Raw genomic sequence first — 57,183 nt, forward strand, 5'->3', positions numbered from 1 at the left:
CAAGCGAGATCTCGATGCTGCCACCGGCGAAGTTCGCCGGATTGTCCACATCACTGACATTGACGTTGCTAAACAGATAACGACCGTTGCCGTTCTCGGTGAACTCGATCTCACGGGTTTCCGGCGACAGAACCGGCGCATCATTCACCGGAGTCACGGTGATGGCGACTGTATCCACATCCGTCTTGGCGCCACCGAGGCCGGTGTTGCCGTTGTCGGTCGTGGTGATCTTGAGCTCGTCGCTGCCGTTGAAGTTCAGGTCGCCCTTGTACTTCATGCCGAGCAGAGCCGCGTTGATCGCAGTGAGAGAGCCCGTCAGCGTGACGGTGCCGGATCCATTGTTGGATACGACGAGGTCATCTTCGCTTGCGAGCGTCAGCGTGCCCTTCTTCACCTCGAGCTTGACCGTCAGGTCGCCGTTGCCGGCATCGACGTCGCTCACGCTCACGTTGGTGATCGAAAGCTCGATGTCCTCAGCAGCAGTCAACGTGGATGGTACCGCGTTTTCCGGTGCGTCGTTGACGGCCTGGACATTCACCACGAGATTTGCCGTGATCGTATCGCCGTCGCCATCCACCAATGTGTAGGTGAACGTTTCCGGCGTGTTCGACACGAGCTGTGCCGGGGCATTGTACTCCCAAGCGCCGGTCCTGAAGTTGAACATCAACGATCCGCCCAGAACGGTGGTTACGTTCAGAACCTCGTTTGCCTCGCTGCCATCCCAAGTGTGCGTGACATCATCCACGAGGATGGACTGGATACGTCCGCCGTCTGCGCCGAAGCTGTCGTTGGTGAGGACGTTGCCGGAAGCGGAGGTCGGGACAGCTGGCACGGTGACAGTCCCCAGCAGGATCGGGTCTGTCGGGGAGGTTATCACAATGACATTGTCGACATTGTTGGGGAATGCGATCTGGCCGAGATCGCTATCGTCTTCCGACACGTTGCTGCCGACACCAACTGCGTATGAGTCAATGTCATTGGCGCGCAGGAAGTTCTCCCAGGCCCGCAGTTCCGAGTTGCTCAGATCATCGTCATCGCTCACGCGCCCATCGGAGAAGAAGTAGAGCGACGTATTCGTGCCAGTAAGATTGGCTCCGGCGTTGGCATTCATGATCGCTTCGACAGCATCATCATATTCTGTGCCGCCAGCCGGGCTCGGGAAACCGTTACCCTGGATGAACGCCAGAGCGTCTGCCTTAGACAGCCATTGCGAAGCCTGAGCGTTACCTGCGAAGGTTACGACCATAATCATCGTAGCGTCGCTTGCATTGATCAGGTTGATAGCGGCCTGCTTGGCCACACTGATGCGCGACGCCGATCCGCCACCGTTGACCGGGTCGGACATGCTGCCCGATACGTCGAACGCGAGGATCAGATTGCCACCAACACCCGGTGCGGATTCCCGCACCGTAGCGCTTTCGCCAACCGCCACCGGAACATCATCGACGATCTCGATCGTGAACGAACCCGTCAGCACATCCTGATCACCGTCGGTCGCCGTGTAGGTTACCTCGACACTGAATGTGTTCTCACCATTGTCGGCGAAGCCATGGGCCAGGGTATTGTCGAGAAGGTCGAACTTGTAAGTGCCGTCACTGTTAAGAGTGACCTTCCAAGAGCCGTCGGTAGCCGTGAGGGTCTTGTTGGTCGCGCTCCACTCCGCAGCAGGTGCCGACAGAGCAATGCTTCCGCCATCGGCCCCAAGAGAGATGTTCAGATTTCCGGTTGCAGAGAGCAGTTCTTTCGGCGTGGTTTCGTCATTTCCGAGGGCGAGGTCGTCTTCATTAAGGGACAGACCGGTCGTCGGCGTGCTGACCAAGGTCGGCGTATCGTCATCGATCAGCAGCGCCAGCTTGCCATCGGCCTTGTCGCCGTCGCCGTCGGTTACGGTGAAGCCCAGCGTGAAGGCTGCCTCGTTCTCCTCGCCGCCTGTCGTGTGCAGAAGGTTAGCCGTCTGGGTGTAGACATAGGCACCGGTCACGGCATTCAGCGTCACCTGCGCAATCTGAACAGGGGCACTTCCGCCCTGGTTCTGGAAGATCAGCAGGGTGCCGGACGAGTTCACGCTGAACGTGATGCCAGTGGCTCCGCTATCGACAGAAACCTTGGTGAGGTCCCAGGCAACTGTGCCGCCGTCGGCGCCAGCAGAAAACTGCAGCGTACCGGTCTTGTTGTATTCCTTGCTGTCAGAACCACTCCCATCGGCAGTGTTCGAACCAAAGCCGGGATTGCCGTTGCGGCCAGCGACCGTGTCATCGTCGCTGATGATCCGCATCGTGTTCACGTCGTAAGGCTTGACCACCGGCGTGTCGTCATCGATCAGCAGCGCCAGCTTGCCATCGGCCTTGTCGCCGTCGCCGTCGGTTACGGTGAAGCCCAGCGTGAAGGCTGCCTCGTTCTCCTCGCCGCCTGCCGTGTGCAGAAGGTTAGCCGTCTGGGTGTAGACATAGGCACCGGTCACGGCATTCAGCGTCACCTGCGCAATCTGAACAGGGGCACTTCCGCCCTGGTTCTGGAAGATCAGCAGGGTGCCGGACGAGTTCACGCTGAACGTGATGCCAGTGGCTCCGCTATCGACAGAAACCTTGGTGAGGTCCCAGGCAACCGTGCCGCCGTCGGCGCCAGCAGAGAACTGCAGCGTACCGGTCTTGTTGTATTCCTTGCTGTCAGAACCACTCCCATCGGCAGTGTTCGAACCAAAGCCGGGATTGCCGTTGCGGCCAGCGACCGTGTCATCGTCGCTGATGATCCGCATCGTGTTCACGTCGTAAGGCTTGACCACCGGCGTGTCGTCATCGATCAGCAGCGCCAGCTTGCCATCGGCCTTGTCGCCGTCGCCGTCGGTTACGGTGAAGCCCAGCGTGAAGGCTGCCTCGTTCTCTTCGCCGCCTGCCGTGTGCAGAAGGTTAGCCGTCTGGGTGTAGACATAGGCACCGGTCACGGCATTCAGCGTCACCTGCGCAATCTGAACAGGGGCACTTCCGCCCTGGTTCTGGAAGATCAGCAGGGTGCCGGACGAGTTCACGCTGAACGTGATGCCAGTGGCTCCGCTATCGACAGAAACCTTGGTGAGGTCCCAGGCGACTGTGCCGCCGTCGGCGCCAGCAGAGAACTGCAGCGTACCGGTCTTGTTGTATTCCTTGCTGTCAGAACCACTCCCATCGGCAGTGTTCGAACCAAAGCCGGGATTGCCGTTGCGGCCAGCGACCGTGTCATCGTCGCTGATGATCCGCATCGTGTTCACGTCGTAAGGCTTGACGCTCGGACCATCGTCTTCGAACTGGATGCGGCTTCCTACAGCCACTTCGCTGACGGCCTTGTCGCCATCGAAGTCAGTGACCGTCAGGACGGCGTTGACCTTACCGGCGAGGGTCTGCAGCGCAGTCGACGGATTGCGGTCATTCGCGTCGTCGTTCTCGTCGTGGTCGGACGGATCATCGTGCCTGATCGAGACATACTGGACCAGGGAAAGGGTGCCGTTGTCCGAAAGATGCAGGGCAAAGGCTGCCGGGTCGGACGAATTCACGGTGGAATTACCGTCCGGGCCGTCATAGCGGCCGACGATCAGACCATTTTCCAGGAACAATACGATCGAGCGACCATCCGTGGTGAAGAGGCCAGAGGGGGTGCGGTCTCCACCGTTGATCTTCAGATCCCACTCAATTTTCACATCATCATCGGCGCCGCCGTTGATGTCAGCCGCGACGAAATTCGACTGCTGAGCGAACTGAGCCGACATGTTCGGATCTTCGCCCTTCGTGCCGACAAACCTGAAGACGTTAAGAGGGCCGTCCACATCTTCGTTCTGCCGCTTGTCACTTTCATCGACCACAAGTGTCTCGTTGGTGTTGCGGGCAACTGCCGTCGGCACGTCATCCTTGATGGTGATCGTGAAGGCATCCTTGAGGATGACGCTGTCGCCATCATGGTCGGTCGCCTTGATGATCGAACCGAAATCGATCGCCTCGACGTCCTTGTAACGGAAACCGTCCTGCAGATCGGTGTTCTGACCTTTACCGAGATCATGGTCGAGCTGGTCATGAAGTTCGAAGGTGTAGGAACCGTCTTCATTGACCGTGAGCTTGAAGACAAGACGATCACCTTCGCCATAACCGGAATTGCCGGCGTCGTTGTCATAGGCGTAAAGCGTATTGCCCTGGATGTCGTAGCTGAGCTCTGCTCCCTTGGACGACAGACCGAGATACCGCAGCTCTGAGACCGCCGTCTGCTCGCTGATGAAGGTGAAATTGACCGTATCGTCCGCGCCGCCCTTGATCAGGTTGGCGAGCGAACCGGAGATGAAGGCCGGACCCGGCTGGTTGTTGTTCGGGCTGCCGGTGAAGGAGCCGTCGCTGTTGCCGTCGTTCGGGCTGGTGCCGACCGAGCGGCTGGTCTTGATGTCGTCTTCGTCGACGAGGCGCTCTTCCTTGGCACCGCTCAGTTCCGGAACGTCGTCCTTGATGGTGATCGAGAAGGCATCTTTCAGAATGACACTGTCGCCGTCAAAGTCGGTTGCCTTGATGATCGAACCAAAGTCAATCGCCTCGACATCCTTGTAACGGAAACCGTCCTGCAGATCGGTGTTCTGCCCCTTGCCGAGGTCGTGGTCGAGCTGGTCGTGAAGCTCGAAGGTGTAGGAGCCGTCTTCGTTGACCGTCAACTTGAAGACGAGGCGGTCCCCCTGGCCGTAACCGGCGTCACCCGCGTCGTTGTCATAGGCGTAAAGTGTCTTGCCCTGGATGTCGTAGCTGAGCTTGACGCCCTTCGACGACAGGCCGAGGAACTGCAGCTCTGAGACCGCCGTCTGTTCGCGGATGAAGGAGAACTTCACGGTATCGTCCGCGCCGCCCTTGATCAGGTTGGCGAGCGAGCCGGAAATGAAGGCCGGACCCGGCTGGTTGTTGTTCGGGCTGCCTGTGTATGAACCGTCGCCGTTGCCGTCGTTCGGGCTCGTGCCGACCGAGCGGCTCGTCCTGATGTCGTCTTCATCGACGAGGCGGTTTTCTTCACGGCCGCTCAGTTCCGGAACGTCGTCGCGGATCTTGATCGAGAAGGCATTGTTCAGCGAGACGCTGTCACCATCATAGTCCGTGGCCTTGATGAGGGCACCGAAGTTGATCGCGGTGACATCCTTAAACCACAGGCCATCCTGCAGGTCGAAGTTCTCATCCGAATTGGTCGGGCGCTGCCGGAAATCATCGCCTGGGGCGTCGTGGTCGAGCTGATCGTAGAGACGGAATTCGTAGGATCCGTTGCCATTCAGCTTCAGTTCGAAAACGAGGCGATCGCCAAACTGCGGGTCGTAGCTTTTGCCAAGTTCCGGGCCCGCGTTATCGAAGGCGTAGAGAACGCCGTTGCGAATTTCATAGCTGAGTTCGGCGCCCTTGGAAGAAAGGCCGAGGCTCTCCAGCATGCCGCGCGCGACATCACCGTTGATGAAGGAGAAGGTCAGCGATTCGTCGGCGCCAGACTTAACGAGACTTGCCAGCGAACCCGAGAGGAACGCCGGGCCGGGCTGGTTGTTGCCCTGGCTGCCGGTAAAGGAGCCGTCAGCATTACCATCGTTCGGGCTCGTTCCAAGCGATTCACCGGGGAAACGGTTACCCAATGTGGAAATGTCGTCTTCATCCACCGTGCGGTGTTCGGACGCGCCACGGACGAGTTCCGGAACGTCGTCGCGGATCGTAACGGAGAAGTAGCCCGTCAGCGGCACGCTATCGCCGTCGAAGTCGGATGCCTTGATGATCTGACCGAAGTCGATGTCCCGGACGTCGCCTTCGACATCATCCTGGAGATCGGTGTTCTGCCCCTTGCCGAGGTCGTGGTCGAGCTGGTCGAAGAGCTTGAATGCATATTCGCCGTTGGCTTCCACGGTAAGCGTGAAGACCAGGCGATCCGGCCCCGCATTGTAGACGACACCCGGCTCACCAGCGTTGACGAAGGCGTACAGCGTATCACCGATGAGATCGAAGGACAGTTCGCCACCCTTCGAGGTCAGGCCGAGCCGTGTCAGCACTGCACGGGCCGCGTCCTCATCAATAATCGAATAGGTCGTGAACCGGTTGTCCGCGCCGAAATCAACCATGCCGGCTAAGGAGCCGGACACTGTGGCCGGGCCAGGATTGTTCGATCCACGATCGCCCGTGAAGGATCCATCACGGTTGCCGTCGTTCGGGCTCGTGCCAAGCGACTCGCCCGGAATATCCCGACCAATGGTCGAGATATCGTCTTCATCCACCGTATGAGCGATCGGCCGACCGATGATCACCGGCTCATCGTCCTCGACGCGAACCGTAAACTTGCCATCGGCGCTGTCGCCATCGGAATCGGTTGCCGTGAAGGGGATCTCAAAGTCGAGGAAGTCGACCGGGTTCAGTTTCGGCCCCTCATCGCCATCGAAGATCGCGACCTGCAGTTCAGGACCATCAACCGGAGGCAGCTCGATGACCGTGTCGCCGTCAGTCGGTTCATCAACGCGGACTACGGGCTCGTAGTGATCGAGATTGCCAACCAGCTCAAAGGTGTAGGAGCCATTGGCTGTCGTCGGGTTCAGCGTGATGATGAAAATCGTTTCACCTTCGCCCGGATATGGGAATTCGAGGAACTTGTCCCCTTCACCTTCGATGTACAGGGCCTTGAGCGGGCCGTCGAAGAAAGGCTTGTATGCGACCAGCTGATAGCCGCCATTCCACTTGCCGTCTGCGCCAGTGGTGTATTCGATGCGATAGGCCAGCCGGGAACCGTCGGAGCTCAGGCCCGCGAGACCAGGAATCGCTGCCTGGATCTCTTCCGATGTCGAAGAGGTGTCGAGGCCCGTAAAGCTGACTGTACGGCCAACCGGGTCATCACCGTTCGGCTCATCGCCTTCACCCAGAGTTTCGCTCTTGAGATCATTGTCCGCACCCCAGCGAATGCCGAGCGAACCTTCAGCCTTCGAAGTGCTCGAAAGCGGCATATCCGAGTCGGACTCCGAGTCCGAAACACGCTTTACGAGCTTTGGCTCGACAACCTTGCTTGTGAGATCGTCTTCGTTGACAGAACCGCCGACCGGGGCGCCAATCGTCGGCGCATCGTCTTGCACGTCTATATTGAAGGTGCCAGTGACGCTGTCGCCGTCCTGGTCGGTGACGGTGTAGGTAAAGCCGAGGCGCAGGAGATCGTCAAGATCATCCTGGGAGCCGTTACTGCCCGCGTCAGGATGCTCGAGCTTGCCAAAAAGTTCGAAGGTGAAGTCACCCTCGACACGGTTGGTGATCGTGATGGTGAAGACGAGGTTGCCGGCGGAATCGCGGCCTTCGAGCGCGAGGAAGTCGAGGTCCGCAGCGTCGGTCGGCGCCGGGAAGCTCGTGACCGTGATCGGGAGACCGCCCGAAGTGAAGCCGCCGAGAACCTTGAGGCCATCGCCTTCATTGACATCGGACGCGCCGACGAAACCGATGGCCGTGATCGTGCCGGAATCCGGGCCCGGATTGAAGGGCAGACGGCCGCTGATGATCTTCACGCCATCGCCGCCGGCAATGACAGCCTCGTCATAGATGAACGAGGTCGCCAGCGGGGTCGGGATGGAGGGCCGGCCATTACCACCGAACACGGCAGCCGTGCGAAGTTCGTCGCCGAAGCTGGTATCGCCCAGCAGATCTGCCAGAGCCAGATCTTCCGGGCCGGCGTCAATCGGATCGTCATTGAAGTTGCGGCTCGCAGCGGGCGTCGACTGGGCCGAGAAGGTCCCATCCGGCCCGGCCGCAACGTTGATGTTGCTCTCTTCAAGGGCGGCAAAAAGCGCGACCTGCGGCAGCTCGACATCGCCGACCACAAATGTCGGGATGTTTGCAGCGCCGCCAATCACGGTGATCTCGGTGCCATCTGCCAGGACGAGGACGAGGTTTTCACCGTCGACCTGGAATTCGAGGTTGTCGAGTTCGATGCCAGCCGGCAGCGTCACGACATTCTCGTTGTCGGGCGTTACTTCGCTCGGGATCACGGCTGCGGCGACGTCAACCGGCTGCTGGGCCGGCAGGCGGTCGGTGCGGCCGGCGTCGGGCGTTTCCGCCTGGGCGACCTCAACCCCCTCCATGGTCTCGCTTGCGAAACCCAGATGCTGCTCGACCGCAGAGTCGAAATCGTCTGCTGCGGAAGTATTGTCGATGCTGGACAGGCGCGGATCTTCGATGGACATGGTAACTCACCCCTTAACAAGTTGAGTGCAGTTAAATCCCCATGCCGGGGCAAGTGCAACGGTTTCTTAACCCTGAATACATAACGGGTTATGCTTGCAGCGACCATTATTGAAAAAGAAGTTAATTTCGGGCCGAAAAATCCTTTTATTTCTGCAGTTTACTCAAATTTTAACGAATGAGCCCCGGCGACCGGAACGGCATCCATCGATTGCGCTGGCGAGCACCAAGTCCACTTGAAGCAGTATCCAGAGGGCCACTGAAAACAAGCAAAGGCCGGACACCCGCCAGGTATCCGGCCACTCAAGAAAACGGGACGACGGGATCAGTCTTCCGCGAAGATCGGGTCGTCGATGAAGGGGCCACCCTGATAGACCGCGATCGTATCAGCCGGCTTCGGCCTTGCCACCGCTGCATCGATTTCGGCGCGGAAGCGCTCGGCATTGTCTTTCGGGTGCCAGCCGAGATAAGAGACATGGGAATTGTCCCACCAGCGGGTGTCGTTGTTCGAGCAGCCCCAGATCACCGGGCAGCCCAGGCGCGGGACACGGAAGATGCATTCGATCATCGACAGAAAATCGTCGTAACTCATCCAGGTGGAGAGCATGCGATGGTTCTTCGGCTTCTCCATGCAACTGCCGATGCGCACCAGCGCCGTCTCCTGGCCGAACTTTTCGAAATACATGCGGGCGAGCGCCTCGCCGAAGCATTTGGACACGCCGTAAAGCCCGTCCGGGCGCATGGGCATCTCGTGGTCGAGATACTCGTCCTGGCGGTAGAAGCCGATCGTATGGTTGGAACTGGCAAACAGGATGCGCGGCATGTCGTTCGCGCGCGCGGCCTCATAGAGGTTATACAGACCGAGCAGATTGGCATTCATGATCTTGGAGAACTTGTCTTCAACCGAGATGCCACCAAGATGGATGATGGCGTCACAGCCTTCAACGAGCCTGTCGACGGCCGCCCGATCGCCAAGATCGCAGACCATTGCCTCCTCATGCGCCGCGACCTGACCGAGATCAACGATATCCGAGACCCTGACGATCTCCGCAAGCCCCTTCAAGCGCCCGCGCATTGCGCTGCCCAACCCGCCGGCAGCCCCCGTCAGCAAAAGCCTCTTCACGCGCAGTCCTCCATGATGTCACACCTGAACTTATCATACAGGTTGCCCTGACCCGGTCAATATCGTAAACCTTATGGGCGACAGGCTGACAAAGTCCGACGCATGGATGATGATGTGCGCAAGTACACAGGGGCGGGGAAACACGTATGGCATTGCAGGCACGAAGCGAAGCGGGCTCAGGAACGCTTGTGGAGAAACTCGGCGACACGTTGCGCAAGGCGATCGGCGCCGGTCAGTTCCCGCCCGGCAGCAAGCTGCCGAGCGAGGCGCAACTGTCCGAAGCCCATGGCGTCTCCCGAACCGTCGTCCGCGAAGCGATCGCTTCACTGCGCGCCGACCGCCTTGTGGAAGCCCGACAGGGCGCTGGCGTCTTCGTCCTCACGCCTCAGGAGCCCACACCCGTCCCATTGCTAATCGGCAATGTGGACCCGGCGCGTGTTTCGTCGATGATTGAACTCCTGGAGCTCAGAACGGCGGTGGAGGTAGAGGCTGCAGGCCTCGCCGCGTTGCGACGCTCCCCCGCCCAGGAAGAAGTCATACTTGAACGGCACTACGCTATCCGCGCCTGTCTTGAGGCGGGCCAATCGACCACGGAGGCCGACTTCGCCCTTCATCTCGCCATCGCCGAAGCCACCAACAATCCCCGTTTCCGTGAATTTCTTGCAATGATCGGCAAGAATGTCATCCCGCGGGCCGCATTGCGCGACGAAGACAGCGAGGAAGACCAGTCCGCTTACCTGCGCCTCATCGATGCCGAACATGCAGATATCGTCGAGGCGATTTCCCAGGGCGACGAGGAGGCCGCTCGCGACGCCATGCGCCGACATTTGCGCGGCAGTCAGGCGCGCTACCGCGCCCTTTTGCGCGAGCAGCGCCAACCTGTACGATAACATTTGACATAGGCGTCGTTAATACGTATGACAACTTGGCCGGAGGAGGCCAAGAGAGGACATTCGAACATGACGCCGCAAGATATCAAGGCCGCGCTCGGCGCCGGCCTGCTCTCCTTTCCTGTCACGCATTTCGATGACGCAGGGAATTTCAAGTCCGACAGCTATGCAGAGCATGTGGCGTGGCTGTCAGGCTTCGACGCGCCTGTGCTGTTTGCAGCTGGCGGCACGGGAGAGTTCTTTTCGCTGACGCCATCGGAAGTTCCGCGCGTGGTTGCCGCAGCCAAGGAGGCGGCAGGCAAAACGGCGATCGTATCCGGCTGCGGATACGGCACCGACATTGCCATCGAGATCGCACGATCGGTCGAAAAGGTCGGTGCTGATGGCATCCTGCTGTTGCCGCATTACCTGATCGACGCGCCGCAAGAGGGCATGTACCAGCACGTCAAGCGCATCTGCCAATCCGTCGGCATCGGCGTCATGGTCTATAACCGTGACAATTCGGTTCTCGGTGTCGAGACGCTGCAGCGCCTGTGCGATGAGTGCCCGAACCTGATCGGCTTCAAGGATGGCACGGGCGATATCGGGCTCGTGCGCCAGATCACGGCGACCATGGGCGATCGCCTCACCTATCTCGGCGGCATGCCGACGGCTGAACTCTTCGCCGAGGCCTATCTCGGCGCTGGTTTCACCACCTATTCATCCGCCGTCTTCAACTTCGTGCCGGGGCTGGCCGTCGACTTCTACAAGGCGCTGCGCGCCGGTGAGCGCGAGCGGTGCGAGACGATCCTCAAGGACTTCTTCTATCCGTTCATGGCCATCCGCAGCCGACGCAAGGGTTATGCGGTATCGGCCGTCAAGGCCGGCGTGCGTCTGCAGGGCTTTGCCGCCGGCAAGGTGCGCCCTCCCCTCGATGATCTGACGGCGGAAGAAGAAGAGATGATGGCCAAGCTTATCGCGCCCTGGAAGCGCTGAGCAAAGGACGCGCAGACATGAAGATCGCAGAGGTTCGCACCCATCTTCTCGAGCACAGGCTCGCCGTCCCGTTCCAGAGCGCTTCCATGCGCTTTGACCGGCGGGCGCATGTGCTGGTGGAGATCGTCTGCGACAACGGGCTGACGGGCTGGGGCGAATGCCTTGGACCGGCTCGGCCGAATGCGGCGGTGGTCGCGGCCTATCGCAACTGGCTGGTCGGCATGAACCCGCTGGAGACCGAGAAGATCTGGGCGGTTCTCTACAACGCCCTTCGCGATCAGGGCCAGCGCGGCCTGACACTCACGGCGCTTTCAGGCATCGACATCGCGCTCTGGGATATCAAGGGCAAGCATTTCGGTACATCCGTGTCGACGCTGCTCGGTGGACGCTTCCGCGAGAGTGTGAAGGCCTACGCGACCGGCAGCTTCAAGCGCGACGGCGTTGATCGGGTCGAGGACAATGCGAGTGACATCGCGCTCTATCGCTCCCAGGGCTTTCACGCATCCAAGATCAAGGTCGGTTTCGGGATCGAGGAGGATCTGCGGGTCATCCGGGCTGCACGCGAAGCAGCCGGCTCCGAGATGCGCCTGATGGCCGATGGCAATCATGGCTATGGTGTTCTGGAGGCCGTCGAATTCGGCCGCCGGGCTGCAGAGTATGGTCTCGACTGGTTCGAGGAACCCGTCGTTCCCGAACAACTCGCCGCCTATCGCGAAGTGCGGGCCAGGCAACCGATCCCGGTCGCCGGCGGCGAAACCTGGCAAAGCCGCTGGGGCATGAAGGAACCGATCGAGACCCGCGCAATCGACATCGTCCAGCCGGATCTTGCCGGTGTCGGCGGCTTCACCGAGGCGAAACGCGTCGCCGATCTCGCGGCATTGCACGGTGTGCGCGTCGTGCCGCATGTCTGGGGCACGGCCGTGCATATTGCGGCAGCCCTGCAGTTCATCGCGGCGATGGTGCCGGATCCGGTGCGCGTCAACCCGATCGAGCCGATCCTCGAATTCGATCGTACCGACAACCCCTTCCGCCAGGCCGTGATCCAGACGCCGATCGAACACGAGAATGGCGTCGTCGCCATCCCCAACGCTCCCGGGCTTGGCATCGAAATCAACCGCGATGCCCTCCAGGAATTCAAGATGAAGGACGAGGCATGAGCCTGATCCGCACCCTGTCCGGCGCCAAGCCAAAGATCGTCCTGCCGAAGGGTGCGATCGACACCCAGATGCATGCCTATCTGCCCGGCTATCCGGCTCTTCCCGGCGGGCCTGGCCTTCCAGCCGGCGACCTGCCGACACCTGCGCAATATCGCCAGTTCATGGACTGGATCGGCATCGATCGCGTCATCGTCACGCAGGGCATGGCGCATCAGCTGGACAATTCCAATCTCGTCGCATGCCTTGAGCAGTTCGGGGACATCGCCTGGGGCATCGCGGCCGTCGATGCCAGCACAAGCGCAGCCGAGCTCGACCGCTTGTCAGCGGCCCGCGTCCGTGGTGCACGCATCATGAACCTGCCGGGCGGCGCGGCCAATCTGACCAAGCTTGAGGAAGTGGACGCGATCGCTGCCAGCCGCGACTGGATGATCGCCATCCAGTTCGATGGTAGCGACATCCTCGACTACGAGGAGCGGCTCTCGAAACTGAAATCCCGCTGGGTGCTCGACCATCACGGCAAGTTCTTCTGCGGGGTCACGCCCGACAGCCCTCAGGTCAAGGCAACAAAGCGGCTGATCGACGGGGGACGCTGCTGGTTCAAGTTTGCCGGCGCCTACGAGTCCTCCAAGACGGGCGGGCCCGATTTCGCCGACGTGGCCGCCGTTGCCCGATCAATTGCGGCGCATGCGCCCGAACGCATCGTCTGGGGCTCGAACTGGCCGCACAATCTGGCGCGAACACAGGCGGACTATCCAGACGATGCGGCCCTTGCCGACACCGTTCTCGGCTGGTTGCCCGATGAGGCCGCCCGCCAGCTCGCGCTCGTGGACAATCCGACAGAACTTTTCGGCATCAAGCCTTTAGGGGGCAGATAGTCGAACTGCTAATCCGTCGAAACGGGAGGTTTCGACGGCTCAATCAAAGAGGAGGAAGACCAATGAAAACTGCCGCAATGCTTAGCCTCGCAATGGGGCTCACCCTTGGTGCGGGTGCTGCCTTCGCCCAGGAAATCACGCTGCGTTCCGCCGACATCCATCCCGATGGTTATCCAACGGTCGATGCCGTCAAGTTCATGGGCGAATTGGTCAAGGAACGCACCAACGGCCGCATCGCCATTCAGGTGATGAACAACGCCGCACTGGGCTCGGAAAAGGACACGATCGAGCAGACGCGCTTCGGCGTCATCGACATGAACCGCGTCAACAGCGCGCCGTTCAACAACCTCGTACCGGAAACCGTCGTCTTCGGCCTGCCCTTCCTGTTCCGCGACACCGAGCACATGCACAAGGTGGTCGATGGAGACATCGGCGACGAAGTGCTGGCTGCCTTCGAACCGCACGGCCTGATTGGTCTCGCCTTCTACGATTCCGGCGCGCGCTCCTTCTATTCGACCAAAACCCCGATCAACAGCCTTGCCGATCTCAAGGGCATGAAGGTCCGCGTCCAGCAGTCGGACCTCTGGATCGCGATGATGGAAGCCTTTGGCGCGAACCCGACGCCGATGCCCTTCGGTGAAGTCTATTCGTCGCTCGAAACTGGCGTGGTCGACGCTGCCGAAAACAACTGGCCCTCGTATGAGTCCTCGCGTCACTTCGAAGTGGCCAAGAACTACACGCTGACCGACCATTCGCTGACGCCGGAAATCCTCGCGATCTCGAAGGTGACCTGGGACAAGCTGACACCGGAAGACCAGACGATCATCCGGGAAGCGGCAAAGGAATCCGTCGGCAAGATGCGTGAGCTGTGGCAGGCCCGCGAAAAGGCGTCGGAGGAGAAGATCCGGGCATCTGGGGCAAACATCATCACCGTCGACAAGGCGGAGTTCGCCGCTGCCATGCAGCCGGTCTATGACAAGTTCATCACCGATCCCAAGATGAAGGATCTCGTCGAGCGCGTTCGCGCCGTCAAGTGAGACAACAGACCGGCCGCATCCGAGATGCGGCCGGTTTTTTCTTATCCTGGATTTCGGAGGGATCCATGTTGCGTTTCATGCGGGCTGTCAGGCCCGGCCTCAGCTGGCTGAGCCGCGCCTGCCTTTATCTGGCCGGCCTCGGCGTGGTCCTGATGACCATCATCATCGGCTGGCAGGTTTTCGGCCGTTACGTGCTCAACGACACACCGAGCTGGTCCGAGCCCCTGTCGCTCCAGCTGATGTCCTGGTTCATCCTGCTGGGTGCTGCCGTCGGCGTGCGCGAAAGCGTGCATCTCGGGCTCGACATCGTTCGCCACAACATGGCGCCTCGCGTCCAGCGCCTGATGGATCTCGTCAGCCTCGGCCTGATCTGCCTGTTCGGCGGCGCCATGTCCTACTACGGGACGCAGTTGGCCATAGGCACCTGGACGGCTCGTATCCCGGTGCTCGGATGGCCGGGTGGCATAGATTTCATCCCGCTTATCATCGGTGGCGCGATGATCTCCATCTTCGCGCTTGAACGCTTCATCGACACGTTCATCGGACAGGTCGAAGCAGTCGCCGACGAAATCGCTCAGGCCGAGGTGGTGTGATGGCCTATACGATCCTCTTCGGTACCTTCGCCTTCCTGATGGTCCTCGGCATGCCCATCGCTTTCTGCCTTGGGATCGCGTCGCTGGCGACCGTCATCTATATCGGCATCCCACCGATTGTAATTTTCCAGCAGCTGAATTCGGGGATGAATGTCTTCGCCATGATGGCGATCCCCTTCTTCATCTTTGCCGGCGACCTGATGGTTCGTGGCGGCATCGCCTTCCGTCTCATTCGCTTTGCCTCCGGCTTCGTGGGACACATGCGCGGCGGGCTGGGGCAGGTGAACATCGTCTCATCGACGCTGTTCGGCGGCATTTCGGGTTCGGCGGTTGCCGATGCATCTGCCATCGGCGGCCTTATGGTGCCGCAGATGGCGGCGCGCGGCTACGATCGCGGTTACGCCGTGAACGTCACGATCAGCTCTGCCCTGATCGCCCTGATGATTCCGCCGTCGCACAACATGATCCTTTACTCGATCTCAGCGGGCGGAACGGTCTCCGTTGCGGATCTCTTCACCGCAGGCATCATTCCCGGGATGCTGCTGACCGTCGCCCTGATGGTCACCGCCTATGTCGTGGCCCGCAGACGTGGGTATCCGGCCGAACCCTTTCCCGGCTTCGGGAAACTGCTGGTCTTCTTCTTCGCCGCCCTGCCAGGTCTGTTGCTGATCGCAATCATCTTCGGCGGCGTGCGCTCCGGCGTCTTCACGGCGACAGAAAGCTCCTGCATCGCCGTCATCTACGCCTTTCTCGTCGCTGTTCTCGTCTATCGTGAGCTGAACTGGAGCGGCTTCGTGGAGGCGATCCTGGGGGCTGTGAAAACCACATCATTGGTGTTGCTCGTCATCGGCATGGCCGCTGCCTTTGCATGGCTCATGTCCTTTCTCCAAGTGCAGGTCACGCTTATCCGGCTGGTCAAGTCTATCTCGGACAATCCGATGGTCGTCCTGCTGCTGATCACCGTGGTTCTCCTGATGCTTGGCACCTTCATGGACATGGCGCCTTTGATCATCATCACAACGCCGGTCTTCCTTCCGATCGTCCAAGCCTTCGGCATCGATCCCGTGCATTTCGGCGTCATCATGATCCTGAACGCCGGGATAGGCCTGATCACGCCACCGGTTGGGACCGTGCTCTTCGTCGGCTGTGCCGTGGGCAAGATCACCATCCGGGAGGCGATGCAGACGATCTGGCCATTCTTTGGCGCCTGCGTGACGGTGCTTTTGTTGGTCACCTTCATTCCCGAAATATCGCTCTGGCTGCCAGCGCAGTTCAAGTGATCCTCCCGCCCTCGCATTCCGAGGGTTCTCAGCAGGGGCCTCGGCCCCTGCCTTTTTTCCTGCCCGAGCGACATAGTGCACATTCGATACTGTCATTCTGGCAAGTGAACCACACAAAATGACAGATTCTCGCCATTTCGGCGGAGCGCGACCACCGCTACAGTGATCCAACCTTTGTTTTCAACCGGTGGATCATGACAGCGCCAGCCCCTTCGGAAAAAGCCCTCGTCCCCTTCGTCAGCGTCGAAAACATGATGCGGCTCGTGCATCATATCGGAATCGAGCGCGCGCTCACCGAGCTTACCGACGTTATCGAAGCCGATTTCAAACGCTGGGAACTGTTCGACAAGACGCCGCGCGTCGCGTCGCATTCCCGCGAGGGCGTCATCGAGCTGATGCCGACATCGGATGGGGAGATCTATTCGTTCAAATACGTCAACGGCCATCCGAAGAACATGGCCGAAGGCCTGCAGACTGTGACGGCCTTCGGTCTGCTCGCCGATGTCTCGACTGGCTATCCGGTTCTGCTCACCGAAATGACCCTGCTTACGGCGCTGAGGACAGCGGCAACGTCCGCCATGGCCGCACGCCATCTGGCACCGAAGGGTGCGACCACCATGGCGATGATCGGCAACGGGGCGCAAGCGGAGTTCCAGGCGCTGGCGATGAAGGCCGTGCTCGGCATCACCCATGTCAGGCTCTTCGACATCGATCCGAAGGCAACGGAGAAAACACGGCGCAACCTGGAGGGCTCCGGCCTTCATGTCACGGCCTGCACAACGTCACAGGCGGCGATCGAAGGCGCGCAAATCATCACCACCTGCACCGCCGACAAGCAGTATGCGACCATCCTGACGGACAACATGGTCGGCGCCGGCGTGCACATCAACGCGATTGGTGGCGACTGCCCCGGCAAGACCGAGCTGCATCGCGATATCCTCTCCCGTGCCGACACCTTCGTCGAGTATCCGCCGCAGACGCGGATCGAAGGCGAGATCCAGCAGATGGATCCGGACTATCCCGTCACCGAGCTCTGGCAGGTGGTCACCGGTCAGATCGAGGGCCGCAAGAGCGAGAAGCAGATTACACTGTTCGACAGCGTCGGCTTCGCGATCGAGGACTTTTCGGCGTTGCGCTACGTGCGCGAGCGCGTGCTTGGGACCGCCTTCTTCCAGTCCGTCGACCTGATCGCCGATCCGGACGATCCGCGTGACCTGTTCGGCATGTTGCAGCGGGCCAAGGGGTGATCATCCGGTCGGGGCGGCTGCGGCAATTTAAGCAGACAGAAATATTTGGGGCTTAATGTCTCCTTATGGCGGAGGAGCATGCCCGAATGAATGAAGTTGAACGCCTACGGATACTCGATCAATACGGCATTCTGGATACACCACTTGAAGAACCCTTCGAGCGTATCTCGGCTCTTGCACGCCTGATATTCGACACCCCGATCGTGCTAATTTCGCTGGTCGACGACCGGCGCCAGTGGTTCAAGACGAATATCGGCATCGATATCCGCGAAACCCCACGCGAGCAGGCTTTTTGCAACGAGACGATCAGGAGCGATGACGTGCTTGTGATCTCTGACGCAGAACATGATATTCGAACGGCACTAAATCCCCTCGTTACCGGTAGCCCGCACATTCGCTTTTACGCTGGCGCGCCCTTGATTACGCCCGAGAAGGCGCGACTGGGATCTCTGTGCGTCATCGACCGAGCACCCCGTCGCTTCGATGAGCGACAGAAGGCAATCCTTCAGTCGCTTGCCGGTCTCGTAATGAAGGAGATGGAACTAAGGCGGCAGACCGATCATGACTGGCTCACTGGCGCTACGTCTCGCTCCGCATTCTATGGAACTTGGGAGCGACTGGCCGCCCGAATGACGCCACCGTCGATCGGCCTGATCAGCTTCGACATCGATCACTTCAAGCAGATCAACGACCGGTTTGGTCATATGACCGGGGACCGCGTGCTGATCGACGTTGTGGAGGTGTGCCGTGGCGTCCTGCGCGATGGCGATGTGATCTCACGGATGGGAGGCGAGGAATTCGCCGTTCTCTTGCCGGGGGCTACTGCCAAGAGCGCGCTTGCCGTCGCCGAGCGCCTGCGCCAGGCCATCGAAAGTTCGCGGAGGCCAGAGGGCGATGGCACGGTCACGGCGAGTTTCGGTGTCACCATGCTCGATCAGAGCGACATTGGTCTGGCAGATCCGCTGCGACGCGCGGACGAGGCTCTCTATCAATCCAAGGCCAACGGCCGCAATCGAGTCACCTGTTCCTGGGCCATGCCTGCGGAAATAGGCCCTGGCGTCGGTAGCGTGCGCAATGGGTCTTTAAGCAGATAGTCTGCCCGTTGGCCCGATCCGTTCATGCCGGCCCGAGAAGAATGTCCTCGGCTTCTTCACGTTCCATGTCGAGCACACGCTTGGCCAGATCGAAGCCGAAACCCTGGCGGGCAAAGGAGGCGATCTCCTTGCTCCAGCGGGCGTCATCGGCTTCAACATCCGGCCGGCGGAAGGGCCCGAAGGCCTTCTTGCGCGCGTAGACCACGGCCGAGCGAAAATCGTCGGCGTCGACGAGAACGGCTTCGACGATACTGCGGTCGACCCCCTTCTCAGCAAGCTTGCGGGCAATCGCACGCTTGGAGCGACCGCTGCGCGCCGCCGAATTCGCACGGATCTCGGCGTAATTCTGGTCGTCTAGCGCCTTCATGCTGCGCCCGAAGGCAAGGGCCGTCTCGGCCAGCGCGTTTAGCTGCCCCTCACTGATATCTTCGAACTTGCTGCGCGCCTTGCGCCTGATGGCGTCGGCGAGTTCCCGTTCGGTCATCATGCGCTTGGCAAGCCGATAGGCAGCCGAGTTCTTCGCCCAGGCCAACATGCGTGGCGTTGGCTGATCTTCAGTGGCTTTCGACGGTTCGTCCATGGGCCCGGTGTCCCAACTTCGTGGGCGATCGTCAACAGACATCTGGACGGTCGGGATCGGTCAATGAGACCGCAGCCACTCCGCAAGTTCGGCCTCGGCGCGCTCGAGGGCGCTGTAGTTCAACAGCTTGCGCAGCAGCGCGACCGTCACCGCCCTTGCCCTCAGATTGAAGCGCCCCTCGTCGCTATCCTCGACCGACATCTGGTAGACCCCCAGCTTCTCGTAGAGCTGCTGCAGACGGTTCTGCACGCTGCGGATCGACAGGCCCCGGCGCCGAGCGATCGTGCGGTCAGTGAGGCCGAGCGCGATATCCACCAGGATTTCGTATTCGCTGTCGCTGAAGCCTCGCACCTGGCCGAGGCTCTTCTGCTGCATGCCGCGAACCTCGCGGTCGATGACACATTGCGCCTCGACGAAGATGCTGCGAAGCGCGAGTTTCAGGCGCTCGTCGGAGGCTGATTTGAGGACGTAGCCGTAAGCTGCCCCATCCGGCACGATGCGGGAGACACCACGCACATAGGCCTCGTCGGAATAGTTCGACCAGAAGAGGATGCGGGTATCAGGGCGCTCCTTCCAGATGGTGCGCGCCGCCTCTATCCCGTTGCGGGCGTTCATCTGGAGGTCCATCACGACATGGGCGGACTTGTGGTCACGGGCCAGACGCTCGCCTTCGGCCCCATTACCGGCTTCGATGACCTTGTCGCATTCGGGAAGAGCGGCACAGACGGCCTCCAGCAAATACGACCGATGCAGCGGATCGTCTTCGACGATGAGAACCTTCACTTGATGTCCTCCAGCAATCCTGCCTTGGCGAGCGTGAGCGGCATCTGCACGCGCATCACCGTTCCTTTGCCCTCGCGCGCCGTCCCCAGCGTCAGCTTGGCGGAGATCAACCTCGCCCGCGTCACCATATTGTCGATGCCGCCGCCGGCGCTGCGGTCCGAGCGGGAAAGACCCTCCCCGTCATCGGACACCTCGATCGTCAGGGCATGTGCCGTACTCTTCAACTTCAGCTCCAGCACATTTGCCTGCGCATGGCGCACGGCGTTGTTGATGGCTTCCTGCGCAATCCGGAACAGGGCGATGCGGACAGACTGGTCGATGGTGTCGATCAGACCGTCCGTGTCGTCGCTGAGGCTCCAGGCAAGCTGCGAGCCGTGGTCGCGCACGGCGCGGTCGAGATGGTTCTCGATGGCGTGGGCAAAGCCGAAGAGCTGCAGGACGGAGGGCTTGGCCTCCTCGATGATTTCGCGGAGGTCCTGCATGCAATGCTGAAGGCCGCGTCCGACCGGCTCCAGCGCCTCGCCTTTCACGTCTCCTTCCTGCATGAGCCGATCGATGCGCCGCGACAGGCGGGTGAGGTCGGCGAGCGTCTGATCGTGCAGATCCATGCCGATGCGCTGCCGCTCGCGTTCCAGTGCTTCCGTCAGGCTCAAAGCCCCGGCCCGCAGCCCCTCCTCGCGGGCGCGTGCCTCGGCCTCGACGATCGCCGATTGTTTGGCCTGTTCGGCGGCTCTCAAGGCAAAGAAGTAGGGCGCGAGTAGGTCGGCGATGGACTGGGCATTGGCCACGTCCTGCTCGGTGTAGAAACCGACCGCATGCGACGAGCAACTGAGCGCGCCGATAACCTCACCGCGCACCTTGAGCGGTACATGGAGACGGCTGCGCAAATTGTGCTCGAAGATCGGGCGCGTGAAGGGCGTGTCGACGTGGTAGCGCGTCTCCTGCTGCGCATCATCCGTCAAAAGGAAGTCGATTTCGCCCCAGAGCAGGGTGCGGATCGGGCTGCTCGCGACCGGTGCGGGCGTGGTCTGACCCCAGAAGGTATCCAGGCCGGTCTCGTAAGCCGTGTGGTAGAGGCCGTTGACCATGGTGATGCAGACATCGAGGTGGTCATGCGGCACGATATGCGATACTTCCACGCCCACGGCCTTGATGGCCGAGCGGAAATCGAGCTGCCCGGCCAGGAGCCTGGATATGCCGAGATAGTGATCGAGCAGCGCTGACGGCGCGATCTTGAGCATGATGTCCTCCCCGCGACCACTCCCACGGCCGCATCTCCTTCATAACACATCTCGAGAGGGTGGTCGTCCTGCGGGATCCCGCAGGACTTTGCGTAATGCCCGCAAACGTCCTGCCGTCCCGAACCTGTACAGGCGTCGCCATTGCCTCCATCCTGATCCTGCCGAGAAGAGGAACTCGGCGGGGAATTCAGACCGGGACACGCCCGGCTGTTTGGAGGAAACCGGTGCCAAGAGCGCCGGACAACAGGGAGTGAGATCATGAAGACCAGCAGAACCCTTCTGGCGAGCGCGGCACTGTGCCTTATCGCCACATCCATGCCCGCAATGGCCGATACATCGGCCAAGAAGATTGCCCTTTCGAACAACTATGCCGGCAATTCCTGGCGCCAGGCCATGCTGACCAGCTGGGAAAAGGTGACCGGCGAGGCCGTGAAGGCCGGACAGGTCGCAGCCGCCGACGCCTTCACGACCGCCGAAAACCAGGCGACCGAACAGGCAGCCCAGATCCAGAACATGATCCTGCAGGGTTATGACGCCATCGTCATCAACGCAGCCTCGCCGACGGCACTCAACGGCGCCGTCAAGGAAGCCTGTGACGCCGGCATTACCGTCGTGTCGTTCGACGGCATCGTCACCGAACCCTGCGCCTGGCGCATCGCGGTCGACTTCAAGGAAATGGGCCGCAGCCAGGTCGAATATCTCTCCGGCAAGCTGCCGCAGGGCGGCAACCTGCTCGAGATCCGCGGCCTTGCCGGCGTCTTCGTCGATGACGAAATCTCGGCGGGCATCCATGCTGGCGTAGAGCAATTCCCGCAGTTCAAGATCGTCGGCTCCGTGCATGGCGACTGGGCGCAGGACGTCGCCCAGAAGGCCGTGGCCGGCATCCTGCCGAGCCTGCCGGAACTCGTCGGTGTCGTGACCCAGGGTGGCGACGGCTACGGTGCCGCCCAGGCGATCGCGGCTGCCAACCGTCCGATGCCCGTCATCGTCATGGGCAACCGCGAGGATGAGCTGAAGTGGTGGAAGGAACAGAAGGACGCCAACAAGTATGAGACCATGTCGGTCTCGATTGCGCCCGGCGTATCCACGCTTGCCTTCTGGGTCGCCCAGCAGATCCTCGACGGCAAGGACGTGAAGAAGGACCTCGTCGTCCCCTTCCTGCGCATCGACCAGGACAATCTCGAAGCCAACCTCGCCAATACCCAGGCAGGCGGCGTCGCGAATGTCGAGTATTCGCTCGAAGACGCCCAGAAGGTCATCGGTTCTGCGATGTAACCGACCGGAACCTCCCCGAACCGTCCGGCCTTCGGGCCGGGCGGTGTGGGGAACCTTTGGCGCGTGAGTGAGAGAGTTGTGCAGTATGAATGCCATGCTCGATAAGGGCGATGGACGGCCCGTCGTCAGCGTTACCGATGCAAGAGTGAGTTTCGGCGCGGTGAAGGCGCTCGACGGCGTCACTCTGGAGATCGGGGCTGGAGAATGCGTCGGCCTGGTCGGCCATAACGGTGCCGGCAAATCCACCATCGTCAACGTCATCAATGGCGGACTCAGCCCGCATGAGGGCACAATCCGATACGGTCACGGCAGCGGAGGCCACAGCATCAATGCTGCGCGCGACGCCGGCATTCGCTGCGTTTTCCAGGAACTGTCGCTCTGCCCGAACCTGACGATCGTGGAGAACACCCGCGTCATGCATCGCAGCCTGAAAGGCTGGGGCTGGCGCAAGCGGGGTGCTGCCCTGATCGAGAGCAAATTGCAGGAAATCTTCCCAGGCCATTCGATCGACTGCCACGAGGCCGTCGGCACGTTGACCATCGCGGAACGCCAGATGGTGGAGATCGCGATCACCTTCTGCGAGATCGGCGCTCCCGTTCGTCTCGTCATCCTGGACGAGCCGACCTCGTCGTTGGATGCGCGGCTTGCCGAACAACTGCTCGCCTATGTCGAGCGCTTTGTCCGCGATGGCGGCTCGATCCTTTTCATCTCCCATATTCTCGGTGAGATACTCTCGGTTTCCAGCCGCATCGTCGTCATGAAAGACGGCAGGGTCGTCAGCCAGAGGCCGGCTGAGGAATTTTCAGAACACGGCCTGATCGAGGCCATGGGCAGCGTGGTGAAGACTCGCGACGCCCGTACGAACCTGCAGAAGACCAACACGGCAAGTGTGCTGACCGCCGCGCCGGTGCGCGGGCGCGGCCTCCCCTTCCAGGCCATGAAGGGTGAGATTGTCGGTTTCGCCGGTCTCGGCGGCCACGGCCAGACCGAGATGCTGGTCGGCCTCTTCGAGTCCCGAACCGGCAACTGGCTGCGGGCTGATGACCCCGAAGTCGCCTTCGTCGCCGGCGACCGTGCGGTCAACGGCACCTTCACGCTGTGGAGCATCTTGAGAAACCTCAGTATCGGCATCCTGCCGGATCTGTCGCGGCTGCAGACCCTGGATTTCGATCGGGAGGAGACGCTGGGCCAGACGTGGAAGGACCGGATCGGCATCCGTACCCCCGACATGGACAATCCGATCCTGTCGCTTTCGGGCGGAAACCAGCAGAAGGTTCTGTTCGCACGGGCGCTCGCCAGCCGCGCGCCCGTGGTTTTAATGGACGACCCGATGCGTGGCGTCGATTTTGGCACCAAGCAGGAGGTCTATGCGATCCTACGCCAGGAGGCGGACGCCGGGCGGACCTTCGTCTGGTACTCGACCGAGATGGACGAGGTCTGCCTCTGCGACCGGGTCTATGTGTTCAACAACGGCATGATCGTTGCCGAACTGAAGGGCGAAGAGGTGACGGAAGAGAACATCCTCTCCGCCTCCTTCCAGGAGGCTGCATGACGAAGTTCTTCTCAGCCGATGGCCTGCGTCTCGTCATCCCAGCCATTTCGCTGGTCGGACTGCTCGCCGCGGTCTTCTATCTCCAGCCGCGAGCCATGAGCTATACCGGGCTGAACCTGCTGTTCAATCTCGCAGTACCGATTGCGCTCGCCACCATTGCGCAGATGCTGATCATGACGGTCAACGACCTCGATCTGTCGATGGGCACCTTCGTGAGCTTCGTCGCTTGCGTGACGGCGACCTTCCTGCAGTCTTCGCCTCTGCTGGGTGTCCTAATTCTGATGGCAGCGATCGGAGTCTATGCGCTGATCGGCGTCATGATCTACCTTAGAGACCTGCCGTCGATCGTCGTGACGCTCGGCATGAGTTTCGTCTGGGGCGGGCTTGCTGTCCTCATCCTGCCGGCGCCCGGTGGCGAGGCGCCCGGCTGGATCCGGACAATCATGACGGTCAAGCCGCCACTGCTGCCCATGGCCATCGTCGCTAGCATCCTGATCGCCGCCGTCAGCCACTATGTCATCATGCGCTCGTCCTTCGGCGTCGTCTTGCGCGGGGTGGGCGGCAATAGCCGCTCGGTTGCCCGGGCCGGATGGTCGATTATCGGCGCACGCGCCGCCGTCTATGGTCTTGCCGCCTTCTTTGCCGTACTCGCCGGCATGGCACTCGTGGGACTGACCACCTCAGCGGACGCCAATATCGCGCTGCGCTACACGCTGCTCTCGATCGCCGGCGTCATTCTCGGTGGCGGCGAATTCGTCGGCGGTCGCGTTTCGCCGATCGGTGCCGTCATCGGTGCGCTCACACTGACGCTGGCCGGCTCCTTCCTGTCCTTCCTGCGGATCTCGCCGGACTGGCAGATCGGCGCCCAAGGCGCGATCCTGATCCTCGTGCTGACGCTGCGTCTTGCCCTCAATCGCGCCGAAGGCCGGAAGGGCAAGTCATGACCCAAGCACTCTCCACGCTCTTCTCCCGGACCTGGATCTGGTCCTTCATTGCTGCGGCCAGCGTCTTCCTCGTCACCATCGTCTTCACGGGCGGGGCGAGCACCGTCGGGCTCGCACAGGCCGCCCTCACCTTCGGCGCCTTCTCGGTGCTGGTCGGCCTCGGTCAGATGCTGGTGATCACGCTCGGTCCCGGCAATATCGACCTCTCGGTTCCCGCCAACATGACACTTGCGGCAACGGTCTCGCTCAAGGTGATGAATGTCGAGAACAGCATGATCCTGACCGGGCTGCTGGTCGCCATCGGTGTCGGGATCGCGATCGGGATCGGCAACTATGCGCTGATCAAACTGCTCCGCATTCCGCCGATCATCGCAACGCTGTCGATGAGTTTCATCGTGCAGTCGACGGCGATCTGGACGAACCGGGGCTTGCGCATCAAGCCGCCAAGCTGGCTTGCGGACTTCACCACTTCTTCAACTGTGGGCATCCCGAATGTCGCGCTCGTTGCCTTGGTGTTCTCCGTCATCGTCTGGTACGTCCTCAACCGCACGGTCTATGGACGCTCGATCGCCGCGATCGGCCAGAGCATCCGCGCCGCACGCATGGCCGGGATCCCGATCGACGGCACGCGACTTGTCACCTACCTGCTTTGCGCCGTGCTCGCCTCGCTCTGCGGCTATCTGCTTGCCAGCTTCTCAGGCGGTGCAGCGCTCAACATGGGCACGGAATATCTCCTGATGTCGATCGCCGTCGTCGTCATCGGCGGCACGGCGGTTGCCGGCGGGAATTCGAATGTTCCGGGGATATGGGGCGCCTCGCTCTTCATGTTCCTTGTCGTTTCGATGCTGAATACCTACGGTTTTGGCGCAGGCATCCGCCTCATTCTCACCGGTCTCATCATCATCGCCGTCATCATGCTGCCGACCACACGCAGCGCCGGCAAAACCTGAAGCCCTGCCAGGATCGTCCCATGGAAAACCCGCATTACGAGATCCGCGACCCCCGCTTCTGCGACCTGCTCGTGTCCAGCGCCGGCTTGGATGAGCTTTACACCGGCTGCCGATGGGCCGAGGGTCCCGTCTGGTTCAATGATGGCGGCTATCTGCTGTTCAGCGACATTCCGAACGAACGCGTTCTGCGCTGGATCGAGGGTGCGGGAACCTCTGTCTATCGCTCACCGTCGCATTTCATCAACGGCAATACCCGCGACCGCGAGGGACGGCTCGTTTCCTGCGAACACGGCGGGCGCCGTGTCATCCGCACCGAGATCGACGGGACGATCACGACGCTTGCGGATCGCTACCAGGGCAAGCGGCTGAATTCCCCCAATGACGTCGTGGTGAAATCAGACGGCAGCGTGTGGTTCAGCGACCCGTCCTACGGCATTCTCTCTGACTACGAGGGCTACAAGGCAGACGAGGAACAGGCGAGCCGCAACGTCTACCGGCTCGATCCTACCACCGGCGAGCTTGCCGTCATGATCGACGACTTCCTGCAGCCGAACGGCCTTTGCTTCTCGCCGGACGAGACGTTGCTCTACGTCGCCGATTCCGGCGCCAGCCACAAGCCAGACGCCCCGAGATACATCCGCGTCTTCGATGTCACCGATCGCAAGCGTCTGACGAATGGGCGCGTCTTTGCCCATATCGACAAGGGCATTCCCGACGGCATGCGGACGGATGTCGACGGAAACCTCTGGTCGAGCGCTGCCGACGGCGTGCATTGCTTCCATCCCGATGGCACGCTGCTCGGCAAGATCCTGGTGCCGCAGGCGGTCGCCAACCTGACCTTCGGCGGCCCTCGCAAGAACCGCCTGTTCATCACGGCCTCGACATCGCTGTACGCGATCTACACCGCGACACGAGGTGCGCAGACGCCCTGAGTCGCGCCCGACTGCATAAAAAACAGGACCGCCCGCTCAGGAGAACGGGCGGTCGCGCGGTCATGCCACGTGTGGGATATGGCACGACCGGACCGGCCTGGCGGCGACCGATGAGGCGATTACGTGAGGAAGAGCGATCACGCAGTCATGGATTTGAAAGGTTCGGCCTGGCTCTCTACCCAGCTTTCGAAGCTCTGCGGCTCCGTGCCCGTCAGCGTCTTGAAGTCACCAGTGACGCGAGCCAGACCACCGTTTCCGACCATCGTATCGATAGATGCAAAGACGCGCGCGACGGGTTCCGGCAGACCAGCTCCAACCATGCCCTGGACGAGGCCTTCGACCGGAACATCGATCACGGTGATCTCCTTGCCGGCAGAGGCGGAGATGAGGGATGCCATTTCGCGATGCGTGTAGGAAGAAGAACCCGTCAGCGTGTAGACGGTCTTTTCCTTGTCTGCGGCGACGAGCGCCGCAGCAATCGCACGACCGATGTCATCGCGTGCGATGTGCGCCACCTTGCCGTCACCGGCAGCCGAGTACCAATGGCCCGAGGCAAGGGCGGGGCCTGCGCTCATCATGACGTTTTCGAAATACCAGTTGTTGCGCAGAATGGTCCAGGCCGGCACCGAGCTTGCCTCGATGGCCGCTTCCGTCCCTTCGTGGTCGGGGGCGAAGAGCAGAGCTGAGTTCACGGGCTCGGGCATCGAGGTGTAAAGCAGATGAGCGACACCGGCCTTTTCCGCTGCGGCAACGGCTGCGCGATGCTGAACGAGACGATGTCCCGGCCGGTCGAGCGTATCCGTGCTGATGATCAGCACCTTTTCGGCCTCGGCGAATGCGGCCTCCATGGATGCGGCATCATCAAAATCGACCCGGCGCACCAACACGCCCTTCGCGGCCAGTTCTACCAGCTGCTCCGGCTTGCGGCTGGCAGCGATGATGTCGCCTGCGGCGACGCCCGAGGTCTCAAGGAGATGATGGACAACGCGCTGGCCGAGCTGGCCCGATGCGCCGGTGACAAGATATTTCGCGGTCATGGCTCTCTCATTTTCTGGACCCTAAAATTTAGGGATGGTTTAATTTCTAGAGTAGGTCTATATTGCAGACTTCATATCTACCGTAAAGTAGGCAGTTTTTTAGAACCAGGTTCTGAGGATGGTACCGATGACAGCACATGGGAAGACGAAGACCGATTACACCGCAGCGATCCGTTCGGTGATGGCCATGATCGAGACGCCGGCGAATACGGTTTTCGATGCCGGGAATTGCCCGGTTCGCGATGTCTTTTCCCATATCGGCGACAAATGGGCTTCCCTCATCCTACAGACGCTTGGCTACAGGCCGCACCGTTTCGGCGAGCTGAAGCGAGCAATCCCCGACATCTCGCAGGCCATGCTCACGGGCACATTGCGCAGCCTGCAGCGTGATGGCCTGGTTCATCGCGAGGTCTTCCCGACCCAGCCGCCGAGTGTCGAGTACAGACTGACGGAGCTCGGGCAATCCTTACTGGGGCCTGTCGCGGCACTCGTGGTCTGGACGGCGGAACATCATGGTCGCATCCGCGAGGCGCGGGCTCTCTATGATGGCGAGAATCCGCCCGTGAAGAAGAAGGTCGCAGCCGCCTGACTGGCATGCTTCGCTGGTCAGGAATTTGCTAACCATGCAGATGAACGAAAACGATACGCAGCACCTATAAATTACCCCCTTATATATGGGGGTATATTATGTTCAGAAGATTTCTCTGCGACCGCAGTGGCAATTTCGGCGTCTTGACGGCGATCCTGCTTGTGCCCGTCATCGGAGCGGCTGGCCTGGCCATCGATATCAGCAACGCGCTGACGGTGCGAAGCACCCTCCAGGCGGCTGCCGACGCAGCTGCGATCGCAGCCGTTGCCGAAACCTCCGCCGGCGTCATGCAGGCGATGCAGATGAAATCCGACGGACAGCTATCGGCTGCGATCGCAGATGCCAAGAAGGTGTTTCTCGGTCACGCCAAGATGTCTCAGCAATACGATCTCAAGAACTTCGATGTGGAAGTCGTCAAGACCGGAACCCAGTTAAAGGCCGTCTTCACCTTCAACGCGACCATTCCCACCACACTTGCACGGGTCATGGGGCAGAAGGACGTCACCGTCAGCGGCAAGGCCGAAGCCGTCTATCAGACAGACACATTCCGGGACTTCTACCTGCTTCTCGACAACACGCCGTCCATGGGCGTCGGAGCGACTCCGGCAGACGTCACCAAGATGGTCAACAACACCAGAGACAAGTGTGCCTTCGCGTGCCACATCGTCAAAAACGGTGTCGAGGACACGAACAGCTACTATTACCTCGCCAAGAAACTCGGCGTGACGATCCGCATCGACGTCGTGGCCAAGGCGACGGCAGCGCTCATGGACACGGCCAAGACGTCGCGCAAGAGCTCCAATCAGTATCGCATGGCCGTCTACACCTTCGGCGAACGGGCCGAGGACACCAAGTTGCTGGAGGTCTCCGCACTTACCGACAATCTCGATCAGGTTCAGACCAAGGCGTCCAAGATCGGGCTGATGTCGATCCCCTGGCAGGGTTATGACAACGACCAGCAGACCGATTTCGACCGCGCCCTCAAGAGTATCGGCGATCTCATGGGCGCGTCCGGCACCGGTGCTTCTGCAAGTGATCCGGAAAAGATCGTGTTCTTTGTCTCAGATGGAGTGGGCGACGCCTACAAGCCAAGCACCTGCACCAAGAAGACCACCAATGGGCGCTGTCAGGAGCCGATCGACACTGCGCAATGCGAAGCCCTCAAGAAGAAGGGCTATCGCATCGCCGTTCTCTATACGACCTATCTGCCGCTTCCCACCAATGACTGGTACAAGAGGTGGATCAGCCCGTTCCAGTCCGAAATCCCTACGCGCATGCAGTCTTGCGCATCGCCGGGTCTCTATTTCGAAGTGAGCCCGAGCGAGGGCATCGCAGACGCCATGAATGCGCTATTCCTCAAGATCGTGAGCACGCCCCGGATCTCCAGCTGAGAGTACGATCCGAGGGCTCAGCTTCTCCGCATGGGGAAGCCCTGCAGGGACACGGTGTTGCCGTCACTGAACGCCAGGCCCTCTCGCTCGAAGGCCTCTCGAATCGCGCTCAGCGAAGCCGGCCGCGTCGAACGTTCTCCCTCCCCCTCGATCCGCCGGATCGACGAGACCGATACGCCGGACTGCCGCGAAAGGTCTTCAAGGGTCCATTGCAACATGGCCCGTCCCGCCCGGATCTGCATCGGCGTCACCGAGGGATCGGCGGCAGACCCGCCGCTGCCCATCATGGCAAATTCCTGATGGCGGATGATCATGCCCAGCCATTCATGCGAGCGCCCACCCTTGTGAAGCACGGGCACTGCGCGGGCATGAAACCATTCATATTCACCGTCCGCCCGACGGATGCGCTGATTGGAGCTATAAGGAGAGAGCGAGGAAACAGCTTGCTGCCAGGCGGCACTTACCGCTTCGCGATCATCTGGGTGGACCGCGCTTAGCCAGTTGCCGTCGAACATATCGGACTCACGTTGCCCGGTCAGCGTCGTCCAGCCAGAGGAAAATACGGGCTCGCCAGCTGCGGTCGCACGCCATTCCATGGTCGCGACGGCGCTGATCAATGCTCTGTAGCGGCCGGTGCTTTCGTCCAGCGCCTGACGGCTCTCATGTTGTTGCGAGACGTCCTGGAGGAGCCCGATGGCGCGCGCCGGGCGCTGCTCGGCGTCAAGCACCACCTCGGACCGGAACTCGACCCAGCGTACGGTCCTGTCGCCGCGGATGATGCGAAAATTCCGATTCACAGGCACACCCGAGCGTATCAGCGACCAGATATCTTCGCAGAATGTGCGATCCTCCGGATGTACCTGGTCGACCAGATCCGTCATTCGGAACGGCAGGGTTTGCTTAACCCCGATCACTCGCAAGAGGCCCGGGCTGCAGCTGCATTGACCGGTGGTGATATCGCAGGTCCAGAAGCCTGTATTGCCGTTTTCTTCGACGAGTTTCAGGAAATGTGTCGACGAAACGCCTGATATCTTCCTGGCGGCAATAGACGCGTCTCCCGCCTGTGCGGAAGAGGCATCACCCAGGGCGGAATCCAGAAAACTTCTCATTGCAGTTCGACAAAGTCCATCATGCGTCCGACGGGAAAGCCCTCGATCTCGGTCTATTGACAACAGTTCCCCCTGAAATGGGACGCTAGCGGCGGCGAAGGCTGCAGACAAGAGTGAAGTGGAAGATTGTGAATGCGCGCGGCCCGAAGGCGCAGCGTTTCTCTCCGCCATCTCAACAATACGTCCCGATCTCAAGCCTCATCCATGAGGAAACACGCAAGCAGCAGGCTTGTTGTTGGCCCATGATCATGGCAGGAAGTTTCCAGATGAGCATCACGAGAGAGCCATAGCATGTCGAACGTCATCAAGTTCGAGCGCCCGCCCGAAGACAAACCGCCGAAGCCGAAGGCCAGTGTTTCACCTTCGATGCGCAAGATCCTGATCTGGGCCGGGATCGCCGCGGCATTCGTGCTTACATGGGCCTATTTTACCCTTGTCGGCGGCGGCGCTGCTCCGGCTTGAGCCCAAGGCTCCTCAGGCCTGCGTTACGGCATCCGGGACCAAAGCTCCCCGGGCGCCTATTACCCTACCCGCCAGTCTGGCGCCGGCAGCAACCGCATTCTCAACGGATGCACCATTCAGTTCTGCAGCCAGGTAGCCAGCGTTGAAACTGTCGCCTGCGGCGGTCGTATCAACAACATGTTCGACCGAGGGGATGGAGAAGCGGGACAGTTCACCGCTGCTGCCTGCAAATGTGACGTCCTCGGATCCGTTCTTGACGATGACCCTTCGAGCCCCTTCCGCCTGATAACGTTTCGCCGTCGCGGCTGGATCGGCATCGCCAAACCATGTCGCCTCGTCTTCGAAGGACGGAAGGCAGAGGTCACTCACCGCGGCCGCCCGATGCACCCAGCCCCTCATGGTCTCCGGGTTGTCCCAGAGACGCGGCCGGAGATTGGGGTCGAAGACAACCGTTCCGCCCTTGCCTGCAAACTGGCCAAGCGCCTCGATCAGCGCCAGACGGTCCTGGTTCGAGAGAATGGCCAAGGTGATGCCGGACCAGTAGGCGAGATCCGCGCCCTCAAGTGCACGATTGAGGGCCCCAGGATCACTGGCGAGCCGCTTTGCGGCACTGTCGTTGCGCCAATAGGTGAAACTGCGCTCGCCGTCCTTCAAGGTGATGTAGTAGAGCCCGATCGTCTTGTCGGCCAGGCGGCGGACATGGTCGGTCCCGATGCCCTCACTGTTAAGGAAATCGACCATCCTGTCGGAGAGCCCGTCCGTACCGACGGCGCTCACATAGTCGACCTGCCAGTCCTGCCCCAGACTGTGACGCAGGTAATAGGCGGTATTGAGCGTGTCTCCGGCGAACCCCATGCTGAGCATACCGGGTGAACCGGTCTCCGACAGTTCGCCCATGCATTCGCCGATCGATACGATCCGTCCCATCTTCATCCCCCCGCCTTGTCGCTTCCCGTTCCTACCTAGCGCGCCAGCCAACCGCCGTCGACGGGCAGGATCGTGCCGTGCACATAAGCGGAGGCGTCCGAGGCCAGGAAGACTGCGGCGCCACCGAGTTCTTCCGGATTGCCCCAGCGGCCTGCCGGGATCCGGCCGAGAATGTCGGTGGACCGCTTCGGATCTTCCCGCAAGGCGGTCGTGTTGTTGGTGACGAAATAGCCCGGCGCAATCGCGTTCACGTTGATGCCCTTGGCAGCCCATTCACAGGCCAGCAGGCGGGTCAGCCCCGCGAGGCCACTCTTGGACGCGGTATAGGAGGGAATGCGGATCCCTCCCTGGAAGGAGAGCATGGAAGCAATGTTGATAATCTTGCCGCGGCCACTCGGAATTATGCGCTTGGCGACGGCCTGCGACAGGAAAAAGGCCGTCTTCAGGTTGACGTCCATGACCGCATCCCAATCAGCCTCGGTGAAATCGATGGCATCGGCTCGGCGGATGATGCCGGCATTGTTGACGAGAATGTCGACCGAGCCGAAAGCGGATACCGCCGCTTCGACGATGTCGTCGACCGGCTCGATGGTCGACAGGTCGGCGGCAAAGGATGCGAAACGCCCACCTGCAGAGGCAATCATGGCCTCCGTTTCGCTCATGCCCGATCGGCCGACGCCGAGAACAGCGGCACCAGCGCCGGCCAGTGCCACGGCAATGGCCTGACCGATGCCGGTATTGGCTCCGGTGACGATGGCCGTGCGGCCCGAAAGGTCGAAGGATGGTTTCATGATGCTACTCCCGGGATTTCTGGAAAGGATCGCCTGCTTGCTCTAGGCGTCAATGAAGAGGTCGGGATCGAGATGCTCGATGGCGTCCAGTTCCTCAGTCATGCGGCCGATATGCTGGCTCATGGCCAGAACCGCCGCACCGTCGTCGCGGTCACGGATCCCGTCGATGATCGCCGCATGCTCGGCGATGACGATATCCAGCCGCCCTGAACGGGGCAGCGTGATGAACCGATAGCGGTCGATATGAACCTTGACCTGCGCAATAACCGTCCAGATCCCGGGGTAACCGGCGATGTCGGCGATCAACTGATGGAATTCGGTGTCGAGACGGTGGAAGAGCGGAATGTCACCGGCCTCGGCCGCTTTTATCAGGGCCGCCTGATTGTCTTCGAGCGAGTGCAAGCGGCTGCCGTCCTTCATCGCGACAATGGCGAGCGAGACGGTGGTCACCTCGAGCGCCTTGCGGATAAGGATTGCCTCGTAGAGCGCACGGCGGGGTATGCGAGACACGAAAGTGCCCGACTGCGGATAGATCTCCACAAGTCCCTCATCCGCCAGTCTCAGCAGAGCTTCGCGCACAGGCGTGCGGCTGACACCGAAGCGCTGGCCGAGTTGCTTCTCGTTCAGGGTATCCAACGGCTTCAATTGCAGGCGGACAATTTCGTCCTGCAAGATCGCATGGATCTGCGTCGCGGCACGCCCATCCCGCGTCCTCCCGCGTTGATGATCGGCAGGAACAATGCGCGAGCGTAACCCGCTTTTGGACATTTCCGACATGCAGCCTCCGAAAACTGAGATACTAGTATATCAGTTTTCGGAGGCTGTAAATGCAAGGAGCCTCTGTCTCAAGCCACCGTTTCTGAAACAGCTATACAGTCAGGAAAGGCAGTAACGCGATGACGTCACTTCTCGGCGCAGATCGCGTAGCGGTGCTGAGTGGCTCGCTCCAGGCCTTTGAAAAACGAAAAGTTCTTGCGTTGCGCCCTGTGTATAGCAGTCATGTCCTGATCAACGGTGATTTTTGAGAAGCCCGCCTTCTTCAGAAGATCTGCAACGGCATGCGCGTGAGCACCGCCGGAAAAATGAACGCGGGACAGGATACGGGTGTGCGTTTCGGCCATATCGGGATTCGGCGGGGCGCCGTGCAGGGCATCGCGGGCCAGACCGAGGCGGCTCGCGAAACCGGTCAGCTTTTTCAAGAGACGGGTCAATGTGGAGGTGTTGACGAAGTCGCCATCGACGATCAGCACCTTGCCACCCGGTTTCAGGACGCGGTGCCACTCCTTGAAGCAGGCAAGCGGATCGACGAGCGTCCAGACAAGGTGACGATTGGTGATCACATCATAGGCCTCGTCGTCCTCCATGGTGCGCTCGGCGTCACCCATCAGAAAGCGGATCTGTCGTCCACGGTCCTTGGCCTTTGCCTGCGCGCGCTCCAGCATTGGCTCGGCCCAATCCAGCCCGGTAACCTTGAAGCCGAGATCGTCGAGCAGGTGCGAGATCACGGCCGTTCCGCAGGCGAGGTCGAGCGCTGCCCGCCCCTCGCCTTCGCCGAGATGCTTGCGGAACAGGGCGTGCCAGGCCGCCCGCTCGTCTTCCGAAAAGATCTCGTGACCCGGCTGAGTGTCGAATGTCTCGGCCCGCAGAGACCAGTAGGCTTTGATTTCGTCGCGAAGGTCATGGTTGGAGAGGGAGCTAACGGCTTGCATTTTCACGGTCTTTCGGATTCGGGCAGAGAGGCTGGAACACTTCTAAAAGATAATTCTTGACTGATAAAGTCATAAAAACATAGATCACGACATAATCACAAGCAGGAGAACTGATCGTGTTCAAAATGGAGAAGGTGGCTTCTGCCGCCGCGATTTCGCTCGTCCTTTTTTCAAGCGTCGCGTTGGCTGGCGAGACCGTGAAGATCAAGGACATCACTGGTCGTGAGGTCGAGGTGAGCGTTCCGGTCGAACGCGTCATTCTCGGCGAGGGTCGTCAGATCTACTTCACGGCAGCACTCGACACCGACAATCCGTTCGGCCGCGTCATTGGCTGGCGCGACGACTTCAAGAAGGCCGACCTCGACGGCTACAACATCTACCTGAAGAAATTTCCGGAGATGGAGAAGATCCCGACCTTCGGCGGCATGAAGGACGGCACCTTCGACATCGAGCAGGCAGTTGCACTGAAGCCCGACGTCATCATCATGAACACGGAAGCAAAGTCTGCGACTGAAGAGAGCGGCTATATCGAGAAGCTCGCCGCCGTTGGCATTCCGCTCGTCTACATCGACTTCCGCGAAAAGCCGATGGAGCACACGGATGATTCCATACGCATCATCGGCAAGCTGTTCGGCAAGGAAGAGCGCGCCGAAGAATTCGTGAAGTTCCATGACGAGCAGATCGCCAAGGTGACCGACGTGCTGGCCAGCCAGACGGACCTGAAAAAGCCTGTCGTCTTCATGGAACGCGCCGGTGGCTATTCCGACGATTGCTGCATGTCCTTCGGCAACGAGAACTTCGGCAAGATGGTCGAACTCGCCGGCGGCGTGAACATGGCCAAGGACTTCATCCCGGGCACCTTCGGCACCGTCAATCCGGAGCAGATCATCGCATCGAACCCCGACCAGGTCATCGTGACCGGCTCGAACTGGGAACTGTATGTTCCCGGCGGCAAGTGGGTCGGCGTTGGTCCGGGCGCCGACAAGGCTGAAGCCGCGCGCAAGCTTTCCGAGCTGATGAAGCGCCCCGGCTTCACCGACATCAAGGCCGTCAAGGATGGCAATGTGCATGCCATCTGGCACCAGTTCTACAACAGCCCGTACCAGTTCGTTGCCGTGCAGCAGATCGCCAAGTGGCTGCATCCGGATCTCTTCAAGGATCTCGACGCGGACGCCACCTTCAAGGACATGCATGAGCGCTTCCTGCCGGTCGATTACCAGCCTGGCTACTTCGCCTCGCTGAAGGCTGGCTCCTGACATCCATCCGGCCGGCGGGCGACCGCCGGCCGCTTGCCCTTGGGGGCGTAACCGACAGGAAAAGACTTATGGCCACCACCGTCGAAGCGGCCGCTCCGGCCTCCAGCGACATCTACCGAAGCCTGACGACGAAGCGCCTGGCAATCCTTGCCGGGCTTTCACTCTGTCTGGTGCTGTCGATCGCCGTCGATATGGCCTATGGCCCCGCGCGCTACACCCTGTCGGAAGTCGTCTCGACGATCTGGGATCCGGCCTCGGCAGGCAACCAACTTAGGGTCGTCATCTGGGATATCCGCATGCCGATCGCGCTGATGGCCGTCACTGTTGGGGCGTGCCTGTCGCTTGCCGGTGCGCAGATGCAGACGATCCTGGCCAATCCGCTCGCCTCTCCCTTTACGCTCGGCATTTCCGCGGCTGCCAGTTTCGGTGCGGCGCTCGGGCTTGTCGCAGGCGTTGCCGTCTTTCCAGCGGCCGTGCAGTACATGGTGCCGATCAACGCCTTCCTGATGGCAATGCTCGCATCGCTCTTCATCTATGGCGTCTCGACCATGCGAGGCGTGACGGTTGAGACCATCATCCTGCTCGGCATAGCTCTGGTCTTCACCTTCAATGCGCTGCTTTCGCTGCTCGAATATCTTGCCTCTGAACAGGCGCTCGCCGCCGTTGTCTTTTGGACCATGGGATCGCTGACCAAGGCGACCTGGGGCAAGGTGGCGGTGACCTTCGCCGTGCTCGTCTTCTGCGTACCCCTCTTTGCGCGCCGCGCCTGGGCACTGACGGCGCTTCGCCTCGGTGACGACAAGGCCGCATCCTTCGGAGTCAATGTCCGGGCACTCCGGCTTGAGACTATGCTGCTCGTCAGCCTGCTCGCCGCCATCCCCGTTTCTTTCGTCGGGACGATCGGTTTCATCGGCCTCGTCGGGCCGCATATCGCTCGTATGTTGCTCGGAGAAGACCAGCGCTTCTTTCTCCCGGGTTCGATCCTCTGTGGCGCGCTCCTGCTGTCCGTCACCTCGGTCGTGTCGAAATTGCTGATCCCGGGCGCCATCCTGCCGATCGGTGTTATCACTGCACTCGTCGGGGTGCCCTTCTTCTTCTCCCTCATCTTCACCAACAGGAGGCGCGCATGGTAGCCCTCAAGCTTGAAGCGGTCGGCGCCCAATACGGTCGCCATCGCGTCTTCACCGACATCACCACCGGTGACATCGCCGGCGGAATGCTGACAGCTGTCATCGGTCCGAATGCGGCGGGCAAGTCGACGCTGTTCAAGCGGATAGCAGGCCTGCTGAAGGGCGAAGGCGTCATCCATGTCTCCGGAGAGGAGAGCCAGCGGCCGATTTGTTACATGCCGCAGGACACAGGTGCCAATGCTGTCCTGACCGTCTACGAGAGCATTCTGCTTGCATCCAAGCAGGGCTCTGGTTGGAAAGTGGCCGACGGCGAACTTTTTGAGATCGATCGCATTCTTGCTTCACTTCGGATTTCGGACCTCGCATTTCGAGATCTTGGGGAACTGTCCGGTGGACAACGTCAGCTCGTCGCCATCGCCCAGGCGCTGGTGCGCAAGCCGGAAGTGCTGTTGATGGACGAGCCGACGTCGGCGCTCGATCTCTTCCGCCAGATCGAAGTCCTTCAATTCATGCGCGAGCTTGCAACCGAAAGCGGGATCACCGTTCTGATCGCCCTGCACGACCTGAACCACGCGATGCGTTATTGCGACCATGCGCTCGTGGTTGCGGACGGGCGACTGATTGCAAGCGGCGCGACTGCGGATGTGATCACGCCTTCCCTGCTTCGAGATGTGTACCGGGTCGATGCCCGCATTGAGGCCTGCACGCAAGGCCGGCCTCTCGTCATCGTGGACGCGGCGCTGGCATAAGCCCTTAGCTCAGCCCCATATAACGGCCGGGCTTGTGGTTGATCGCGAGGATCAGGTTGGCGATGGCAGCGCCCAGCACCGAGAGTGCCAACCGGTCGGCCGGCAGCACGAAGAAGGCGATTGCGAGGATCGTGAGATCGACACCAAGCTGGAAATAACCGGCGCGCAGCCCTGTCTTTTCCTGCAGATACATGGCGAGGATATTGATGCCGCCGAGACCCGTGCGGTGGCGGAAAAGCATCAGCAGGCCAGTACCGATCAAGCCGCCGCCGATCACCGTGGCGTAGAGTGGATCGAGATGGGAAAAATCGATCCATTGGCCGTTCAGCTTCGACAGGATCGACACCAGCGCCACGGCGGTGAAGGTGCGCAGCGTGAAGGCCCACCCCATGCGTTTGACCGCAAGGATGTAGAAGGGCAAATTGACGACGAAGAAGATGACGCCGAAGCCCCAGCCACTGACATAGGACAGAAGCAGCGCGAGGCCGGCGCTCGACCCGACCGTCAGCATGGTTTCGGTGTAGATCAGCGTCCCGAGCGACACGAACATCGTGCCGGAAATCATCGCGAGCACGTCTTCATAGAGGCGATGACGCTCTGCGCCCGCCTGGTTCACGGTGGTCGTGGTCATGGTTTCAGCCCAGAAGCGGTTTCAGAACAGCGGCGACGCGCGGAATATCCTGGCTCTTCAGGCCCGCAATATTGATGCGTCCAGAGGTCGGCATGTAGATGCCGTGATCCTTGCGCAGCGACAGCACGTCGGCTTCCTTGAGCGGCAGGAGCGAGAACATGCCCTGTTGCTCGGCGATCTGCGGCGCCAGTTGCCAACCGTCGCCGAGGGCTGCGGCCAGTTCGCGACGCAGGCCATTGAGACGGTCGCGCATGCTGTTCAGTTCGTCGATCCAGTCCTGGCGCAGGCTCTCTGTCGAGAGGATCGTGCGCACGACGGCCGCACCATGATCCGGTGGCATGGAATAGCTGGTGCGCGCCATGGTCACGAGATTGGAGCGAGCAATGTCGGCCGCCTCTTGCGTCTCGGCAACAGCAAAGATGGCGCCTGTGCGTTCACGGTAAATGCCGAAGGATTTGGAGCAGGAAACCGCGACCAAGGCTTCCGGCACTGCAGCGATAATGGTGCGCAGACCAGCGGCATCTTCCTCGATGCCGGCGCCAAACCCTTGATAGGCAGAATCGATCAGTGGCACGAGGCGACGTTCGGCGATCACGGCCGCCAGTTCTTCCCACTGGGCAGACGTGAGCGTGGCGCCGGTCGGGTTGTGGCAGCTCGCATGAATGAGCACGGCATCACCGCGCGGGGCGCTGCTTAGCGCCTTCATCATGCTGGCAAAGCGCACGTCCTGTGTCGGCACATCGAAATAGGGATAGGTCTCAACGCTGAGGCCGGTGGCGCCGAAGATACCGGCATGGTTCGGCCAGCTGGGCAGACCAAGATGAATGCGGCCGCTGCTCGCGCGCGCGATGAGATCCGACGCGAGACGCAGTGCCCCCGAACCGCCGGGGGTCTGGACGCCCGCGGCAAACTTGCCCTGTCCCTTGCCGCCGACAAGATCCCAGAGCAGGTCGAGGAAGACCCTGTCGCCTTCCGGCGCCACATAGGACTTGCTGTCCTGCTTCTCCAACAGCTCCTTCTCGGCCGCCTTGACCGAGCGCATCACAGGCGTGCGCCCGAGATCATCACGGTAGACACCGACCCCGAGGTCGATCTTGTCGGCGCGCTGATCGGCATTGTAGAGGCCAATCAGGGCAAGCAACGGGTCATTGGGCTGCGAGGCGAGCTTGTCGAACATCGGGGACCTTCGTCAAAGTGCAATTGTGTTGCACCAGAGATATCAAGTTTGCCGCGCAAAGTCTCTGCGGATTTCATGCCCGGCGCCAGGGATGGCTTAAGGTGAATTGCCAGATATCCAGCTTTGACGATAAACTATTGCGCACTGATGGACAGTAGAGATCGATAATGGAAGCTGAGAGCGCCACACTGGACAGGATCGATCGGAAGATCATTGCCTGTCTTCTGAACGATGCGAGCCTGAACAATGCGGAACTCGCCGAGCGTGTCGGGCTGACCGCCGCCCCCCTTTCGCGTCGGCTCGCCAGACTCTATTCGAGCGGCATCATACGGCAGGCGATCGTGGTTGATGCGCCGCGTGTCGGCCTCGGCCTGCAGGCCTTCGTCGAAATCACCCTGGATCGCACGACGCCGCAGGTGGGCGAACGTTTTATCGAACATGTCGGCAAACTGCCCGAAGTAGTCGAGATCCATGCCGTTGCCGGCGACTTCGATTTTCTGTTGAAGATCTCGGTTCGTGACATGACGGACTACAAGCGCCTGATCTGGCAGGAGTTCGATCGCCTCGCCGAGATCAAGACAATCAGGTCGACGATGGTATTCGACAGTCCGAAGATCTCTTACGGCTATCTGCCATAAAGAAAAAGGGCGCCGACCGGGCGCCCTTTGTCATCGCATCAAGCTTTAGAAAGCGATCAACCGGCCGCCGCTGCCAGCTGGCGCTTTGCCATGCGGGCGCGGATCGATTCCACGTCGGCGCGCGGTGTCGCGGCAAATAGCGTGCGTGTATATTCGTGCTGCGGGTCCGAGAAGACCGCATCGCGTGTGCCGTATTCCACGGCCTCTCCGTAATACATCACCATCACCTCGTCGGCGATGTAGCGCACAACCGAGAGGTCGTGGCTGATGAAGACATAGGTCAGGCCAAACTCTTCCTGCAGGTCGGCAAGCAGGTTCAGCACCTGGGCCTGGACCGAGAGGTCGAGCGCCGAAACCGGTTCGTCGAGCACGAGCAGCTTCGGATTGAGCATCAACGCACGAGCAATCGCGATACGCTGGCGCTGGCCGCCCGAGAACATGTGCGGGTAGCGGTTATAGTGCTCCGGACCGAGGCCGACCTTGATCAGCATTTCGGTTGCGCGTTCCCGCCGCTCGGCCGAGCTCATCTTGGTGTTGATGAGCAAGGGCTCGCCGAGCACATCGCCGATCTTCTGGCGCGGATTGAGCGAGCCATACGGGTTCTGGAAGACGATCTGCACCTTCTGGCGCATGTCCGATGTCAGATGGCCAGGACGCAAGTCGACCTTCTGGCCGTCGATCAACAACTCGCCCGCCGTTGGCTCATCGATGAAGGTCAGGATGCGGGCAAGCGTGGACTTGCCGCAACCGCTTTCGCCGACGATGGCGAGCGTCTTGCCCTTGTCGAGCTTGAAAGACACGCCTTTGACAGCGTGGACGATCTTGTCTTCCTTGAAGAGACCTTGCGACACACGGTAGTCGCGCTTGACGTCGCGAATCTCGAGCATCGGGGTTTGCATCTCTGTGGTCATGCGGCACCTCCCGTTTCTGCGGCGGCCAGGAAGTCGGAGACCGTCGTCAGGCGGTCGCCGGTGGCGTTTTCCGGCAGGGCCGAAAGCAGCGCGCGGGTATAGGGGTTCTTCGGGTTTTCGAAGAGCGAGAGCACATCGGCCTCTTCCATCTTCCGGCCCTTGTACTGGACGATGACGCGGTCCGCGGTCTCGGCAACCACAGCCATGTCGTGGGTGATCATGATGAGGCCCATGCCGGTCTCGGCCTGGATCTTCATGAGGAGGTCGAGGATCTGCTTCTGGATCGTCACGTCGAGCGCGGTCGTCGGCTCGTCTGCGATCAGGAGTTTCGGATTGCAGGCGATCGCAATCGCGATCATCACGCGCTGACACTGACCGCCCGACATCTGGTGCGGGAAGTGGTTGAGGCGTTCCGCAGGATCCGGCAGTCCGACCAGCTTGAAGAGCTCGATGGCGCGTTCGCGGCATTCCTTTTTGCCGAGGCCCATGTGCAGGCGCAGGACTTCCTCGATCTGGAAGCCGACGGTGAAGCAGGGATTGAGGCTTGCGACCGGCTCCTGGAAGATCATGGCGACATCCTTGCCGATCAGCTTGCGCCGGTCCGCTGCCGAGATCTTCTGGATGTCACGGCCCTGGAATTCCATCTTGTCGGCGGTGATCTTTGCGGTCCAGGGCAAAAGGCCCATGACGGCAAGCATGGCGACAGACTTGCCGGAGCCGCTTTCTCCGACGATGGCAAGCACTTCACCCGGCTCGACCGACATCGACACGCCGTCGACGGCCTTGAACCAACCACTGGCCGTCTCGAACTGGACGGTGAGGTTCTGAATCTCGAGAAGTGCCATGATCAGGACCTCTTCAGCTTGGGATCGAGCGCATCGCGCAGGCCGTCACCCATGAGGTTGATGGCGAGAACGGTGATCAGAATAGCGAGGCCCGGGAAGGTGACGACCCACCAGGCGCGCAGGATGAATTCGCGCGCTTCGGCCAGCATCGTGCCCCATTCGGGTGCCGGAGGCTGGGCGCCCATACCGAGGAAGCCGAGGGCGGCTGCATCGAGGATGGCGTTCGAGAAGGAGAGCGTAGCCTGGACGATCAGCGGCGCCATGCAGTTCGGCAGGATCGTCTTGAACATCAGGCGGAAGGGACTTGCACCGGCTAGCCGTGCGGCCGTCACGTAGTCACGTGTCTTTTCCGACATCACCGCAGCACGGGTCAGGCGGACAAAATGCGGCTGCAAGACCAGCGCGATCGCGATCATGCCGTTGGTGAGGCCGGGGCCGAGGATCGCGACCAGCACGAGCGCCAACAGCAGCGACGGGAAGGCCAGGATGATGTCCATCAGGCGCATGATCGCGGTGTCGAGCCAGCCACCGTAATAGCCGGCGATGACACCAATCGCGATGCCCGTCGTCAGCGACAGCGTCGTAACGAACACACCGATGAACAGAGAATACTGCGAACCGTAGATCAGGCGCGAGAGGATGTCGCGTCCGACGGGATCGGTGCCGAGCGGGAAGCTCCAGTTCCCACCTTCAAGCCAGGCGGGCGGAAGCAGAACCGCATCACGATATTGCTCGAAGGGCGAATGGGGTGCGATGACGCCGGCGAAGACGGCGATCAGCACGAGAGCGACGAAGACGACGAGGCCTGCGACGGCGCCGCGGTTTTCGGAAAAGTAGAACCAGAATTCGGCCAGCATCTGGCGGCGCATCTGAGCGCTCGAAACCGGCTGGCTGGTTGTTGTCTCTGCCATGGGACTTTATCCTTCTAGTGGCGGATGCGCGGGTTGATCAGGCCGTAGAGCAGGTCGACGATGAGGTTCACGACCATGATGATGCCGGCAATCAGGAGGAGGCCTCCCTGGATGACCGGGTAGTCACGGCGGAACACACTGTCGACCATCCACTTGCCGATGCCCGGCCAGGAAAAGATCGTTTCGGTCAGGATCGCGCCGGCCAGCAGGACACCGATCTGCAGGCCGATCGTGGTGATGACCGGGATCATGGCATTGCGCAGCGCATGCAGGCTGACGACGCGGAAAGGCGAGAGGCCCTTGGCGCGGGCCGTCCGGATATAATCTTCCGACAGGACTTCCAGCATGGCCGAGCGCGTCTGCCGCGCGATGACGGCGAGAGGAATGGTCGCAAGCACGATCGTCGGCAGGATGAGATGGCTGACGGCCGAGGCAAAGGCGCCCTTCTGACCCGACAGCAGGCTGTCGATCAGCATGAAACCCGTGACCGGCGGGAAGAAGAACATCAGCGAGATGCGTCCCGATACCGGTGTCCACTGCAGGATGCCGGAGAACAGGATCATCAATAGAAGGCCCCACCAGAAGATCGGCATGGAATAGCCGACAAGGGCAATTCCCATCATGGTCTGGTCGAAGAATGAACCGCGCTTGATCGCAGCGATGATGCCGGCGGGAACGCCGATCGCGACGGCCAACAGGATCGCACAGATGGACAATTCGACGGTGGCGGGGAACAGCGCGAAGAACTGGTCGATGATCGGGCTCTTCGAGACAATCGAAGTGCCGAAGTCACCGGTCAGGACGCCGCCGAGATAATCGAAGTACTGGACGACGACAGGACGGTCGAGACCGAGCTGCGCACTGATCTGTGCGTGCCGCTCGGGCGACATGACGCGCTCACCGGAGAGCAGCGCAACCGGATCGCCAGGAAGAAGCCGGATGAAAGCGAAGGCAATGATCGAGACGCCGAGAAAGGTCGGGATCAAGACGGCGAGCCGTCGCAGGAGAAAGCCAAACATGTGTGAGACCTGTTGTTTAAGGGAGGTCGAACCACGGCACCAAGGCCATCTGTGGTTACCCGAAACGCTTCACCTGAGCTTTCGAGCATGACGCGAGATTGGTCTTGCATCAACGACAAACGCCGCGGGCCAGGGCCCGCGGCGAGAGATTACGTGTTCCGATTACTCGGCGATGTCGACGTTTTCGAAGGTGAAGTCGCCAAGTGGGCTCTGGACGAAGCCAGAGACTTCCTTGCGCATCGGGACGATCGAGAGAGAATGGTCGATCGTGGCCCAAGGCGCTTCGCGCTTGAAGACGAGCTGCGCTTCTTCGTAGAGCTTGGTGCGCTCGGCCTGGTCGGAGGTGACCTTGGCCTTCTTCACCAGGGCGTCGAACTCCTCATTGCACCACTGAGCGCGGTTGTTGCCGCCGACGGCAGAGCAGCCCAGCAGCGTGTCGAGGAAGTTGTCCGGGTCGCCGTTGTCGCCGGTCCAGCCGAGCATGACGGCGCCGTCACGATCCTTGGCCTTCGAGCGGTCGAGATACTCGGCCCATTCGTAGGAGACAATCTCGACGGTGACGCCGATCTTGGAGAAGTCGTCCTGGATGATTTCAGCGGCGCGACGTGCGTTCAGCATGTAGGGGCGCGAAACCGGCATTGCCCAGACCTTCATCGAAAGGCCGGTTACACCAGCGGCTTCGAGTTCTGCCTTCGCAGCTTCCAGGTCATACGCGTCGTCCTGAGTGGACTGGTTGTAAGACCACATGGTCGGCGGGATCGGGTTCTTGGCCGGTGTCGCCATGCCCTGGAATACGGCGTCGACGATGGCTTCCTTGTTGATCGCCTTGTTCAGCGCCTTACGCACTTCCGGCTTGTCGAACGGAGCCTGGGTCGTGTTGTAGGCCAGGTAAGCGACGTTCAGGCCTTCCTGTTCCATGACCGTCAGAGCCGGGTCGGACTTCATGGTCTCGACGTCGGCTGCGTTCGGGAACGGCATCAGGTGGCATTCGCCAGCCTTGAGCTTCTGGTAACGAACGGCAGCATCCGTGGTGATCGCGAAGACGAGATCGTCGATCTTCGGCGCGCCACCCCAGTAATCGGCGTTCTTCTTGTAGCGGATGACGGCGTCCTGCTGGTAGCCGACGAAGGAGAACGGACCCGTGCCGACCGGCATCTGGTTCAGCTGTTCCTTCTTGCCTTCAGCTTCGAGCTTGTCGGCATATTCCTTCGAAACGATCGATGCGAAAGGCATTGCGAGGTTCGCGAGGAACGGCGCTTCCGGCTTGTTGAGCGTGATCTTGACCGTCATGTCGTCGACCTTCTCGATCGACTTGATCAGCTCGGGGAAGCCCATGCCTGCGGCATATTCCCAGGAGGTGCCGGCAACATACTGGTTCCACGGATGATCAGCCTTCAGCTGACGGTCCAGCGAGAAGAGGACGTCATCGGCGTTGAAATCACGCGACGGAGTGAAGAACTCCGTCGTGTGGAACTTGACGCCCGAACGAAGCTTGAAGGTGTATTCGGTGCCTTCGGCGTTGACTTCATAGCTTTCGGCCAGACCGGCTTCCGCTTCGGTGGTGCCGGGCTTGAATTCCATCAGGCGGCTGTAGATCGGATGCGCGGAGGCATCAAAGGTCGTGCCGGCGGTGTACATGCCGGGATCGAAGCCTTCCGGCGATCCTTCCGAGCAGTAAACGAAGGTCTTGGCGCTTGCCGCGCCCGACAGGAAAGTGGCGGCAGCGAGTGCTGCAGCTGCAAGAGCGAACTTGGTTTTCATGAACAGTCTCCCAAAGGCAAAGGACGAGCGTCCTCGCCGGTTCTTTTGGTCCCGCGGCGCGTGGATCGCGCCCGTGTTTTGTGAAGGTCGGGGTCAACCGGTCTTCCGGCGATCGAAGGGTCTCCAGCCGCGCGTCGTAATCTGACAAGCAGCAGAGGTCGTCCACTCGATCACTGATGCAGTGTCTTATCGCCTTCGGAAACGTTGTAAAGAGAGATTCGGCTCAATTCCGTCACAGAATTGGTCTGGTTTTCGCCACAATAGACGGATGGCAGTTCAAATGTTTTCTAAAACGACAGGTCGCTTTAGGAACTCATCGAACATTAGAGATCTTTGATTGACCCTAAGAATCAAGGCCGCGCCACGTAGTGCGTCGCAAAAAGACAAGGACATTTGGCCGAGTCGCGGTGATCTAGCAACGGAAAGAAAATTTATCAACCGATCAAAAAAAACAATGAAACGCAACGCCATCGGCACGGGCGAAAAGGGGAAGGAGGAGAGGCTTGGGGACCCTCTCCTCCTCTCCTTCAGTCACGCTTTGTGGGGAGAGCGACCGAAGAAGAAAGCATAGGCTGCAGGCAGAACCAGAATGGTCAGGACGGTTGCGACGAGAATGCCGCCCATCATCGCGTAAGCCAGCGGCCCCCAGAAGATGCCGCGTGAAATCGGGATCAGCGCGAGAACTGCGGTCAGCGCCGTCAGCATGATGGGGCGGAAGCGGCGGACAGCCGATCCGATGATCGCTTCACGCCGTTCCATGCCAGCTGCGATGTCCTGGTCGATCTGGTCGATCAAAATGATCGAGTTGCGGATGATGATGCCGAGCAGGGCGATAACGCCAAGGATCGCGACAAATCCGAAGGGGGCGCCTGAAATGAGGAGGGCGGCGGCGGCCCCGATGATGCCAAGCGGCCCGGTCGCCAGCACCAGCATGGCCTTGCCGAAATGCTGCAGCTGGATCATCAGCAGCACCACAATGACCAGCAGCATGATCGGCGCCTTGGCCGCGATCGAATTCTGGCTCTCGGCGCTGTCCTCCGCTCCGCCCTGGATCTCGATCGCGTAACCAGCCGGCAGGCTGTCGCGCAAGGACTGCATTTCGTCGAACATCTTCAAGGTCACGTCGTTCGATTGCAGACCGTCCGGCAAGGTGGCTCGCACCGTAATCGTCGGCAAACGATTGCGACGCCATTCGATGCCCTGCTCCAGCTTCGGCACGACCTTGGCAATCTGCGACAAGGGGATGAATGCGCCGAGATCGGTCGGGACATAGATCGAATTGACTGCCGTCAACAGGCGGCGGCTATCTTCCGGCTCCCGGGCCACGATCGAGATCGTTTCCTCACCGGCGCGAACATCGGCGAGTGGCGCACCGCTCATTGTCGCCTGCAGCATCTGACGCAGGCGCTGTGAGGAGACGCCGAGGGCACGGGCACGATCCTGGTCGACGACCAGCGTCATCGCGGGGACCGGCTCAAGCCAGTCGTCATGGACAGCCTGCAAAACGGGGTTCTGGTTGAAGCGCGCCTTTACCTGATCGGCAATGCGGCGAACCTCGTCCCGCTCCGGTCCGTTTACACGCATCTGCACGGCCCATCCGGTCGGCGGCCCCAGGAACAGTCGATCGACCTTCCCGCGCACCGAGGGGAAGTCTTCCGCCAGTGTCATGCGCAACTTGGTGATCAGACGTTCGCGCGCATCCTCGTCCCTCGCCATGACCAAGAGCTGGGCATAGTTCGGATTGCGCAACTGCTGGTCGAGCGGCAGGAAGAAGCGCGGCGCGCCCTCGCCCACATAGGTTGCGACGAAGCGCTGATCCGGATCGGTCAGCAATTCCGCTTCGAGGCGCCTGGCCTCAGCCTCGACTTCCTTGATCGAGGTACCCTCGGGCAACCACATGTCGACAAGGATTTCCGGTCGTGACGACTGCGGGAAGAAGTTCTTCGGGATGAACTGGAAGGACCAGAGGCTGACCGCAAAGATGGCGAGCGTCGAGACGATCACGATGATGCGGTGCTCCACCGCCCAGGAGACGGTCGCACGGAGGCGACGATAGAAGCGGGTGTCGAAAGCGTCGTGATGGCTGCCGGCATGGGCCCTCTGCTTCAGGATCATGTAACCGAGCCAGGGCGTGAAGTAGACGGCGACGAACCAGGAAATGACCAGGGAGATACCCACGACATAAAACAGCGAGCGGACATATTCACCGGCTGTCGATTCCGCGAAGCCGACCGGGATGAAACCGGCTGTGGTTATGAGCGTTCCGGTGAGCATTGGAAAGGCCGTCGAGGAATAGGCGAAACTCGCCGCATCCAGCTTCTCGAGCCCTTCCTCCAGTTTTCGCTCCATCATCTCCACGACGATCATCGCGTCATCGACCAGCAGGCCGAGCGCGATGATCAGGGCACCGAGCGAGATCCGCTGCAGGTCGAGCCCGAGTTCGTACATGACGGCGAAGGTTGCGGCGAGCACCAGCGGTATGGCGATCGCAATCACCAGGCCAGAGCGCCAGCCGATGGAGACGAAGGAGACGACGAGCACGATCAGCAGGGCTTCGCCGAGCGCCTTCATGAATTCACCGATTGCCTCGCGAACCACTTCCGGCTGGTTGGAAATCTGCGATACCTCGAGGCCGATTGGCAGCGTCGCCTCGAAACGCTCCAGCGTTTCCTCCACGGCATCACCGACATCGGTCACCTTGAAGCCCTTGGCCATGACGACGCCGACCTGGACGGAGTCCTTGCCGTTGAACCGGAACTTGCGCTGGTAGGGATCCTCGAGACCTTCGGTGACCGTGGCGATATCGCCCAGACGCGTGACCTGGTTGCCGGAATTCAGGCGCAGTTCGCGGATGTCTTCCGCGGCGGAGAAACCGCCATCGACGGATATGCGGACCGATCGGGATCCCGTGTCGATACTCCCGGTGGCATCAATCGCATTCTGGCCGGCAAGTGCGCTCTGCAGGTCGGTGAAGGTCAGACCGCGTTCGGCAAGCGCCTTGGACGACACTTCGATAAATATCTTCTGCGGTTGATCGCCCAAGATCACCGCCTTTTCGACCCCTTCGGTCGACAAGAGGACATCGCGCGCCTGGATCGCATGCTGCTTGAGCTCGGGATAGCTGTAGCCATCGCCTGTCAGCGCATAGAGCGTGATGTAGGTATCGCCGAACTCGTCGTTGAAATACGGGCCCAGCAGACCTTCGGGCAGCTCGTTCTCGATGTCGCCGACCTTCTTGCGGACCTGGTAGAAGGCATCAGCCACATCATCGGCATCGGTATTGCCCGTCACCTGCAGCGTAATGATCGCCGAACCCGGTCGGGTGTAGGACTTGACCCAGTCCAGATAGGGCGTCTCCTGCAGCTTGCGCTCGATCTTGTTGACCACCTGATCCTGCATGTCGGCCAGCGATGCGCCCGGCCAGAAGGCCTGCACCACCATGACGCGGAAGGTGAAGTCCGGATCTTCCTTCTGGCCCATTCGCATCAGTCCGAAGAGACCCGTAAGGATGATCAGGCCGAAGAGGAAACGGGCTATGCTGGGATGAGCGATGGCCCAACGGGACAGGTTGAACGAGCCCGGCTCGACAGGAGAGTTTGTCATGATTGAAATGTCCCGAAGGTAGGGGGCGCGCTGGGCTTACCGGGTTGCGGCGTCGGGCGTGACGGTGGCGGTTGTCGGACCAGCCTCGGCCGAGCGCGAGAGGTTCTCGTTGGCCAGCCGAACCTTCATGTCTTCCGCCATGAACTGCGTGCCTGCCACGACCACGAGATCACCGGGCTTCAGGCCTGCAGACACCTGGATACCCGTATCGGAAAACGTGTCGATCGTGACCGATCGCGCATGGACCGTGGCGTCGGTCCGATCGACGGTCCAGACTTTCGGCTGCTTGGCGGCATCCTGAGCAAGGGCAGAAAGTGGCAGTTCGAACAGGCTCTTGTCCGATGGTGCCAGCGCCGTCACACGCGCGGTCATGCCAAGCAGGATCTGCGGATTGTCGGGAAGCGTGATGCGCACGGCAAAGGTTCGCGACGTTGCATCCGCGCTGCCCGCAACTTCGCGGACGGTGCCTTTGAGGGCAAGGCCATCCTTCGACCAGAAGCCGACTTCGACCTCCTTGCCGGGGGCGAATGCAAAGATCTCGTTTTCCGGCACTGCGATGAGTGCTTCCTTCTCCCCGTCGGCGGCGACCGTGACAACAGGGCTGCCTGCCGCCACAACCTGGCCGGCGTCCGCGCTGATGGCGGTGACAATGCCCGGCTTGTCCGCCTTCAACTCGCCATAGGCGACCTGGTTTCTCGCCTGCTCAAGCGAGGAACGCTGGCTGTCGCGCGTGGCGAGGGCCTGATTGTAGGTGAGTTGCGCCTGCTCAAGCTGCGCCTTGGTCGTCACCTGCTGGCGGTAGAGGGCATCTGCACGTTTCAGGGCGAAGTCCGCCGTTTCCAGCTGGCGGTCGGCGGCGGCGAGGCTCGCCTCGGCACTGCGCATCTGCAACTGGTAATCCGTCACATCGAGGCGCGCCAGAACATCACCCGGCATCACACGATCCCCAATATCGACCGGGCGCTCGATGATCTTGCCGGCCACGCGGAAACCGGTGGCGGCCTCACTGCGGGCCTTTACCGTTCCGGAATAACGCAATTCACGCGCGGTCGACGGCGCCTCGACTTCGATCACCTTCACGGGGCGAAGGCTCGGCTGCTCCACAGTTTCTGCCCCGCCTTCCGTGCAGGCTGCGAGCCCGAAGGCGGCGAAAAGGGACAATGCAGTCAGGGACAGGCGGGCGCTGGCGGACATAGTGGTTCCTCCCCGGCGGGGGTCTCAGACTTTGAGGGCTCGGATGGCAAATTCGGTCAGATCTTCCGGACTAGCGCGATTGGTCTTGCCAATACACTGGGCGACCATCTGGGGATGGTGCAATGGCGAGGTCGCCGCGCCGAAACAGCGCGCCGCATGGGCCGGATCGCCCTTGGCGAACTCTCCCTTTTCCATGCCTTCGGCAATGATGTCTGTCAGGATGGCCTGGATTTCGTCGATATGCTGATCAATGACGCCCCAGCTCTGCTCGATTGCGGCCACGACCATGTCATGCACCTTGCGCTCATCGAGCATGGTGGCCACGGTGAACTCGAAAAGCGTCATGGAATAGCGGCGCAGCCTTTCCTCCGCACTGACCGGAAGGACGGCGATGGACTGGGCGATTGACAGGCTCTGGTGCAAGAGGCGGGCGCAGACGCCCTCCAGCAACTCGCTCTTCGAGCCGAAAAACCTGTAGATGTTGGCAGGCGACATGCCGAGTTCCTTCGCCACATCGGCGACGGTCGTCTTGCTATAGCCATAGTGTCGAAACTGCCCCTCCGCCGCTTCAAGGATGCGGGTGGCCATATCGGCTGTCTCGGCGGACTGAACTGTGCTCGGGATCATGATGATTTACGACTGACGATATTTGAATTTCGTCAGTCGTAAATCAAAAATCGTCAGCGGTCAATCAGATGAGAGGACAGCGTGTGAAAATGTCGGGCACGGTCCCGCTGCGCAGCAGAACCACTGCGTGCGGGAATAAGAAGCGCCGATCACCGTGAAGAAAGACCTAAGATGCAGATGTAACGCCCGACCTTTTCAGGACGCCAAAGCAAACGCTTTGTGCAAGATCCAAGGGGATGGGGGCAGACGATAAATCTGGGAAGATCGGAGAATGGTGCCCGGAGGCGGATTTGAACCACCGACACGCGGATTTTCAATCCGCTGCTCTACCAACTGAGCTATCCGGGCATCTCGGCTTGTTTGCAAAGCCTGCCGGTCTTTATTTCAAGACCGCCGGGGCGTTTCCCCGGGAGCGAGCGGGGTTATAACATCTTGTTCGGCCATGTCCAGCGGCTTCGACCACTTTTTTGAAGAAGATGTGAAAATCGCTGAAAGGTGAACGAGAACAAGGGGATCGGGGGAGGTCGCGAACAGGCTTTACGGCCAGCGAGCGATCAGTCGCGGTAGTCGTCGTCCGCCTTGGACTCGTCGTCGGCAACCGGGATGGCGTAGGAGCCCTTCAGCCAGCGCGAGAGGTCGAGATTTCGGCAGCGATCGGAGCAGAACGGATAATTGTCCCGCGTCGAGGGACGGCTGCATTCGGGGCATGGCCGCGTCTTGCGCAGCGGCTCGACCTTGGCGGTCCGCTGTTCGTCTCCGTCTGCCATGGTCAGCCCTCCGTCCAGCCCGTATGCACGTCATAGCCCTCGCCCGAGAGCATCTGCAGCGTCTCGAAGAGCGGCAGGCCGACAACGTTGGTGTAGGATCCGACGATCTTCTGGACGAAACTGCCGGCAATGCCCTGGATGGCATAGGCGCCGGCCTTGCCACGCCATTCGCCTGACGCGAGGTAGCATTCGATGTCGTAGCCGGAGAGGCGCTTGAAGCGGACCTTGGTTTCGACGATCTTCTGGCGCAGCTTGCCATCAGGGGCGATCAGGCAGACCCCAGTGAAGACCCAGTGGCTGCGGCCCGACAGAAGATGCAGGGCCGAGGAGGCCTCCTGCATCAGTTCAGCCTTGGGCAGGATGCGGCGCCCGACCGCGACCACGGTGTCGGCAGCAAGAATGTAGCTATCGCCCCAGGTCAGATCCTTGCGCACCTGCAGATGAGCCGCCCTCGCCTTGTCTGCCGACAGGCGGCGAGCGAGCGAGCGCGGATGCTCCGACTTCTTCGGAGTCTCATCGAGATCCATCGGCATCAGGCGTGCGGGATCGATACCTGCCTGCTTGAGGAGATCCACGCGGCGCGGCGACCCGGAGGCCAAAATCAGCTTCTGTCTCAATTCCATCCGAACGCGCTCCTCAAGCCTTAAGGTCTTGGCCCAAGGTTTACTTGAAGCGGTAGGTGATACGGCCCTTGGTCAGGTCGTAAGGGGTCATTTCGACCAGGACCTTGTCGCCGGCGAGAACGCGGATACGGTTCTTGCGCATGCGGCCCGCGGTATGGGCGATGATTTCGTGTTCGTTTTCAAGCTTTACGCGGAAGGTGGCGTTCGGCAGCAATTCGGTGACGACGCCTGGGAATTCGAGGACTTCTTCTTTAGCCATAGAGTGGTTGTCTTTCCTGGGGTTTTAGGAGGGGCGCACGAGGGGCCCCTGAAAATGTGGGCGGAAACTACACAATCGCCCGGCATTTGTGAACCTTGTAGATTCGGCTTTTGGATTTTGTTTCAAGAGGGGCAAAACCGGCGCTAATCCGGGGCTAGAACCAGCCTGTCCCGGATCAGCTTCGTCAGGCGATCCCGCACGTCTCGATAGGCGGTGAGCCGCTGTTCGCGACTGCCGGTTTCGACGGTCGGATCCGGCATCGGCCAATATTCAACCTCGACCGCGGAAGACCGCGTCAATTCGAGGGCTGCGTGATGGGCTTCCGGCGTGAGAGTGATCACGAGGTCGAAGTAGTCGTCTTCCAGATCTTCCAGCGTCTGGGGCTGGCGCCGGCCGAGCGACAGGCCGATTTCATCGAGCACGACATCGACGAAGGGATCGCGCTCGCCCTTCTTGACGCCCGCAGAGGCAACCCAGGTGCCGGACGGCAGGGCCTGTCTCGCAATCGCCTCGGCCATGGGGCTGCGGATGACGTTTTGGCCGCACATGAAGAGGACCGCGCCGGGCCGCGACGGACGGCGGCTGTCGTCTGCGCCCTCGCTCATCGAGCCTAGCCCCGCCAATAGAGCACGCAGACCAGGGTGAAGAGACGCCGTGCAGTATCGAAGTCGATCTTGATCTTGCCGGAGAGCCTGTCCATCAGTGTCTGGGAGCCATCATTGTGGATGCCACGGCGGCCCATGTCGATAGCTTCGATCTGCGACGGCGTCGAGGAGCGGATCGCCTCGTAATAGCTTTCGCAAATCATGAAGTAGTCTTTGATAATCCGCTGCAAGGGCGTCAGCGACAGGATGTGCACGGCGACATCCTCGCCGGTCTCCGTCTTGATAGAGAAGACGAGCTTGCGATCCATCAGTGACAGAAAGAGGTGATAGGGACCGCCAGGATGGCCGGCGGGCTCGAACGAGTTTTCCTCGATCAGGTCGAAGATGGCAACGGCCCGCTCATGCTCGACATCAGGGGTCGAGCGCCCGATGGTCTCGTCCAGCACGACATCTGAGAGCCGGAAGTCGCCCGCCGCCATGTGCTAGTCCCCGAGATTGAGTCGGATGGCGACGGAGCGGGCATGGGCTTCGAGCCCTTCCGATTTCGCCAGCGCAATCGCAGCCGGCGCAAGCTTGCGCAGCTGCTCCGGCCCGAGCCGCAGGATCGAGGTGCGCTTGACATAGTCCAGCACCCCAAGCCCCGAGGAGAAGCGTGCGGATCGCGCCGTCGGCAGAACGTGGTTCGAACCGCCGACATAGTCGCCGATCACCTCCGGCGTATGGCGACCGACGAAGATCGCACCGGCATTTCGGATGCCTTCGATCAGCGGCTCCGGATCGTCGACGGCGAGTTCCAGATGCTCGGCTGCGATCCGATTGGCCAGAGGTATCGAATCCTCGAGCTTCTCCACCATGATGATCGCGCCGAAATCGCGCCAGCTGGCCGAGGCCGTCTCGGCGCGCGGCAAGGATTTCAGCTGCCGTTCAACAGCCGCTTCCACCGCCTCGCCAAGTGCGCGATTGTCGGTGATGACAATGGACTGGGCGCCGGGATCGTGCTCGGCCTGGGCGAGAAGGTCGGCCGCCAGCCAATCCGGGTCATTGTCCTTGTCGGCGATGATGAGGACTTCGGAGGGACCGGCGATCATGTCGATGCCGACGGTGCCGAAGACGTGGCGCTTGGCCGCCGCGACATAGGCATTGCCCGGGCCGACGATCTTGGCAACCGGCGCGATCGTCTCTGTGCCATAGGCAAGGGCTGCCACGGCCTGGGCGCCGCCAATGCGATAGATCTCGGTGACACCGGCAATGCTCGCGGCTGCCAGCACGGTCGGGTTAATGGTCCCGCCCGTTGCCGGCACGACCATGACAACGCGCGGAACGCCTGCCACCTTGGCCGGCAGCGCATTCATCAACACCGAGCTCGGATAGCTCGCCGTGCCGCCAGGCACGTAAAGGCCGACGGCATCGATCGCCGTCCAGCGCGATCCGAGTCCGACCCCGATCGCATCCTCGTAAATGTCGTCCTTCGGCATCTGCCGGGCATGGTGACGCTCGATGCGCTCCGCGGCGAGCTTCAGGGCGTCGATCAGCTCAGGCGGAGTCGAGGCGAGTGCTGCTGCAATCTCTTCATCCGTCACCCGCATGGAAACGGTCGAAAAATCCACGCCATCGAAGCGTTTGGAATAGTCGGCGAGTGCCGCATCGCCACGCGCGCGCACATCGTCGATGATCTTGCGCACGACATCGTTGACGTCGTCGGAAACTTCACGCTTGGTCGTCAGGAAGGCCGCAAAACGCGCCTCGAAATCTCCCGATGCCTGATCCAGCCAGATTGCCACGCCCCGTATTTCCCTCTCAAGCATTCTCAATTCAATCAAGCCGCGACAATTGCCCGCCATTCGGCCTCATCAGCCGGCCTCGTGAGCCAGCCCCGCGATCCAGCCGTCTCAGCCGGCCTCGTGTTCCGGCCGAGCCGTCGTTTCCCAGGCACCGCCGATATCGGCAAGCTGGGCCTCGATGCATTCCACTTCGAGGGCAACCATGCCACCGCCTGCCAAGACGAGCTCGACGACGCCATCGGGACCGTCGTCCTTGGGCACGTAACGGATCGCGAGCAGGCTCATGACTTCCTCGGCCTTGCCTCGGTCGAAACCGATCGAGCGAACCGCCTCGACGCGCTTGAAGCTCAAGGCCGCACGACGGCGCTCGAAGCTCTTGGTTGCGCGTGCCGCCTTTTCCCAGACGAAGCGGTTGGCGGCGAGCGAAAACAGGCCCGAGCGGGCCGAAAAGCTCAGGTCACCGACCTTGAACACGGCGTCCTGCATGTGGGCCGAGATGATCGCGAGATCATCGGCATCGAGCGCCAGCAGCTTCAGGTCCGTCATGTCACCTCACAGTATCGCCTCTCGGCGGTGCCCGTCGAATTCATGTTTTGGACATAGGTTGCGGCTTGTCCAGTGGCAACGGGGCAAAAAGACTTTTCGCCCCGCATCGCTGTGAAAGAGTGCGCCCGAGCCGAGGGCTCAGTCTGTGATGCGCTCAACAATGGCACCGCAGCGGGTGAGCTTTTCTTCCAGACGCTCGAAACCGCGGTCGAGATGATAGACGCGGCTGACCATGGTCTCGCCTTCGGCGGCCAGGCCCGCAATGACCAGCGACACCGAGGCGCGCAGATCGGTCGCCATGACAGGTGCGCCACGCAGGCGGGTAACGCCTTCGATGCGGGCTGTCTGGCCCGACAGCGTGATCTTCGCGCCGAGGCGGGCCAGTTCCTGCACATGCATGAAGCGGTTTTCGAAGATCGTCTCGGTGACATGCGAGACGCCATTCGCGCGGGTCATCAGGCCCATGAACTGCGCCTGCAGGTCGGTCGGGAAGCCCGGGAAAGGTTCGGTGACGATATCGACCGGGCGGATTTGATCGCCATGGCCGATAACACGGATGCCGCCCTCGACGGCCGACACTTCGGCACCGGCGCGGCGGATTGCCTCGATGGCCGTGTCGAGGAGCGTGATGTCGGTGCCCGACAGCGTTACATCACCGCCGGTCATGGCAACGGCCATGGCATAGGTGCCGGTCTCGATGCGGTCCGGCAGGACACGGTGACGCGCGCCGGAAAGGCTGGTGACGCCCTCGATCTTGATGGTGGAGGTGCCGGCGCCTGAAATCTTCGCACCCATAGCATTCAGGCAGTTGGCGAGATCGACGACCTCAGGCTCGCGAGCGGCGTTGCCGATCACGGTCGTGCCGCGAGCGAGCGAAGCGGCCATCAGCATGACATGGGTCGCGCCGACCGAGACCTTCGGGAAGGTATAGCGGGCACCGATCAGGCCGCCCTTCGGTGCCTTGGCGTTGATGTAGCCGCCGTCGATCTCCATCTCGGCGCCGAGCGCTGTCAGGCCCTCGATGAAGAGATCGACCGGGCGCGTGCCGATGGCGCAACCGCCCGGCAGCGAGACGCGGGCCTGGCCTTCGCGGGCAAGCAACGGACCGATGACCCAGAAGCTGGCGCGCATCTTCGAGACAAGCTCGTACGGTGCCGTCGTATCGGCCACCGTGCGGCAGGTGAAATGCACGGTGCGCGAATAGGACCCGTCCTGATGTTCGCGGCGACCATTGACGGCGATATCGACGCCGTGATTGCCGAGAATGCGGATCAGGCCTTCGACGTCTGCCAGATGCGGCACGTTTTCGAGCGTCAGCGTATCAGACGTCAAAAGCGAGGCGATCATCAGGGGAAGCGCTGCGTTCTTGGCGCCCGAGATCGGGATGATCCCGTTCAACGCATTGCCACCAACAATCCTGATGCGATCCATAA

General features: G+C 61.0%; 50 protein-coding genes and 1 tRNA gene (1 of these 51 running past the window's edge). 21 read left to right on the forward strand and 30 right to left on the reverse strand.

Translation table 11 applies throughout. The features are described 5' to 3' along the window. Both SJY08_RS15625 and SJY08_RS15630 read right to left on the reverse strand, forming a co-directional pair. Positions 1 to 8,176 carry the 5' portion of a DUF5801 repeats-in-toxin domain-containing protein gene (locus SJY08_RS15625; RefSeq protein WP_377276769.1) on the reverse strand. It extends 1,796 nt beyond the left edge of the window, so 8,176 of the gene's 9,972 nt are visible here — the first part of the coding sequence; its start codon is at positions 8,174 to 8,176; its stop codon lies off the left edge, out of view. A gap of 323 nt (positions 8,177 to 8,499) precedes the next feature. After that, positions 8,500 to 9,297, reverse strand: coding sequence for an NAD-dependent epimerase/dehydratase family protein (locus SJY08_RS15630; RefSeq protein WP_377276771.1), 798 nt, complete (start codon positions 9,295 to 9,297; stop codon positions 8,500 to 8,502). 146 nt (positions 9,298 to 9,443) lie between these two features. Between SJY08_RS15630 and SJY08_RS15635 the strand changes: the two genes are divergently transcribed. The 9 genes from SJY08_RS15635 (at position 9,444) to SJY08_RS15675 (ending at position 18,445) form a co-directional block, all read left to right on the forward strand. Continuing rightward, positions 9,444 to 10,187 carry a FadR/GntR family transcriptional regulator gene (locus SJY08_RS15635; protein WP_377276772.1) on the forward strand — a complete coding sequence of 248 codons (744 nt, stop codon included), beginning with the start codon at positions 9,444 to 9,446 and terminating at the stop codon, positions 10,185 to 10,187. Between the two features lie 69 nt (positions 10,188 to 10,256). After that, positions 10,257 to 11,162 (forward strand): 5-dehydro-4-deoxyglucarate dehydratase, encoded by a 906-nt coding sequence (gene kdgD / locus SJY08_RS15640; RefSeq protein ID WP_054148998.1) that lies wholly within the window; start codon positions 10,257 to 10,259, stop codon positions 11,160 to 11,162. A 17-nt stretch (positions 11,163 to 11,179) separates the two neighbouring features. Then, positions 11,180 to 12,319 (forward strand): mandelate racemase/muconate lactonizing enzyme family protein, encoded by a 1,140-nt coding sequence (locus tag SJY08_RS15645; protein WP_377276774.1) that lies wholly within the window; start codon positions 11,180 to 11,182, stop codon positions 12,317 to 12,319. Continuing rightward, entirely contained in the window at positions 12,316 to 13,194 is an 879-nt protein-coding gene (locus tag SJY08_RS15650) for an amidohydrolase family protein (RefSeq protein ID WP_377276775.1), read from the forward strand. The genes SJY08_RS15645 and SJY08_RS15650 overlap by 4 nt, the downstream gene beginning before the upstream one ends. 62 nt (positions 13,195 to 13,256) lie before the next feature. Next, positions 13,257 to 14,231, forward strand: a complete 975-nt coding sequence (locus SJY08_RS15655) for a TRAP transporter substrate-binding protein (RefSeq protein WP_054149001.1) — start codon at positions 13,257 to 13,259, stop codon at positions 14,229 to 14,231. Between the two features lie 65 nt (positions 14,232 to 14,296). After that, complete coding sequence (locus SJY08_RS15660) at positions 14,297 to 14,824, forward strand: TRAP transporter small permease (RefSeq protein WP_377276776.1); 528 nt, start codon at positions 14,297 to 14,299, stop codon at positions 14,822 to 14,824. Beyond that, positions 14,824 to 16,104 carry a TRAP transporter large permease gene (locus tag SJY08_RS15665; protein WP_377276777.1) on the forward strand — a complete coding sequence of 427 codons (1,281 nt, stop codon included), beginning with the start codon at positions 14,824 to 14,826 and terminating at the stop codon, positions 16,102 to 16,104. Before SJY08_RS15660 ends, SJY08_RS15665 begins: the two co-directional genes overlap by 1 nt. Before the next feature lie 194 nt (positions 16,105 to 16,298). Continuing rightward, the gene (locus SJY08_RS15670; protein ID WP_153761385.1) at positions 16,299 to 17,351 is read left to right on the forward strand and encodes an ornithine cyclodeaminase; all 1,053 of its coding nucleotides are present in this window, start codon (positions 16,299 to 16,301) and stop codon (positions 17,349 to 17,351) included. An 86-nt stretch (positions 17,352 to 17,437) separates the two neighbouring features. Next, the gene (locus tag SJY08_RS15675; RefSeq protein ID WP_377276780.1) at positions 17,438 to 18,445 is read left to right on the forward strand and encodes a diguanylate cyclase; all 1,008 of its coding nucleotides are present in this window, start codon (positions 17,438 to 17,440) and stop codon (positions 18,443 to 18,445) included. Between the two features lie 22 nt (positions 18,446 to 18,467). Here SJY08_RS15675 and SJY08_RS15680 read toward each other — a convergent pair whose 3' ends face one another. Genes SJY08_RS15680 through SJY08_RS15690 form a run of 3 tightly spaced genes read right to left on the reverse strand, consistent with a single transcriptional unit; the run spans position 18,468 to position 21,049 of the window. Next, positions 18,468 to 19,025, reverse strand: coding sequence for a regulatory protein RecX (locus tag SJY08_RS15680; RefSeq protein ID WP_054149006.1), 558 nt, complete (start codon positions 19,023 to 19,025; stop codon positions 18,468 to 18,470). Between the two features lie 60 nt (positions 19,026 to 19,085). After that, the gene (locus SJY08_RS15685) at positions 19,086 to 19,808 is read right to left on the reverse strand and encodes a response regulator transcription factor (RefSeq protein WP_054149007.1); all 723 of its coding nucleotides are present in this window, start codon (positions 19,806 to 19,808) and stop codon (positions 19,086 to 19,088) included. Continuing rightward, positions 19,805 to 21,049 (reverse strand): sensor histidine kinase, encoded by a 1,245-nt coding sequence (locus SJY08_RS15690; protein WP_300890637.1) that lies wholly within the window; start codon positions 21,047 to 21,049, stop codon positions 19,805 to 19,807. Before SJY08_RS15690 ends, SJY08_RS15685 begins: the two co-directional genes overlap by 4 nt. Positions 21,050 to 21,307: 258 nt before the next feature. Here SJY08_RS15690 and SJY08_RS15695 point away from each other — a divergent pair, with 258 nt between their 5' ends. From SJY08_RS15695 to SJY08_RS15715, 5 genes are all read left to right on the forward strand, one after another. Next, positions 21,308 to 22,324, forward strand: coding sequence for an ABC transporter substrate-binding protein (locus SJY08_RS15695; protein WP_377276783.1), 1,017 nt, complete (start codon positions 21,308 to 21,310; stop codon positions 22,322 to 22,324). 85 nt (positions 22,325 to 22,409) lie between these two features. After that, positions 22,410 to 23,876 (forward strand): ATP-binding cassette domain-containing protein, encoded by a 1,467-nt coding sequence (locus SJY08_RS15700; RefSeq protein ID WP_377276785.1) that lies wholly within the window; start codon positions 22,410 to 22,412, stop codon positions 23,874 to 23,876. Then, positions 23,873 to 24,820, forward strand: coding sequence for an ABC transporter permease (locus SJY08_RS15705; RefSeq protein WP_377276787.1), 948 nt, complete (start codon positions 23,873 to 23,875; stop codon positions 24,818 to 24,820). Before SJY08_RS15700 ends, SJY08_RS15705 begins: the two co-directional genes overlap by 4 nt. After that, positions 24,817 to 25,770, forward strand: a complete 954-nt coding sequence (locus SJY08_RS15710) for an ABC transporter permease (protein ID WP_054149012.1) — start codon at positions 24,817 to 24,819, stop codon at positions 25,768 to 25,770. Before SJY08_RS15705 ends, SJY08_RS15710 begins: the two co-directional genes overlap by 4 nt. Positions 25,771 to 25,790: 20 nt before the next feature. Next, a complete protein-coding gene (locus SJY08_RS15715; RefSeq protein ID WP_377276790.1) occupies positions 25,791 to 26,702 on the forward strand; it encodes an SMP-30/gluconolactonase/LRE family protein in 912 nt (303 codons plus the stop codon). A 137-nt stretch (positions 26,703 to 26,839) separates the two neighbouring features. On the opposite strand, the gene SJY08_RS15720 is transcribed toward SJY08_RS15715, so the two are convergent. Continuing rightward, positions 26,840 to 27,739, reverse strand: coding sequence for an SDR family oxidoreductase (locus SJY08_RS15720; protein ID WP_377276792.1), 900 nt, complete (start codon positions 27,737 to 27,739; stop codon positions 26,840 to 26,842). 127 nt (positions 27,740 to 27,866) lie between these two features. Here SJY08_RS15720 and SJY08_RS15725 point away from each other — a divergent pair, with 127 nt between their 5' ends. After that, complete coding sequence (locus tag SJY08_RS15725) at positions 27,867 to 28,328, forward strand: winged helix-turn-helix transcriptional regulator (RefSeq protein WP_377276794.1); 462 nt, start codon at positions 27,867 to 27,869, stop codon at positions 28,326 to 28,328. Between the two features lie 98 nt (positions 28,329 to 28,426). Continuing rightward, positions 28,427 to 29,719 (forward strand): TadE/TadG family type IV pilus assembly protein, encoded by a 1,293-nt coding sequence (locus SJY08_RS15730; RefSeq protein WP_377276796.1) that lies wholly within the window; start codon positions 28,427 to 28,429, stop codon positions 29,717 to 29,719. 17 nt (positions 29,720 to 29,736) lie between these two features. Here SJY08_RS15730 and SJY08_RS15735 read toward each other — a convergent pair whose 3' ends face one another. Further along, entirely contained in the window at positions 29,737 to 30,999 is a 1,263-nt protein-coding gene (locus SJY08_RS15735; RefSeq protein WP_300890631.1) for a PAS domain-containing protein, read from the reverse strand. A gap of 120 nt (positions 31,000 to 31,119) precedes the next feature. Here SJY08_RS15735 and SJY08_RS15740 point away from each other — a divergent pair, with 120 nt between their 5' ends. Further along, the gene (locus SJY08_RS15740; RefSeq protein WP_300890630.1) at positions 31,120 to 31,290 is read left to right on the forward strand and encodes a hypothetical protein; all 171 of its coding nucleotides are present in this window, start codon (positions 31,120 to 31,122) and stop codon (positions 31,288 to 31,290) included. A 12-nt stretch (positions 31,291 to 31,302) separates the two neighbouring features. Here the strand turns inward: SJY08_RS15740 and SJY08_RS15745 are convergent, their stop codons facing one another. The 4 genes from SJY08_RS15745 to SJY08_RS15760 all read right to left on the reverse strand — a co-directional run bounded on the left by SJY08_RS15745 (position 31,303) and on the right by SJY08_RS15760 (position 34,717). After that, positions 31,303 to 32,223 (reverse strand): sugar kinase, encoded by a 921-nt coding sequence (locus SJY08_RS15745; RefSeq protein ID WP_054149017.1) that lies wholly within the window; start codon positions 32,221 to 32,223, stop codon positions 31,303 to 31,305. Positions 32,224 to 32,252: 29 nt separating this feature from the next. After that, positions 32,253 to 33,008, reverse strand: a complete 756-nt coding sequence (kduD, locus tag SJY08_RS15750; protein ID WP_377276799.1) for a 2-dehydro-3-deoxy-D-gluconate 5-dehydrogenase KduD — start codon at positions 33,006 to 33,008, stop codon at positions 32,253 to 32,255. 42 nt (positions 33,009 to 33,050) lie between these two features. Beyond that, on the reverse strand, positions 33,051 to 33,785 hold the full coding sequence (locus SJY08_RS15755) for a GntR family transcriptional regulator (protein ID WP_236759346.1): 735 nt from the start codon (positions 33,783 to 33,785) through the stop codon (positions 33,051 to 33,053). A gap of 125 nt (positions 33,786 to 33,910) precedes the next feature. Continuing rightward, positions 33,911 to 34,717 (reverse strand): class I SAM-dependent methyltransferase, encoded by an 807-nt coding sequence (locus tag SJY08_RS15760; RefSeq protein ID WP_377276801.1) that lies wholly within the window; start codon positions 34,715 to 34,717, stop codon positions 33,911 to 33,913. A gap of 125 nt (positions 34,718 to 34,842) precedes the next feature. Between SJY08_RS15760 and SJY08_RS15765 the strand changes: the two genes are divergently transcribed. The 3 genes from SJY08_RS15765 (at position 34,843) to SJY08_RS15775 (ending at position 37,852) form a co-directional block, all read left to right on the forward strand. Next, positions 34,843 to 35,973: an ABC transporter substrate-binding protein gene (locus tag SJY08_RS15765; RefSeq protein ID WP_377278632.1), complete on the forward strand. Its 1,131-nt coding sequence runs from the start codon at positions 34,843 to 34,845 to the stop codon at positions 35,971 to 35,973. 68 nt (positions 35,974 to 36,041) lie between these two features. Then, on the forward strand, positions 36,042 to 37,106 hold the full coding sequence (locus SJY08_RS15770; protein WP_054149022.1) for an iron ABC transporter permease: 1,065 nt from the start codon (positions 36,042 to 36,044) through the stop codon (positions 37,104 to 37,106). Further along, the gene (locus SJY08_RS15775; protein ID WP_377276804.1) at positions 37,100 to 37,852 is read left to right on the forward strand and encodes an ABC transporter ATP-binding protein; all 753 of its coding nucleotides are present in this window, start codon (positions 37,100 to 37,102) and stop codon (positions 37,850 to 37,852) included. The genes SJY08_RS15770 and SJY08_RS15775 overlap by 7 nt, the downstream gene beginning before the upstream one ends. 4 nt (positions 37,853 to 37,856) lie before the next feature. Here SJY08_RS15775 and SJY08_RS15780 read toward each other — a convergent pair whose 3' ends face one another. Together SJY08_RS15780 and SJY08_RS15785 are read right to left on the reverse strand one after the other, a co-directional pair. Beyond that, on the reverse strand, positions 37,857 to 38,483 hold the full coding sequence (locus SJY08_RS15780) for a YitT family protein (RefSeq protein ID WP_054149024.1): 627 nt from the start codon (positions 38,481 to 38,483) through the stop codon (positions 37,857 to 37,859). A gap of 4 nt (positions 38,484 to 38,487) precedes the next feature. Beyond that, the gene (locus SJY08_RS15785) at positions 38,488 to 39,660 is read right to left on the reverse strand and encodes an amino acid aminotransferase (protein ID WP_377276806.1); all 1,173 of its coding nucleotides are present in this window, start codon (positions 39,658 to 39,660) and stop codon (positions 38,488 to 38,490) included. Between the two features lie 167 nt (positions 39,661 to 39,827). Between SJY08_RS15785 and SJY08_RS15790 the strand changes: the two genes are divergently transcribed. Next, complete coding sequence (locus SJY08_RS15790; RefSeq protein ID WP_300890626.1) at positions 39,828 to 40,298, forward strand: Lrp/AsnC family transcriptional regulator; 471 nt, start codon at positions 39,828 to 39,830, stop codon at positions 40,296 to 40,298. 56 nt (positions 40,299 to 40,354) lie between these two features. On the opposite strand, the gene SJY08_RS15795 is transcribed toward SJY08_RS15790, so the two are convergent. From SJY08_RS15795 to murA, 17 genes are all read right to left on the reverse strand, one after another. Further along, positions 40,355 to 41,197 carry a dipeptide ABC transporter ATP-binding protein gene (locus tag SJY08_RS15795; protein ID WP_054149163.1) on the reverse strand — a complete coding sequence of 281 codons (843 nt, stop codon included), beginning with the start codon at positions 41,195 to 41,197 and terminating at the stop codon, positions 40,355 to 40,357. A gap of 8 nt (positions 41,198 to 41,205) precedes the next feature. Next, a complete protein-coding gene (locus SJY08_RS15800) occupies positions 41,206 to 42,054 on the reverse strand; it encodes an ABC transporter ATP-binding protein (RefSeq protein ID WP_076391946.1) in 849 nt (282 codons plus the stop codon). Between the two features lie 2 nt (positions 42,055 to 42,056). Continuing rightward, positions 42,057 to 42,965, reverse strand: coding sequence for an ABC transporter permease subunit (locus SJY08_RS15805; protein ID WP_069042331.1), 909 nt, complete (start codon positions 42,963 to 42,965; stop codon positions 42,057 to 42,059). A gap of 14 nt (positions 42,966 to 42,979) precedes the next feature. Next, positions 42,980 to 43,984 carry an ABC transporter permease subunit gene (locus SJY08_RS15810; RefSeq protein ID WP_069042332.1) on the reverse strand — a complete coding sequence of 335 codons (1,005 nt, stop codon included), beginning with the start codon at positions 43,982 to 43,984 and terminating at the stop codon, positions 42,980 to 42,982. A 162-nt stretch (positions 43,985 to 44,146) separates the two neighbouring features. Beyond that, a complete protein-coding gene (locus SJY08_RS15815; protein ID WP_054149029.1) occupies positions 44,147 to 45,745 on the reverse strand; it encodes an ABC transporter substrate-binding protein in 1,599 nt (532 codons plus the stop codon). A 531-nt stretch (positions 45,746 to 46,276) separates the two neighbouring features. Next, complete coding sequence (locus SJY08_RS15820) at positions 46,277 to 49,348, reverse strand: efflux RND transporter permease subunit (protein ID WP_377276810.1); 3,072 nt, start codon at positions 49,346 to 49,348, stop codon at positions 46,277 to 46,279. A 36-nt stretch (positions 49,349 to 49,384) separates the two neighbouring features. Next, positions 49,385 to 50,542: an efflux RND transporter periplasmic adaptor subunit gene (locus SJY08_RS15825; RefSeq protein ID WP_054149031.1), complete on the reverse strand. Its 1,158-nt coding sequence runs from the start codon at positions 50,540 to 50,542 to the stop codon at positions 49,385 to 49,387. Positions 50,543 to 50,566: 24 nt separating this feature from the next. Next, on the reverse strand, positions 50,567 to 51,169 hold the full coding sequence (locus tag SJY08_RS15830; RefSeq protein ID WP_377276813.1) for a TetR family transcriptional regulator: 603 nt from the start codon (positions 51,167 to 51,169) through the stop codon (positions 50,567 to 50,569). A 272-nt stretch (positions 51,170 to 51,441) separates the two neighbouring features. Continuing rightward, positions 51,442 to 51,517 (reverse strand) — tRNA-Phe (locus SJY08_RS15835). Positions 51,518 to 51,723: 206 nt separating this feature from the next. Continuing rightward, positions 51,724 to 51,936: a DNA gyrase inhibitor YacG gene (yacG, locus tag SJY08_RS15840; protein ID WP_054149033.1), complete on the reverse strand. Its 213-nt coding sequence runs from the start codon at positions 51,934 to 51,936 to the stop codon at positions 51,724 to 51,726. Positions 51,937 to 51,938: 2 nt separating this feature from the next. Further along, complete coding sequence (locus SJY08_RS15845) at positions 51,939 to 52,559, reverse strand: Maf-like protein (RefSeq protein ID WP_054149034.1); 621 nt, start codon at positions 52,557 to 52,559, stop codon at positions 51,939 to 51,941. A 40-nt stretch (positions 52,560 to 52,599) separates the two neighbouring features. Further along, positions 52,600 to 52,818, reverse strand: a complete 219-nt coding sequence (gene infA, locus SJY08_RS15850; protein WP_004435948.1) for a translation initiation factor IF-1 — start codon at positions 52,816 to 52,818, stop codon at positions 52,600 to 52,602. Positions 52,819 to 52,961: 143 nt separating this feature from the next. After that, on the reverse strand, positions 52,962 to 53,423 hold the full coding sequence (locus tag SJY08_RS15855; RefSeq protein ID WP_069042370.1) for a low molecular weight phosphatase family protein: 462 nt from the start codon (positions 53,421 to 53,423) through the stop codon (positions 52,962 to 52,964). A gap of 5 nt (positions 53,424 to 53,428) precedes the next feature. Continuing rightward, positions 53,429 to 53,902 (reverse strand): UPF0262 family protein, encoded by a 474-nt coding sequence (locus SJY08_RS15860; RefSeq protein ID WP_069042371.1) that lies wholly within the window; start codon positions 53,900 to 53,902, stop codon positions 53,429 to 53,431. 3 nt (positions 53,903 to 53,905) lie between these two features. Next, positions 53,906 to 55,204 (reverse strand): histidinol dehydrogenase, encoded by a 1,299-nt coding sequence (hisD, locus tag SJY08_RS15865; protein ID WP_377276816.1) that lies wholly within the window; start codon positions 55,202 to 55,204, stop codon positions 53,906 to 53,908. Between the two features lie 108 nt (positions 55,205 to 55,312). Next, entirely contained in the window at positions 55,313 to 55,750 is a 438-nt protein-coding gene (locus SJY08_RS15870; RefSeq protein ID WP_377276818.1) for a DUF2948 family protein, read from the reverse strand. 138 nt (positions 55,751 to 55,888) lie between these two features. Continuing rightward, positions 55,889 to 57,181, reverse strand: a complete 1,293-nt coding sequence (murA, locus tag SJY08_RS15875; RefSeq protein WP_377276820.1) for a UDP-N-acetylglucosamine 1-carboxyvinyltransferase — start codon at positions 57,179 to 57,181, stop codon at positions 55,889 to 55,891. Between the last annotated feature and the right edge of the window lie 2 nt (positions 57,182 to 57,183).

The organism is Rhizobium sp. R86522 (assembly GCF_042466255.1).
GTDB lineage: Bacteria > Pseudomonadota > Alphaproteobacteria > Rhizobiales > Rhizobiaceae > Allorhizobium.

What these genes read in the sequence shown, in the direction of transcription:
- SJY08_RS15740 (WP_300890630.1), top strand. Translation starts at nt 31,120, where the DNA reads ATGTCGAACGTCATCAAGTTCGAGCGCCCGCCCGAAGACAAACCGCCG.
- SJY08_RS15775 (WP_377276804.1), top strand. Translation starts at nt 37,100, where the DNA reads ATGGTAGCCCTCAAGCTTGAAGCGGTCGGCGCCCAATACGGTCGCCAT.
- SJY08_RS15665 (WP_377276777.1), top strand. Translation starts at nt 14,824, where the DNA reads ATGGCCTATACGATCCTCTTCGGTACCTTCGCCTTCCTGATGGTCCTC.
- SJY08_RS15645 (WP_377276774.1), top strand. Translation starts at nt 11,180, where the DNA reads ATGAAGATCGCAGAGGTTCGCACCCATCTTCTCGAGCACAGGCTCGCC.
- SJY08_RS15790 (WP_300890626.1), top strand. Translation starts at nt 39,828, where the DNA reads ATGGAAGCTGAGAGCGCCACACTGGACAGGATCGATCGGAAGATCATT.
- SJY08_RS15820 (WP_377276810.1), bottom strand. Translation starts at nt 49,348, where the DNA reads ATGACAAACTCTCCTGTCGAGCCGGGCTCGTTCAACCTGTCCCGTTGG.
- SJY08_RS15670 (WP_153761385.1), top strand. Translation starts at nt 16,299, where the DNA reads ATGACAGCGCCAGCCCCTTCGGAAAAAGCCCTCGTCCCCTTCGTCAGC.
- SJY08_RS15770 (WP_054149022.1), top strand. Translation starts at nt 36,042, where the DNA reads ATGGCCACCACCGTCGAAGCGGCCGCTCCGGCCTCCAGCGACATCTAC.
- SJY08_RS15635 (WP_377276772.1), top strand. Translation starts at nt 9,444, where the DNA reads ATGGCATTGCAGGCACGAAGCGAAGCGGGCTCAGGAACGCTTGTGGAG.
- SJY08_RS15755 (WP_236759346.1), bottom strand. Translation starts at nt 33,785, where the DNA reads ATGTCGGAAATGTCCAAAAGCGGGTTACGCTCGCGCATTGTTCCTGCC.
- SJY08_RS15745 (WP_054149017.1), bottom strand. Translation starts at nt 32,223, where the DNA reads ATGAAGATGGGACGGATCGTATCGATCGGCGAATGCATGGGCGAACTG.
- SJY08_RS15700 (WP_377276785.1), top strand. Translation starts at nt 22,410, where the DNA reads ATGAATGCCATGCTCGATAAGGGCGATGGACGGCCCGTCGTCAGCGTT.
- SJY08_RS15860 (WP_069042371.1), bottom strand. Translation starts at nt 53,902, where the DNA reads ATGGCGGCGGGCGACTTCCGGCTCTCAGATGTCGTGCTGGACGAGACC.
- SJY08_RS15655 (WP_054149001.1), top strand. Translation starts at nt 13,257, where the DNA reads ATGAAAACTGCCGCAATGCTTAGCCTCGCAATGGGGCTCACCCTTGGT.
- kdgD (WP_054148998.1), top strand. Translation starts at nt 10,257, where the DNA reads ATGACGCCGCAAGATATCAAGGCCGCGCTCGGCGCCGGCCTGCTCTCC.
- SJY08_RS15675 (WP_377276780.1), top strand. Translation starts at nt 17,438, where the DNA reads ATGAATGAAGTTGAACGCCTACGGATACTCGATCAATACGGCATTCTG.
- SJY08_RS15800 (WP_076391946.1), bottom strand. Translation starts at nt 42,054, where the DNA reads ATGGCACTTCTCGAGATTCAGAACCTCACCGTCCAGTTCGAGACGGCC.
- infA (WP_004435948.1), bottom strand. Translation starts at nt 52,818, where the DNA reads ATGGCTAAAGAAGAAGTCCTCGAATTCCCAGGCGTCGTCACCGAATTG.
- SJY08_RS15695 (WP_377276783.1), top strand. Translation starts at nt 21,308, where the DNA reads ATGAAGACCAGCAGAACCCTTCTGGCGAGCGCGGCACTGTGCCTTATC.
- SJY08_RS15780 (WP_054149024.1), bottom strand. Translation starts at nt 38,483, where the DNA reads ATGACCACGACCACCGTGAACCAGGCGGGCGCAGAGCGTCATCGCCTC.
- yacG (WP_054149033.1), bottom strand. Translation starts at nt 51,936, where the DNA reads ATGGCAGACGGAGACGAACAGCGGACCGCCAAGGTCGAGCCGCTGCGC.
- SJY08_RS15870 (WP_377276818.1), bottom strand. Translation starts at nt 55,750, where the DNA reads ATGACGGACCTGAAGCTGCTGGCGCTCGATGCCGATGATCTCGCGATC.
- SJY08_RS15720 (WP_377276792.1), bottom strand. Translation starts at nt 27,739, where the DNA reads ATGACCGCGAAATATCTTGTCACCGGCGCATCGGGCCAGCTCGGCCAG.
- SJY08_RS15710 (WP_054149012.1), top strand. Translation starts at nt 24,817, where the DNA reads ATGACCCAAGCACTCTCCACGCTCTTCTCCCGGACCTGGATCTGGTCC.
- SJY08_RS15825 (WP_054149031.1), bottom strand. Translation starts at nt 50,542, where the DNA reads ATGTCCGCCAGCGCCCGCCTGTCCCTGACTGCATTGTCCCTTTTCGCC.
- SJY08_RS15715 (WP_377276790.1), top strand. Translation starts at nt 25,791, where the DNA reads ATGGAAAACCCGCATTACGAGATCCGCGACCCCCGCTTCTGCGACCTG.
- SJY08_RS15725 (WP_377276794.1), top strand. Translation starts at nt 27,867, where the DNA reads ATGACAGCACATGGGAAGACGAAGACCGATTACACCGCAGCGATCCGT.
- SJY08_RS15690 (WP_300890637.1), bottom strand. Translation starts at nt 21,049, where the DNA reads ATGCTCAAGATCGCGCCGTCAGCGCTGCTCGATCACTATCTCGGCATA.
- SJY08_RS15765 (WP_377278632.1), top strand. Translation starts at nt 34,843, where the DNA reads ATGGAGAAGGTGGCTTCTGCCGCCGCGATTTCGCTCGTCCTTTTTTCA.
- SJY08_RS15795 (WP_054149163.1), bottom strand. Translation starts at nt 41,197, where the DNA reads ATGCAAACCCCGATGCTCGAGATTCGCGACGTCAAGCGCGACTACCGT.
- SJY08_RS15660 (WP_377276776.1), top strand. Translation starts at nt 14,297, where the DNA reads ATGTTGCGTTTCATGCGGGCTGTCAGGCCCGGCCTCAGCTGGCTGAGC.
- SJY08_RS15705 (WP_377276787.1), top strand. Translation starts at nt 23,873, where the DNA reads ATGACGAAGTTCTTCTCAGCCGATGGCCTGCGTCTCGTCATCCCAGCC.
- SJY08_RS15730 (WP_377276796.1), top strand. Translation starts at nt 28,427, where the DNA reads ATGTTCAGAAGATTTCTCTGCGACCGCAGTGGCAATTTCGGCGTCTTG.
- SJY08_RS15810 (WP_069042332.1), bottom strand. Translation starts at nt 43,984, where the DNA reads ATGTTTGGCTTTCTCCTGCGACGGCTCGCCGTCTTGATCCCGACCTTT.
- SJY08_RS15815 (WP_054149029.1), bottom strand. Translation starts at nt 45,745, where the DNA reads ATGAAAACCAAGTTCGCTCTTGCAGCTGCAGCACTCGCTGCCGCCACT.
- SJY08_RS15855 (WP_069042370.1), bottom strand. Translation starts at nt 53,423, where the DNA reads ATGAGCGAGGGCGCAGACGACAGCCGCCGTCCGTCGCGGCCCGGCGCG.
- SJY08_RS15650 (WP_377276775.1), top strand. Translation starts at nt 12,316, where the DNA reads ATGAGCCTGATCCGCACCCTGTCCGGCGCCAAGCCAAAGATCGTCCTG.
- SJY08_RS15680 (WP_054149006.1), bottom strand. Translation starts at nt 19,025, where the DNA reads ATGGACGAACCGTCGAAAGCCACTGAAGATCAGCCAACGCCACGCATG.
- SJY08_RS15760 (WP_377276801.1), bottom strand. Translation starts at nt 34,717, where the DNA reads ATGCAAGCCGTTAGCTCCCTCTCCAACCATGACCTTCGCGACGAAATC.
- SJY08_RS15735 (WP_300890631.1), bottom strand. Translation starts at nt 30,999, where the DNA reads ATGGCGGAGAGAAACGCTGCGCCTTCGGGCCGCGCGCATTCACAATCT.
- murA (WP_377276820.1), bottom strand. Translation starts at nt 57,181, where the DNA reads ATGGATCGCATCAGGATTGTTGGTGGCAATGCGTTGAACGGGATCATC.
- SJY08_RS15845 (WP_054149034.1), bottom strand. Translation starts at nt 52,559, where the DNA reads ATGGAATTGAGACAGAAGCTGATTTTGGCCTCCGGGTCGCCGCGCCGC.
- SJY08_RS15805 (WP_069042331.1), bottom strand. Translation starts at nt 42,965, where the DNA reads ATGGCAGAGACAACAACCAGCCAGCCGGTTTCGAGCGCTCAGATGCGC.
- SJY08_RS15830 (WP_377276813.1), bottom strand. Translation starts at nt 51,169, where the DNA reads ATGATCCCGAGCACAGTTCAGTCCGCCGAGACAGCCGATATGGCCACC.
- kduD (WP_377276799.1), bottom strand. Translation starts at nt 33,008, where the DNA reads ATGAAACCATCCTTCGACCTTTCGGGCCGCACGGCCATCGTCACCGGA.
- SJY08_RS15785 (WP_377276806.1), bottom strand. Translation starts at nt 39,660, where the DNA reads ATGTTCGACAAGCTCGCCTCGCAGCCCAATGACCCGTTGCTTGCCCTG.